Below are 57,671 nucleotides of genomic sequence, written 5' to 3' on the forward strand. Positions count from 1 at the left end.
CTGGCACTGATGTGTTTTGCTCACCCGACCCTGTCTGAGGCTGTTCACGAAGCAGCTCTTGCAGTTGACGGTCACGCGATTCACATGCCGAACCGCAAGAAACGCAAGTAAGTACTAAGCGTTAAGTAAGTACTAAAGCGTAAGAAATAAAAAAATTACGGGTAACCGTAGCAGGGGGCGGCACCATACCCCAAGGTGCCGCCAATAGTGTTAGTGCACAAAAAAAATGGCTTAGCAGTATGAATCTTCATGAATATCAGGGCAAACAGCTTTTTGCCGCATACGGACTGCCTGTCTCTAAGGGTTTCGCTGTAGATACCCCGGAAGAAGCCGCGCAAGCGTGTGAAAAAATCGGTGGTGACAAGTGGGTAGTTAAAGCACAGGTTCACGCAGGCGGTCGCGGTAAAGCGGGCGGTGTGAAACTGGTTGATACCCCTGCACAAGCAGCTGAGTTCGCTCAGAACTGGTTGGGCAAAAACCTGGTGACTTATCAGACTGACGAAAATGGTCAGCCTGTTTCTAAAATCCTGGTTGAAACCTGCACTGACATTGCTGACGAACTGTATCTGGGTGCGGTAGTTGACCGTGCTTCTCGTCGCGTTGTTTTCATGGCATCCACCGAAGGTGGTGTTGAGATCGAGAAAGTTGCTGAAGAAACTCCCGAGAAAATTCTGAAAGCAACTATCGATCCTTTGGTTGGTCCGCAGCCTTACCAGGGCCGTGAGCTGGGTTTCAAACTAGGTCTGAATAAAGCCCAGGTTGGTCAGTTCACCAAGATCTTCATGGGTCTGGCTAAACTGTTCCTGGAAAAAGATCTGGCGCTGATCGAGATCAACCCGCTGGTAATCAAAGAAGACGGTGACCTGCACTGTCTGGACGCTAAAATTGGCGTAGATGGCAACTCTGTATACCGTCACAAAGACCTGCAGGAAATGAACGATCCTTCTCAGGAAGATGCTCGTGAAGCAGAAGCGGCAGAATGGGATCTGAACTACGTAGCTCTGGATGGTAACATCGGCTGCATGGTGAATGGTGCTGGTCTGGCTATGGGGACTATGGACATCGTTGCTCTGCACGGTGGCTTCCCGGCTAACTTCCTTGACGTAGGTGGCGGTGCAACTAAAGAGCGTGTAGCTCATGCATTCAAACTGATCCTGTCTGATGACAAAGTGAAAGCAGTTCTGGTGAACATCTTCGGTGGTATCGTTCGTTGCGATATGATTGCTGAAGGTATCATCGGTGCGGTGAAAGAAGTAGGTGTTAACGTACCTGTTGTTGTTCGTCTTGAAGGTACCAATGCCGACCTGGGTAAAAAGGTTCTTTCTGAATCTGGCCTGGATATCATCGCAGCAGAAAGCTTAACTGACGCTGCACAACAAGCGGTAAAAGCGGCGGGGAACTAATCGAATGTCTATCTTAATCAACAAAGACACTAAAGTAATCTGCCAGGGCTTCACTGGTGGTCAGGGTACTTTCCACTCTGAGCAAGCTATTGCGTATGGTACTCAGATGGTTGGTGGTGTTACGCCTGGTAAAGGTGGTACAACTCACCTGGGTCTGCCAGTATTTAATACTGTTGCTGAAGCCGTTGAAACAACTGGTGCTGATGCATCTGTTATCTACGTACCAGCTCCTTTCTGTAAGGATTCTATCCTGGAAGCAGCTAACGCAGGTATCAAGCTGATCGTATGTATCACTGAGCACATCCCTGTGCTGGACATGCTGGACTGTAAAGTTAAGTGTGACGAGCTGGGTGTTCAGCTGATCGGCCCTAACTGCCCGGGTGTTATCACTCCAGGCGAGTGCAAGATCGGTATCATGCCAGGTCACATCCACCTGCCAGGTAAAGTAGGTATCGTTTCCCGTTCCGGTACTCTGACTTACGAAGCTGTTAAGCAGACTACTGACGCTGGTTTTGGTCAGTCTACTTGTGTTGGTATCGGTGGTGACCCGATCCCAGGTTCTAACTTCATCGACATTCTGGAAAAATTCGAGAATGACCCACAGACTGAAGCGATCGTTATGATCGGTGAGATCGGTGGTACTGCTGAAGAAGAAGCTGCAGCTTACATCAAGGCGAACGTAACTAAGCCTGTTGTATCCTACATTGCTGGTGTAACTGCACCTAAAGGCAAGCGTATGGGTCACGCTGGTGCGATCATCTCCGGTGGTAAAGGTACTGCAGACGACAAGTTTGCTGCACTGGAAGACGCTGGTGTTAAGACTGTACGTTCTCTGGCTGGTATCGCAGACGGTCTGCGTGAAGTGACTGGCTGGAAATAAGCTTACCTTGTGTAAGTGGTAACTGTTGTTGAATCTGACAGTTACTGTGCGACAGCACAGCAAAAGGCGACCTCAGGGTCGCCTTTTTTATTGCCTGTTTGCCAGACGGCTCGTATGTTCTTACCGTGCCTATAGATCTATGTAGGCTGAGATTTACGGTAGAAAGGTATGAGGCACAAAAAAAACCAGCCGAAGCTGGTTTTAGCGCTAAACCTATTTCCTCATATCAATAGCCGAGGAGTATGTTTCTTTACTGGTACTGAGCTTTAAACTGAGCGATCAGAGCATCCGGACGCTTCTTCTTGTTACTGCTGTTCAGTACATACACAACGGTTTCGCCGTTCGGACCATCGCCGATCTGTGTAAAGCGATAAGGTGCTTCACCTGTGGTGCGAACGTCCTTCATATCTTCCAGCGTTGAGAAGACATAGATACGGCCTTCAGCACGCATCTCACCGTAGAAAGCGTCAGGTGATACCTTGCCATCGTACAGTTCGACATTACCCGCTTGTTCACCTTTTTTCTTTTCCGCACTGCTCAGGCCAAAGACCAGTGTCTCGCCGTGAGGGCCGGACGCGATACGCTTGTAGGTGTAAGGTGTTTCGCCGTGCTGCAGAAAATGTGAATAAGTGGCTTTGTCATTGAACAGGTAAATACGGCCATCATCGTGATGTACTTCGTACAAGGCTTTAGCCTGCAGCATCTGTTCCTGTGCACTGTTTTGCGCGCTGTTCATTTGGGCGCATGCAGCCATACCCGCTACGGCACCTGTGATCAGAAGAGCTTTAGCTAATGCTTTGAGTTTCATGGTCAATTCCTTAAGTATTCAGGCAAGTCTTAATCATTAAATTCGAAGTTAACAGCAGGCTATAAGAACAATGTTGCGATTCAGTTACGCTTTTATTGCCTGAAAATGACAGCCACTTATCCATGGCTTTTAAAAGGGTATGAAAAACAGGGGGATTAGACTGTTGTCTGATAGAGCCTGTGGTAGAATCGCCAGCTTTCGATTTTACGCTTGCAGTGCGCGTTTTCTTCACAGGGTGGATCTGGCCTGCAACCAGACACCGAAGAGGTTGATATGTTTAAGCCTGAACTTCTTTCCCCGGCAGGTACCTTTAAAAATATGCGTTATGCATTTGCCTATGGTGCAGATGCGGTTTACGCAGGGCAGCCCCGTTACAGCCTTCGTGTACGTAACAACGACTTCAAACTGGATAATCTGGAAAAGGGTATTCAGTACGCTCATGAGCGTGGCAAGCAGTTCTACGTTGCCAGTAACATCGCCCCCCACAATGCCAAAGTGCGTACTTACCTTGATGATATGGCCCCTATCATCGAGATGAAACCGGATGCTCTGATCATGTCTGATCCGGGCCTGATTATGATGGTCCGTGAGCGCTGGCCTGAGCAGACCATTCACCTGTCGGTTCAGTCCAACGTGGTCAACTTTGCGGCGGCTAAATTCTGGCACAAGCAGGGCGTAGAGCGGATCATCCTGTCCCGTGAACTGTCGCTGGAAGAGATCGAAGATATCCGTAATGAGTGCCCGGAGCTGGAACTGGAAACTTTCGTTCACGGTGCACTCTGTATCGCTTATTCCGGTCGTTGCCTGCTGTCCGGCTACTTCAACCACCGCGATCCGAATCAGGGCACCTGCACCAACGCCTGCCGCTGGAACTACAATACCGTTCAGACCCAGACGGATGCCACGGGTGATCTGATTCCTGTTTCTCAGGTGGATCAGTCTGCCGGTGTTTGGGATCCATCTATGGACTCTGGTTCGATGCCGTCACCGGGAGCCATGCACCATGATGAAAACAGTCAGGGCTTGTCTGCACTGATCGAAGAAGCGTCCCGTCCGGGTGAAATGATGCCGGTGTTTGAAGATGAACACGGCACCTACATTATGAACTCCAAAGATCTGCGTGCGGTACAGCATGTTGAACGCCTGACCAAAATGGGTATTCACTCCCTGAAGATCGAAGGCCGTACCAAGTCTCACTACTACGTTGCCCGTACTGCACAGGTTTACCGTAAAGCGATTGATGACGCTGTTGCCGGTCGTCCGTTCGATATGAGCCTGATGGATACGCTGGAAAATATGGCGCACCGCGGCTATACCGAAGGCTTCTACCGTCGTCACGTGCATGATGAGTATCAGAACTATGAAACCGGTAACTCCATTGGTGTTAACCAGCAGTTTGTCGGTGAGGTGATGAGCTTTGATACTCAGCGCAACGTGCTGGAAATCGATGTGAAAAACCGCTTTGAAACCGGTGATACTCTGGAGCTGATGCTGCCGGGTGGTAACCGTCGCTTCCAGCTGAAGCAGATGGAAAACCGCAAAGGTGAAGATATGAAGGTGGCACCGGGTAATGGTCATGTTGTTAAATTTGAGCTGGATGGTTCCGGTTTGAATGAAGCGGATCTGGAATACGCATTGCTGATGCGTGATCTGAAGTAATCCGCTTCCAACACCTTGAATCAGCAACAAAAAGCAACCGACCTCTGCTGTTTTTCTCGGTAAAATCTACCGTATTCCGGCTTCGATGAAGCTTTATTGAGCAGCAGAATCTAAGGAAAGAGCATGACCGCGGAAGCGCTTGGTAGCAGGCACGCATTTGGTAGTCGACACAGCAACCCGGAAAAGTACCAGTTGCTGAAGGCTGCCCGTCCATTTTCCTTAGTGGTTGCTGTGCTTTCCTGTCTGCAGGGGATTATCCTCGGCTGGCAGGAAAGTAATGCCCCCTTTCTTTATGCGGCTATGATTCTTTTTGGCGGCATTTTCCTGCAATTTGCAGTGAATCTGATCAATGATCACTCGGATATCCGTGAGCTTGATCAACGTTTTCCTGAGGCGTCTGATTCGGAAAAGAGAGCGATCGCTAAATCGATTGACCGGAATTATCAACTGGGTATCTCCTGTTTTCTGATCGCCATTACGATCGGGCTCTTTCTGATGACGCTGAGGGGGCTGGATCTTCTCTGGCTGTGTCTTATCGGGTTGGCAGGTGCTTACTTTTATACTCAGGAACCGATCAATTACAAGAACCGTGGGTTGGGTGTGCCTGTGGTGTTTTTTATGATGGGCATTCTGATGATTGCCGGCTCAGCTTTTGTGATGACAGGTGAGTTTCGTGTTAATGATCTTTTGCAGGCCATCCCTCTGAGCATTCTGACGTCTTTGTTGTTACTCAGTAATGAGATTCGTGACTACGAGAGTGACAAAGCGGTTGGGCAGAAGACTCTGACGGTACGTATTGGTTATCAGTCTGCGGTCTGGCTATACCAGATTCTGGTGTTACTGGCTTATTTTTCAGCGATTGGTTTATGGTTGGTGGGCGCGATGCCTTTTACCGGTCTGGTGCTAATCAGTATTCTGACACTAAGAGCTCCCTGGAAACTCCTCAAAGCCTCCGCGCAGGACCGGCTGATGATTACGCCTCTGACCGGACGTTTTCATGCGGTTTTTGGTGCGCTATTGTTACTCAGTTATCTTTTACCTTCTCCTTTTTAACGCCCCATCTATCGCCACGGTTAAGGACAGACAATGACCACAGCTTTAACAGACCTGAAGCAGCTGTTACCCGAAATCGAAGCCCTGTCCCGAAAAGCGGGGGACGCGATTATGGCAATCTATCAGGAAGACGATCTGGGTGTTGAGTACAAGTCTGATAACAGCCCGCTGACACGAGCTGATCTGGCTTCTCATCACTGTATTGAGCAGGGACTCAATCAGTTGGCTCCTGATATTCCGGTCTTGTCGGAAGAGAGTGGTGATATCCCATGGGATGAACGCAAAAATTGGCAGCGTTACTGGCTGGTGGACCCTCTGGATGGCACCAAAGAGTTTGTGAAGCGTAATGGTGAGTTCACCGTTAATATCGCTCTGATCGAACAGGGTAAACCGGTGCTCGGTGTAGTTTACGCACCGGTCAAAGACTGGATGTATTCCGGTGCTGAAGGTATGGGGGCTTATGCTCAGTATGCGGATGACAAACCTGTACTGTTAAAACTGGACCCTGCTTATCAACCGGAGTGTTGGCGTATTGTTGGCAGCCGCTCCCATGGCGCAGAACGTCTGGGGTCATTCAGTGAGGTATTACCGGAGTACCGAAATGTGCCTATGGGCAGCTCGCTGAAACTGTGTCTGGTTGCCGCCGGTGAAAGCGATCTTTATGTGCGTTTTGGTCCAACCGGTGAATGGGATACTGCAGCGGCGCAGGCGGTCGTCGAACAGGCGGGGGGTTGCGTGCTGGATGGCGACCTGAAACCACTTCGCTACAATCAGGAGGCAAATCTGCTGAATCCTGAGTTTGTCGTTTGTCAGAAGGTTGATCCGTTGTGGAGTGATCGTTTTAGTGAACTGGTTAAGCCCACGCATTAAGTTTTCCAGCAGTCCGTTTTAGCGATAAGAAGAAAACTAAGGCCTGAATTGATCAGGCCTTTTTAAGGCGAGAAAGATTGAAGGGCGTGGTTACTCTCCTGAAGCTTTTCCTTTTCCGGTTAATGCCCGATTGATGTTTCGTGCTCCTGAGATATAAACCGTTTGGTTCCTGCCAGAGCTTTTCGCCTGGTAGAGCGCTTTATCCGCTCTTTTCAGGGTGTCTTCCAATGTTTCACCCCAGCGGTGTAACGTGACTCCGATGGAGGTGCTGAGCTTGAGGCCAGGTTCGATACTGTCAAAAGAATAGGCCTCAAAGGCCAGCCGGATCCGCTCGGCCACCTGAACGCCGCTATCCTGATTGGTTTGGGGCAGCAGCAGAATAAACTCCTCGCCACCGTAACGGCCAAAAAGATCACTGCCGCGCAGGCATTCCCGGGTAATTTGACAGAAGCGTTCTAACACTAAGTCTCCGGCCTGATGACCGTAGCGATCATTCACTTTCTTAAAGTGATCCAGATCGATCATGCAAAGGGCTGAAGCCTGATACTGTTCACTATTTTCAAGCTGCAGACGACTTTCTTCGAAGAATCGCCGACGATTCAGAATGCCCGTCAGTTCATCGGTTCCGGCGATCTCATCCAGCTGTTCCATTGCCTGCTCCAGCTCTTCATTGGCTCGTTGCATCTTATGGTTACTGTGCTGCAGGACTTGGCGCTGTTTTTTGAGGCGTTCACTTAACCGGCGCACATAGCTGCCAAACAGGGCGATCCAGGTCTGAGCAGAAGCCAGCACCAACCATTGCATCAGACTGAGTTGCAGGTTGACCTCATCAGGCCTGAGATAGAGATCGGACGCGATCACACCACCAAAACAGACCAGGCTGAAAAGACCAACAAAAGCAAACTCCAGCATCGACAGCTGAAATATACCGAATAGCATCACCATGATGTACAGCAGCGTCAGGCTGCCGCGAATTTCAGGTAGCTGACTGATTAACAGACTAAACCAGACAACTGCCATACTAATTTGCCACAAGGTTAGGGAGGGGTCTTTAAACCTGAGATTGATTCCGGTCTGAAACAAAAACCAGAAAGCTCCCTGAGTCACTACCGCAGTGAGTGTGAATAGCGCAAAGGTCGTCAGACTAAAGTCAGTCAGCAGATCGAGCCCCAACGCGAGGGCTAAAATGAGAAGCAGCATGCCGTGGGATAACACGGATATACCCAGTCGCTTCAGGCGCAGGCGCTGCTCGTGACGTTCTCTGGTCACCGGGCATTTTATTGTTTTCATCCTGTGAGACCGAAAAAATTGGTGGATGGCCTTTTGAGCCTGCGTTTTAGTGGGGTATGGTTAAACGCAAATTAAAAATATATCTTTAGACGTTAGTCTGGTTCAAAAGATCAGAATCTTCCGTGGTACTGAAGTAACTCCATGTGATTTTTTGTTACGGAGATTGCCTGTCTTTGTCTAAAGTTGACCCGACAGACAGGTCTTGCCCTGAGAAATTCGTGTATAATCCTGCCACTTATAGAAATTGGCAGGGCTATTTGGCTACTCCTTATATGTCGGTAAGGTGGTGGCGAATTGATAACCCGGTAAACAGGCCTTCCATAATAATGAGGCTCCGGCCCGCCGGTGCCAGGCACAGACCGTGATAGGAGATACTCCGAAGATGACGACTGTAATCCGTCAAGACGATATGATCGCCAGCGTTGCCGATGCGCTGCAGTATATTTCCTACTACCACCCGGTAGATTTCATTCAGGCCGTTCACGAAGCGTACCTGAGAGAGGAAAACCCTGCGGCTAAAGATGCAATGGCTCAAATCCTGATCAACTCACGTATGTGTGCTGAAGGTAAGCGTCCTATCTGTCAGGATACCGGTATCGTTACCGTATTCGTTAAAGTAGGTATGCAGGTACAGTGGGAAGGCGACATGAGCCTTGAAGACATGATTAACGAAGGCGTTCGTCGTGCATACACCCACCCTGACAACGTACTGCGCGCCTCTATTCTGGCTGATCCTGCCGGTAAGCGTCAGAACACGAAAGACAACACGCCAGCGGTTATCCACTACGAAATCGTACCGGGCAACACCGTTGACGTTCAGGTTGCAGCCAAAGGCGGCGGCTCTGAAAATAAATCCAAGATGGTGATGCTGAACCCATCGGATTCCATTGTTGAGTGGGTTAAGAAAACTGTACCGACTATGGGTGCTGGCTGGTGTCCGCCGGGCATGCTGGGTATCGGTATCGGCGGTACGGCTGAGAAAGCAGCGGTTATGGCGAAAGAATCCCTGATGGATCCGATCGACATTCACGAGCTGCGCGAGCGTGGCCCGCAAAACCGTGCGGAAGAACTGCGTCTGGAAATTATGGATGCAGTAAACGAGCTGGGTATTGGTGCTCAGGGTCTGGGCGGTCTGACCACTGTTCTGGACGTTAAGATCAAAGACTACCCGACTCACGCCGCGTCTCTGCCGGTGTGCATGATTCCTAACTGTGCGGCCACCCGTCACGCTCACTTCGAGCTGGATGGTTCCGGCGCAGCTCTGCAGACGCCACCGGATCTGAATGACTGGCCGGAAGTGACGTTTGAAGTCAGCGAAAGCACCCGTCGTGTGAATCTGGATGAAGTGACTCCGGAAGAGGTACAAAGCTGGAAGCCGGGCGAAACGGTTCTGCTGAACGGTAAGATGCTGACCGGTCGTGATGCGGCTCACAAGAAAATGGTTGAGATGCTGAACGCCGGTGAAGAGCTGCCGGTTGATCTGAAAGGCCGCTTTATCTACTACGTAGGCCCGGTTGACCCGGTACGTGACGAAGTGGTGGGCCCTGCAGGTCCGACGACGGCAACCCGTATGGACAAGTTCACCCGTCAGGTGATTGAGAGCACAGGTCTTCTGGGCATGATCGGTAAATCCGAGCGTGGTCCTATCGCGATCGATGCGATTAAGGATAACAAAGCGGTTTACCTGATGGCTGTTGGTGGTGCCGCTTACCTGGTATCCAAAGCGATCACCAACGCTGAAGTTCTGGCTTTCCCGGAGCTGGGTATGGAAGCGATCTACGAGTTTGAAGTGAAAGATATGCCGGTAACCGTAGCGGTTGATGCTAACGGTGAATCCGTACACAACACTGGCCCTGCCAAGTGGAAAGAGATTATCGCGGCGAAAAACGTCAGCGCTTAATGTTGCTGGTCAGCTATTCTGCTGACTGAAGTAAACCCGGTCTGCTGAGGCCGGGTTTTTTATTGCCGGAAAAATTAAGCAGAACAGGCCTGTTTGACAGTTTTGGTCAGAGACTGAATATAGATTTCCGGTATATCATAAGGCAGGAAAAGCACGGGAATATCCTGCTGTTAATGGATTAAGCGAGTAACGCTACGGAGAGCACATATGGCTTTTTGGAATACCTTGTCGATGCGGACACGTCTGTTTGCTGCATCCGCACTCGTTTTGACGATTGTTTTATGTCTGATCGTTTTTCTGCAATCCGACCTTAACAGTCGGGACCGATTCAGCCGCCTTGAGCTTGAAGAGCTGCCTGCCGCTATTTCCGGGATCTCTGCCCGTATTGAAGCGGACCTCAGTCCGGCGATTGCCGCCTCCGATGCTCTGGCCAATAACACCTTTATTCATACCTGGGTTCGTGACGGTGCCGATGAAAGCCGTTTGCCCGAAATCACCGAAGCATTGGCGCAAACCCGTCAATCTCTGGGTGCCGAAGTGGCTTTTATGGCGATTAACACCCCTGAGGGTAATTATTACTTCCACTTTTCGGGTGAGCTGAAGATTCAGAAAATGTCCCCTTCCAACCCGGATAATGCCTGGTACTACAGTTATCTGAACTCAGGACAACACTATGAGCTGAATCTGGACACGAATCAGCTCAGCGGTGGCAAGATGATGATGTTTGTGAACTTCAGCAGTCGGGCGAAAAATGTCGAGGGTCAGCCCTTAGTGATTGCCGGGGCTGCACTTGATATGGGACAGATGGCCCAGATGCTGCAAAGCTACCGCATTGGTGAAACGGGTATTGTGATGTTATCGGATCGTAACGGGCTGATTAATATCCATCCGGATAGCCAGATTGCCGGTAAGCAGAATCTGAGTAATATGCCGGATTTTGTGCCGCTGATTTCAGAGCAGTGGCAGGGCGTTACTGCAGATCATCCTCGTGTTTATCGGGCCGAAGACCGTGCAGCTCCTGTGTTTATTGGTGCGGTGTATATCGAAGCGTTACAGCGCTATTTGGTAGCCGAAGTCCCAGCCACTGAAATTCTGTCTGAGATTCAGGGAAACCAGCGCTATACCTTGATCGTGGCAGGTATCTTGCTGTTGATCAGCCTGGCAATTCTTTACCCATTAGCGGGGCTGTTGATCGGCCCGATTAATCGGTTGCGTCATCAATTAGGGACTGTAACCGATGAGATGAATCTGAAAACCCGTTTTATCACCACCGACAAGGCGGAAGTGGGTGAGTTATGCGATCAGCTAAATCATCTGTTTGATCGCCTGCGGGATACTTTGGCAGATGTACAGAGTTCGGTGAAAGAAGCGGAAGTCTTCGGTGAAAATGTACGTCAAACATCGGAACAGACCCAGAAGGCCTCTTTTCAGCAGCAACAGGCAATAGCGGGTATCTCTGAGCACATGGATCAGTTGGCGGATCAGGTTTCTCAGATTGCGACTCAGGCAGAAGAAGCTGCTGTACTTTCCAGTAAGGGTGGTGTTGTGTTGACGGATGCACTGACCCAGCTGGAACAGAGTCATAAAGTTGTCAATCACCTGACAGAAGACATGACTCAAAGTCTGACAGAACTGGACCAGCTACTGTTCCACAGTGAAGCTATTATGAAGTTGCTGGATGTGATTCGGGATATTTCGGATCAGACCAACTTGCTGGCTCTGAATGCTGCGATTGAAGCCGCCCGGGCAGGTGAGCATGGGCGAGGGTTTGCTGTGGTTGCTGATGAGGTACGTCAGTTGGCAAGCCGGACTCAATCATCGACAACTGAAATTCATGACATGCTGGAAAATCTTAAGAGTTCCAGTCAAGGTATGGCTTCTCAGCTGAAGGAGAGTTCAGACAGTAGTGAAAAAGGTCTGTTGAGTCTTGATCAGACCCGCAGCGAGCTGGCGATGCTATCGGATGAGATCCAGGCTATTTTTGGTAAGAACCAGAAAATGGCAGACCAGACTCATCATCAGCATGATTCGGTTAACAAGGTGCATTTAGCACTGGAACGTTTGTCTGAAGAGGCTGTTGAAACAGCAAACCTGGCGGACCAGTCCAGTGAAGCCTGTTCTGCTATTAACGGGCTGATGCAGCAGCTGCAGGCTAAAAGTCAGCGTTTCCAGTGTTAAAGGTATCGGCCTCGGCTGTTCGAATGTTTGTGCTACCGAGAATGCCTGTGTCATAGGGATTAAAAAGGGTCTGCGAGGAGCAGGCCCTTTTTGATTTAAGATTGGCAAGTGGCTCAGGCAGCAATAGCCGGTTTGCGCATACGACCTCGCTTTGGCGTTGTACCGTTAGGGTCATCAGGATCTTCCGGCTGGTCTCCATTCTTCATCGCCGCATTCAGATATTCCAGAATCATCGGCGTGGTATCTCCTATGATCATATGGATGCCCTGAGTGCCAAACATGCGGTTAAACTCCAGCACAAAAGGGTAGTGGTCGATCATGGCGATATCAAAGCCTGCATGATCAATACCCAATGTTTTGGCGAGTTGGGGGAAATGCGCTTTTTATAGACATAATGCAGCACACTCAGTTGCCGGTTTTTCGGAAAAATCAGCCAGACAGGAAATTATCGGCCTCATACTGCAGATAGGTATCGGTTTTTCTATAGTTTGCAGAAGGGAGATTTAATGAGCACAAAGTGTTAAACAAGATCCGCTTCATATAGGTCAATATCGCGTGAAAACCTGGCAAGGAAAAGAACAGATATGACATGCTTTTATTCTGTAAGAAGTGAATTGCTTTGAGTACAATTTTTCGGTGCGACGCTCAAAATTGATAAAGTATCTGATCTTAAGGCATGACCTTCCTGTCATCCGAATAAATCAATCGGATAGGGGGGCTGTCTGCCGGATGTGAGTGGTACGACCCTGAAAGCTTCATTAATTTGGCGGGCTGTTTTAACCCGGATAAGTGCAGGCCTGTCATGGCGACACTTATCGTTTTGCCCCCATTGCAGAAGGAAGTTTCGGGCATGGCTGAATTTGAGGATAAGACGGGCTGGCGTACGCTCTGGTTTCTGATTGGCAGACAGCGAACGCGTCTGGCTCTGGCGTTTGTATTTACTCTGGTGGCAGCAACGATGGAGCTACTGCCGTTCTGGCTTCTGGCCCAGGGGGCACAGGCCGTACTGGGTTTTATTGATCAGCAAAGCACGGCGACAGAGATGGCTGAAACTTTTTATCAGCTGGCACTCTGGATGGCAGCAGCGCTGGTATTAAAGACGCTGATTTATGGCATAGCCTATTTTCTTAGCCACCAGGCTGCTTTTTTTACTCTGGCTCATACCCGAAGAATACTGGTTACTCGTCTGGCCTGGGCACCTTTACACTGGATTCAGAGTTATCACTCGGGTCAGTTAAAACAGATGGTGTTGCAGGATGTTGATAAAATTGAAAATCTGATTGCACACCATACGGTAGAAGTTTCGGTTTCTCTGTTGACTCCTCTGCTAATCACTTTTTATCTGTTCTGGATTGACTGGCGTCTAGCTGTGGCAGCTTTACTGGTCGCACCTCTGGCGATTATCTGTTCCATGTTATTTATGCGTGATATGGATTCCATGCAGGATCAGTATCATCAGGTTGCCGTTAGCCTGAATAAAACGACTGTCGAGTACCTGCGCAATATTCCGGTAATGAAGCTGTTTCGTCAGGATGCCAGACGTTTTTCTGCCATGGTGCAGCACTCTCAGCATTATTACAGCCTGGTCGAAGCGCTGACTCGGTTAACCGTTCCCAGGTGGGCATTATTTACCAGTTTGCTAGGAGCTAATATGTTACTGGTACTGCCTGCAGGTGGTTTTCTGTTGCTGCACAATGAGATCGCTCTGACGGATCTGATTCTGGCGATTCTGCTCTGTGGTGGTATGTTGCGCCCTCTGCTGAAAATCAGTCATTTTTTTACCGATAGCCGGGAAGTGCTGGCGGGTGTGCGTCGCCTTAATCCTGTACTGAATGCTGACAATAGTGCTGAACATGCTCAACAGGCCGAAGGTGCTGATCCTGTTTCCAGCAGAGAAGAGGGCATTGATGTTGAGTTGAGCAGGGTTCGTTTCAGCTACGACAAGGCCCTGATCATTCCTGAAATGGATCTGACTCTGCCAGCAGGCAGCACAACAGTGATGACCGGCGCATCGGGTAGTGGTAAGTCGACCCTGGCCCAGCTGATCGCTGGTTTATTAATGCCAGAACAAGGTCAGGTTACCATCAATGGCAGGGCTGTTACTGACCTGAGTAACGAGCAAAGAGCAAGCCTGATTGCAGTGGCAACTCAGGATGCCTTTCTGTTCAAAGGAACGATCAGAGACAACCTGATGCTGGCCAGAGATACAGTGCAGGAGCATGACATGGAACTGGCGATTAAGGTAGCTCAGGCTGAGCACCTGATTCAGCAATTGCCTGACGGTTATGACACCAGGGTTAATGAGCAGGGGACGCGTTTATCCGGTGGTGAGCGTCAGCGACTGGCGCTGGCCAGAGCGCTGCTGGCAGATACTCCGGTACTGATTCTGGATGAAGCGACAGCCTTTGCAGATAACCTGACTCAGCAGGCATTCTATCGTGATCTGCAGGAACACTATCCGGATAAAACCGTACTGATCATTGCGCATCGCCTGGCGGGTATGGAATTTGCCGATCAGATTATTGTTCTGCACAAAGGCCATATACAGGGCGCAGGCAGTCATACTGAGCTGATACAGCGAAATGCTTACTACCAGAAAATATGGCAGTTACAGCGTGATAGTCACCACTGGACTCTGCAAGACGATCAGGCCTGTGAGAGTAGAAAAAGGAGTGATGTAACAGAAGGAGAAACAACATGCCTGCAGATCTGAAGCCATCAATGGATAGTAGTATATTCCGCATTATTGTTCGGGTCATACACCGCAGTGGACGCTCTCCTGGTCTGTTTTTATCTGGCCTGAGCTGGCGAATACTGGAACGTATACTGGACTTGTTACCTTTGTTGGCTGTTTTTTTCTGGTTGCAGAATATCCTGTTATCAAAGAGAGAGAATGACGAAGCGGAAGCCTCAATTCTATGGCTGGCAGGTACATTGTTATTGATTTTTCTGATTCAGTTAGTGGCCGCCTGGAAAGGACAAAGGAACAGCTTTCTGGGCGGTTATCGTATTATGGCGGGCTACCGTGAACAGCTACTGGATCGTGTGCACCAGTTACCTCTGGGCGTACTGGCAGAATATCGTACCGGACAGCTGGCGGATATGATGACGGATGATGTTCAGCGCATTGAGAATATTTTTACTCATCAGGTCGTTGAGTTACTGACCTCTCTGCTTGTGCCGCTGCTGTTATTTATTGCTTTGTTATGGGTTGACTGGCATCTGGCTATAGGATTGATGGCTGGTTTTCCTCTGGCATTGTTATTTCTTCAGCTCAGTCGCAATTTGTTTATTCGTGTTAGTCAGGCTAAGCAGGATGCGTTGCGGTACACCTCAGGCATGGTTGTTGAATATGTAGCCGGCCTGCGTACCTTACGTCTGTTCAACAAAGCGGGTGTCTGGCTGAAGCGGCTTTATCTGCAGTTCGACCATATCACCCGAACCAGTATCGGCGTTGAGATCTGGGGTGCAGGGCCTGTAGTGTTGTATCGATTACTGACAGAGCTTGGTCTGGTGGCATTTCTGACACTGGCCGCTATGCAGATAGCGGGGATGACTCCGGCACAGGATCAGACCGAATTACTGTCTTTATTGTTATTTATACTGCTGGCTTATCGCATGTTAGGGCCGTTACTGGAAATGGCGGAGCACCTGGCAGTATTGCGCTTTACCGTGCAGAGTGAGCAGAAATTACAGCAACTTTACCAGCGTAAACCTCTGTCTGAGCCCGGCTCTGCAGAAATACCCCGTAATAATGATCTTATTGTGCAGGATCTGTCTTTTGGTTACGACAATGAAGCCCTGATACTGGATCAGCTGAATTTCAGGGTACCAGAGAACAGCATGACGGCGATTGTCGGGCCTTCCGGCTCAGGCAAAAGTACACTAATGAATCTGCTGGCTCGTTTTTATGATCCTCAGCAGGGATCTGTCAGTTTAGGCGGGAGTGATTTAAAAGCATTAGGCAGTGAGCAGTTATATCAGAAAGTCAGTATGGTATTTCAGCAGGTTCAGTTATTCGATGGCACTATCGCAGACAATATCAGAATCGGGCGACCAGATGCATCTGAACAACAGATCAGGGAAGCCTGTAAAGCGGCCTGGTGTGATGACTTTATCAGCAAACTGCCCGAGGGCTATAACACCCGAATTGGGGAAGGAGGTTCCTGTCTGTCAGGGGGAGAAAGACAGCGTTTATCGATTGCCAGAGCCTTATTGAAAGATGCACCGGTATTGTTGTTGGATGAAGCGACCGCTTCTGTTGATACCGAAACCCAGTACCATATTCAGCGGGCTCTGAGCGGTCTGGCACAGGGGAGGACTGTCATTATGATTGCCCACCGTCTGAGTACCATTCGCCATGCCAGTCAGATCATTGTGCTGAATCAGGGGAAAATCGTGCAGAGAGGCAGGCATGATGAACTTCTGGCCTGTGATGGCATGTACCGAACATTATGGCAGGCCCAGGAAGGCCAGCATCAGAGTTCTGCAGCTCCGTAAACTCTGCTTTGTCTGGCTCTGGTTCAATAGTTTGTCGTGTGCTGCTATTCATATAATGCTCTGGTTACTCCTGACCAGAGCCTGTTCCATCAATAGATATCAGCTTTCGATGCTCTGATCTGGATTATATCTCTTTAGTTACAAAATGAGAATAAATATCATTTACGAAAAAGATTTGACTTGTTAAGATAAGCAGGTAATAACACTTCCTGCCATTTTCCGAAGTCACTGAAAATGCCTTCAGCAAAACCTCTGCTTGTTCATGGAATAGATTCAGGAAGTGCTGACTCTGGCACGTTATATAAGGAGAAGTGAGGTGACTATGTGCTCGGTAGAATCGATTTATCCATCTGATTCCCTGCTACCAGAGATGCGTAATCCTCCAACGACAGATCAGGATTGTTTCTTTGAGATCCAGCCAGGGTTATCAGTTTGTATCTCCCGTTCTCATTCAGAAGGTGTGACGGCTTCGTTTCCCGGAGATCAGGAATATATTCATCTGAACTGTCTGCTGAAAGGATGTTTTGAAGCCAGAGTAAAAGATGTGCCCATGCACTATACCGCAGGAGAGATCACCATGGGGTATTCTGATGGTGAAATGTTCTATCTGAACAACTCGCCGTCGTTCAGCAATCTGGCGGTGATGATTACTCCTGAGCTGCTTTGTGATATGGCTGGAGAGGAGCTTTCTGAGATTAATCCGGAAAAAGGCGTGCATTTTTTTGTACGTAATGCCGGAAAGAATCAGAAGGCCAGTTATTCAGCAAAACAGATTGCTAGTCTGATGAACAGTAAATCTCAGCATAAACTGTTGCTGCATTCTGCGGTTCTGGATTTTATTTACTGGCATCTGAGCGCTTTTAAAAATCAGCATAGTCAGGTTTCCAGTATTTCATCCCGTGAACGTCGCCAGTTGGATATGGCCAGAGATTACCTGTTAAAAGACCTGAGTCAGGCGCCGACCATTGCTGATGTGGCAACTACGGTTGGTTTAAATCAGTGTAAGCTTAAAAAAGGCTTTAAGACGTTGTTTGGTAACAGTATTTATGCCTACTACCAGAAAGCCCGAATGGAAGAGGCAATGACGTTGCTTAAAAACCATAATGTGACTGAAACAGCGATGCTTCTGGGCTACAGTAATGTCAGTCATTTCAGTACCGCGTTTCGTAAGCAATTTAATATTTTGCCTGGTGATGCCCGTAAGGAGATTGCTCCAGATTTTTCAGGTATTGCGATTTTCTGAACAGGATCTATTCAACAACCTCTGTTATCTGGTTTTAATCGCTTCAGCTGATAAGGTAAATATATTCACAAGTACAAGTCCTGCTTTCTCCTACAGGTTATATCTATCAACATTTTCTGCGAACAGTTCCGTTATTACCCTCCATGAAGCCAGCTTTATAGTGTTGGAGTTCGGCACCTCTGCCTTTTCAGAACACGGTATCAGTTTACCTGATCGCTTCGAAAATATAGCCCCAAAGTGTCAGTAAAAGCAGACAGCAAGTACATAAGGACCTGCTGCCTCTGCCTCATCAGAATCGGGTGCTTAACGTCATACCGTAGCTTCGAGGGTCTCCGGCCTCAACGGTATGCCCGGCACCAAAGTCAAACTCAACACTGGAATAATATTCATCCGTAGCGTTTTTAACCCAAGCATAAGCTTCCCAGTTTTCAGCCTCAACGCCCATTTTCAGGTTTACCAGCTGGTAGCTGTCTTGTTTGAACTTGTTCAGGCTATCGAAGTAGTAATCTCCGATATGCTGGACATCAATACGGGAAAACAGATCCAGGTTCTCCGTCAGAGGGTGACGATTCTGAATGGCAATATTGGCTGTCAGTTCAGGGGTATTCACCATTTTATTGCCATTGCAGTTGCTGACCATGCCGGTAAAGTCACAACCCGAATAGCTTTTGTACTCTGCTTTAGTGTAGCTGCCGCCAAGGCTGATCAGCCAGCCTTCTGCGGGAGTATAGCGGGACTCAAACTCTAGTCCCTGACTACGGCCTTTACCGGCATTATCGGTCAGGATGGTACCTGTAGTTGGCACCAGCTGTTGTACCTGCTGGTCTTTAATATCGATATAGAATAGGGCTGCACTCAGTTCCAGTGAGCCATCCATGAAAGAGGACTTATAGCCCAGTTCATAGTTAGTGCTGGTTTCTGATTCGTAGGTTGGGTCATTTTCGCTGGGATACAGGTGATCAAAGCCACCGGCACGATAGCCCTTGCTGACGGTGGTATACAGCAGGGCATCGTTTTCAAGAGTATAAGACGCCCCGAGTTTTGGTAGCCATTCGGTGAAGTTCTTCTCACCTTTAATATCAACGCTGGCAGCACTTTGCATTCTGGTTTCGATATCGGCTTTGCGCTTTTCTTTATCCAGACGCAGACCCGCTGTCAGAGTCAGGCGGTCATTGATATCATAATCCAGTTGACCAAAAGCGGCATATCCGCTGTTGTCTTTATCCACCAGCGTACGGTCTGCGTAAGGGCCGCCCATACCAAAAGCGGTATAGTCCAGTGTATTCAGACCATCGACTTTATATTCGCTTTTATAAGCATATAAACCCGCCAGCCATTGCAGAGGTTGATTGTCGGTGGATGCCCAGCGAAACTCCTGAGAAATCTGAGATTGCTCTTCATCTGATTCAGAGTGATGCATATAGCCATCCATACTACCGGCGTCCTGGTCGGCAGAGTTCAGGCTATCCCAGTCACGCCAGCCGGTGACGGAGGTAAAGTCGATACCATCAAAGGATTTCGTGACCGACAGCGCCAGACCTTTAGAATCCCGGTTGTTTTCACCATCAAAGTTATGGTCGACTTTCTTCGGATTTTTCTTAATAAAGTCGGCGCTACCCAGAGCGTAAGAATCACCTCGCAGTTTCTGGTAATCCAGAATCAGATTGGTTTCCAGGGTGTCCGTTGGTTGCCATAGGAATTTCAGGCGGGCATTGGTATCTTCACGACCGCCATAGTCCTTACCATTGTAAATGTTGTCCAGATGACCGCTATTGTCTACCTTAGACAGGCTCACACCGACAAACAGCTCATCTTCAATCAGAGGTGTACTGGCACTGATACCCAGTTTACGCTGATCCAGACTATCTGCTGAGAACGTCAGCTTGCCCTCTGTGTAATTGCCTGGTTTTTTCGTGATGACATTGATAATACCGGCCAGAGAGTTACCACCGTACAGCGTACCCTGTGGACCTCGCAGCACCTCAACGCGCTCAATATCCGCCAGATCCAGGTCAAACATACCGTTACTGGTATAATTTACACCATCCACATAAAAGCCAACGGTAGGATCGGTGAACAGGCCCGGACCAATACCGCGGATAAAGATATTGTTTTCCCGGCTACCACCCCAGGTGAAAATATGCAGGTTAGGTGTGTGCTGACTCAGCTCAACAATAGATGCAATCTCTGCATCCTGCAGCTCAATTTCGGTTTTAGCCGAAACACTGGAGCTGACATCCATCACGTCGGCATCACGTTTTTCAGCTGTTACTGTAATGGCGTCCAGGGTATTAGATTCTGCCTGAGCGACCGTCGGGGCTATTAATACCAAGCTGCTGATGCCTGCCAGCAACAGAGCCGGGCTTAGCAGTGTTTTTCTGGATAACGCGTGCTGAATCAAGTGTGTCATAGGGCTCAGTGTAAAAGATTGCACGGACGTTTTTTTGCAGGAAACAGCTGAAGGCTCTGTTTGCGAATGTTTTGAAGTAGTATTGAGGGTAGCGGCCCGCATGGCTCCATTGCTCCTTTAAAATAATTGCGATTGGGAATTGTTTTCATTAATGGGCCTAAGTGTGCGTTTATGACTTTCTGGCGACTACCCTGAAAAGATTTTTGTTACCCCGTTCCGTCGTGGTTTTTAGTGTTGTCGTCTTTTCCGTTTCCCTGCTCTGTAATCTGAGTGTGAATATCGTCCTATCTGTATTACTCGCATATGCGGGGCTTATATTCCCGATTCGGGTAGCTCGTTTTAACACCATCAGACACAATTCTGCTCTGCACATCCGACTTCATTCATCCGCTGTTCAGAGGTTCATGAAAGTGTCAGCCCCTATTCCTTATTCACAGCAAAACGACTCCCGGCGTCATACTCAGTTTACTCAGGTCAGCTCGCAGGCCATGACTGATCTCCATAGTGCCTTTTACTGGCCAGTGATGCTGCTGACTACTTTACTGGCGTCATTGATCACCTTATCCAGTGCTATGGCAGATTATCCGGTGACCGTGAAAGATGATCGGAGTAAAAGCATTACGTTCGAGAAACAGCCGCAATCCGTAGCGTCTATCTCGGTGTTTGGCGCTGACCTGATGTGGGCACTGGACCAACAGGCGACCGGTTTATCCACGCTGAATCACCGACAGTCAGCGTATCTTGGTGATCAGGTCAGTCAGATGAAAGACCTGGGCGAAGTGCATGAAACTGATATGGAGCGTCTGACAGAGCTGAAACCGGATCTGATTATTGGCCTGCGCCAGTACACAGAACCTTTTGCCAGTAAGTTTGAAGAGATCGGACAGTTTCTGGCATTTGATCTGGTCACTCAGGAGGATTCTGAACAGGCCATTATGACGGTTACCCGAGCGCTGGACCAGGAACCGCAGGGACAAGCGCTGAATCAGAACTTTCAGGCTCTGAAAGAAGAATTTAAGCAAAAAGCTCCGGGAGAAGTCAGCGCCATTCTGATCTGGCACTGGGCTGATACTCTGTACGCATTTTATAACCACTATCTGAGCACTGACATTATGCAGAGTCTGAAGGTTGAAAATGCGATGGGACGCTCACCCACGCCTGCTCTGAAAAAACCGGATTCCAGTGTACTGTCTATGGAGCAGTTGCTGCGATTGAACCCGGATGTGATTTTGTCCTTTACCGGTGACGAGGCTCCTATCAGTTATCATCCGGTCTGGCAGCGACTAAAAGCGGTTCAGAATAAACGTGTTTATCGGATTAATGATCAGTACGTCATGCCTCATGGCCCGGTTGCCAGAGAGATGGTACTGAGAGAAATGGCTCACCTGTTTTATCCCGATCAGTTCCCGGCACCGGATAATATTCCAGATGCGGCACGGGCGAAACCGCTGACCTTTTCAGAAAGATAAATCCTATGTCGCAGCTATCAAGCCCGGATAAAACATTCACCATCAGTGCCGGTCATTCTGTGGGAAAACACCAGAGAATCTCTCTGCTTCTGCCAGTCGTATGCCTGTTTATTATCATGCTGGCAGGGCTGGCATCTTTAGCACTGGGAGACACACTGTTTTCCTGGTCTGCGGTGTTCCAGGCGCTGACATCACCAGAAGACAGCATGACCCGTTTCATTATCATGGAACTGCGTATGCCCCGGTTGTTGACGGGGTTACTGGCTGGAGCGGCTCTGGGCATGGCGGGATGTATTGTACAGTCGATCACCCGTAACCCTCTGGGGACTCCGGATCTGATAGGGGTCAGTGCCGGGGCATCCTTTGCGATTGTACTGGGCTTTGTTGTGCTGAGCCTGCCGCCATCTGCGATGCTGGTGATGGGTACGGCAGGTGGTTTTGCCGCTGGATTTCTGACCTTTGCAATCGCCTGGAAAACTCATCTGAATCCGATTCATCTGACTTTGTCGGGTATGAGTATCGCGCTGTTTTTTACCGCTGGCCTGACACTTCTGCTGGTGTCGGCAGACAGTGATGTCAACGGCCTCTACTACTGGCTGGCGGGGAGTCTGCTGAACCGAACCTGGCAGCATGTGGATCAGCTCTGGTTATTTGTTTTTCTGGGGCTGGGAATGGGAGTGATCTTTTCCCGGCCTTTAAATCTGCTGATGCTGGATGATATGACCAGCCGGGCGCTGGGCTTTCCGGTACAACGCTGGCGCCTGATTCTGGGTCTGACCAGTGTGGTACTGACTGCCGCTACGGTGGCGGTAGCAGGCCCAATCTCCTTTGTGGGGCTGGTGGCACCTCATGCCGTCAAGTTGTTGTTAAAACAATCCTTATCCCGGAGCTCATTATCAGATGCGGCTGAATCGGCGCAGCCCCTGCAGATGGATCACAGAATTTTACTACCTTTGTCTGCTATTGTCGGTGCGACCCTGGTATGCGTGGCTGATCTGGTGGCCAGAATACAGGAAGTGCCTGTCGGCATTCTCTGCATTCTGACTGGCGGCCCTTTATTTGTTTACCTGATCAGAAAGCAGGGCGGTTATGACCACTAATACCGTGCATCCTCAAAGTAATCCCGCGTCAACAGCATCTGGCTCTTTAAAGGATAGCAATGGCCGGTTAAAAGATAGCCATGACCGGACGCCGGGCTATTATCGTCTGGTAAAACTGGCGTTATTGCTGTTACTGACTTTACTGATGGTCTTGTCTCTGTTGCTGGGGTCCGTCAATCTTGCGGCCAGCGATATTGTGTCGGTTTTGATGGGTGATATCACAACCGGCACCGCTTATGACGTGATCTGGAACCTGAGGTTACCCCGAACGCTACTGGCGGCGTTAGTCGGTGTTCACTTTGCGTTATCGGGCCTGATTCTGCAGTCTGTGATTCGTAACCCTCTGGCAGACCCCGGAGTGATTGGTGTCTCCAGCGGTGCTAGTCTTGCTATTGTCGGCCTGTTGCTGCTCTCCGATATGATCAATGCTACCCTGCTGAAAGACTCACCGGTTGAGTTATCTCTCACCTGGCTACCGATGGCTGCTATGGTTGGCGGTATCGTTATTTCGGCCCTAGTGCTGTATCTGTCATCGCAAAAACATCAGGGTATGAAAACCGGTATCAGCCCGGCTCGTTTGGCCCTGAACGGTGTTGCCATTGGTGGCATTCTTAATGCTATCGTGATGTGGATCGTCGTCGTCTGGGGTGGCGGTCGAACAGAAACCACAATTTTATGGCTGGCGGGCAGCCTGTACGGACGGGACTTTACCCATCTGTTTATCTTACTCCCCTGGACCGTACTCGGTCTGGCGGCACTTTATTTGATCAGACATCCGTTATCGCTACTTCGTTTTGATGAATCTCAGGCACTCTCCATGGGCGTTAATGTTGCCCGCTGGCGTGTGTTCTCAATTGCTCTGGCGGTGATACTGGCCGCCAGTGCTATTGCTGTTGCAGGACCTGTGGGCTTTATCGGCCTGGTGGTTCCTCACTTATCCCGACTGCTGGTCGGCGGTGATATTAAACATCTGGTTTCAGTGTGCTTGCTGGCCGGTGGCTGCCTCTCATCCGGGGCAGACATAATCAGTCGCACTCTGCTCAGTCCGCTGGAATTACCGGCAGGCGCACTGACCACTGTGATTGGCATACCTGTTTTACTTTACCTCTTACAAAAACAAAGTGGGCGTCGACCGTAATGGGGGCGCCCCGATAACAGGAATATTTTATGACACTGTCTGCAGAAAACCTGATATTGAGCTATTCATCCGGACAGAGCGCATCCAGTACAACGTCTGAGGCATCGCCTGTGGTGCCAGAGGTTTCACTGACTCTGCAAGAAGGGGAAATTACCTGCCTGATCGGGCCAAATGGTTGTGGTAAATCCACGCTACTGAAAGCCCTGGCTGGCTTATTGCCTCCGGCATCCGGCCAGGTGTTTCTGGATAACAGACCACTGCCCCACTGGTCTCGCAAAGCAATGGCCCGTCGTATGACCTTGCTACCGCAAAATCCGGTCGCACCAGATGACCTGAGTGTGTACCAGCTGGTCAGTCATGGTCGTTTTGCCTGGCAAGGGTTATTCGGAAGAATGACTCAGCAGGATCTGGAAGCCGTTGAACAGGCTTTACATCTGACCGGGATGGATCAGCTGCGCCATCGTAGCTTTAATACCCTGTCAGGTGGTGAACGTCAGCGCGGCTGGATTGCGCTGGCACTGGCACAACAGGCCGATATTCTGTTGCTGGATGAACCGACCACCTATCTTGATATTGGCCATCAGCTGGAAGTGCTGGAGCTTCTCGCTCAGCTGAATCGGGAGCATCAGCGGACTATTGTGATGGTGCTGCACGATATTAACCAGGCCAGTCAGTATTCCGACAGAATACTGGCTATGCAGCAAGGGCGCATTATTGCAGACGACTCCCCGGTTAATGCGATTACCCCGGAGATGATGCAGCAGGTGTTCGGGATTCAGGTTGAGCTGATGCTGCGCCAGCAGGGCGATAAAACCTGGCCTTATGGTTTACCGGTTGGCCGTAGCAGCTATTTTCCGGGACAGGATGTGGATACCCCATCCTCAATGACAGGGAGTCCTTCAACAACAGACAGCCCCTCATCGGCAACAAGTGGTCAATGTATGCCTAAAGCTGGGTAAAGCGGAGCGCTACCATCCATCGGAGCATGGGATCCACTGTGTCGCTATATTTGTGTACTCACCAGTTCTGTTTATCGCTGCGTTATGAGGGCAGCGGTATCTTTTTGCTTAATTCAGGCTGTCTTTGCATCACAAAATCAGCCAGCATCTGAGCATCGTCGAATCATTCTATTTGACCGCAAAGTCAACTTTGACAGCCTGTACCTGCTGTGAAATTCTCTGAGTATCAAACACTCGTTTTACCACTGTTTTACCCCTTAAGCTCAGAGGCAGGTATTCTGAGTCAGAAGCAATTCTTGGCTGTCAGCAAGATAATAACAAGATCAAAACGGAGAATTCTATGAGCGCTGTACTGTTTGAATGTATCGATAATGTGGGGTGGATTATCCTGAATCGTCCCCACGCTTTTAATGCCATGGATGAAGAGGTGATGCGTCGGTTATCGGAAGTCGCTAACCAGTGTGCCTGTGATAAATCGATCCGAGCTGTGGTGATTACCGGAACCGGTGATAAGGCCTTCTCGGCTGGTGGCGATGTAGGCGCTTTTGCCAAAGACCCTGAGAATGTGGATCGCCTGCTGATGGATATGACGACTTATCTGCACAGTGCCATCTCCCGTTTCTCCCGTCTGCCTTTGCCGGTTATCGGAGCGATCAACGGTATGACCGCTGGCGCAGGCCTGGGTCTTATGGCCTGCTGTGATCTGGTGATTGCCGCGGATACGACCCGTTTTACCAGCGCTTATACCCAGATCGGTTTCTCTCCGGATGGCAGTGCCTCTTATTATCTGACCCGTCAGATCGGCCCGCGTCGGGCGAAAGAGTTCTTTATTACCAATCGGGTTCTGGATGCAGAAACAGCGCTGGACTGGGGCTTGGTTAATCGTGTAGTACCAGCCGACCGCTTACAGGATACGGTACGGGAGTTGGCGGGCATGCTGGCAGCAGGGCCAACTCAGGCTTACGCTCAGGTGAAGAATCTGGTGAATAGTGCCCAAAATGCTACCCTGGAAACTCAGCTGGAGCTGGAAGCGCAAACCATCACCGGATTAAGTAAAACCGCTGATGGTCAAGAAGGGGTGCAGGCCTTTATCGCCAAGCGTCCGGCGCGTTTTGTAGGTGAGTAGTCAAGCTAAGCCGTAAAGACAAATCGTAAAGATAAATAGATCAGTTAACCAGCAAAGATAAAAGAGTACAGGTCGGTAATATCGGCCTGTAAAAACGCTTTTAAGTTTATTCCGAATCAGGACCGCATCACCTATGAGTAAACCCTTCTCCCAAGCCTGTGAAAATAATAAGGCTCCGATTCTTCAGGTTTTAAAACACGCCTTCAGTGATGTTTCGCAGGTTCTGGAAGTGGGTAGCGGCACAGGGCAGCATGCGGTTTATATGGCGGAGCACTTGCCTCATCTGCAATGGCAGCCGTCGGATCAGGCGGTATATCTGCCGGGGGTTAGGCTTTGGTGCAGCGAATATGCAGGCAGCAATCTTCTTGTACCGGTTGAGCTTGATGTGACACAGGCTCAATGGCCTGAGGTGAAAGCAGATGGCATTTTCACGGCGAATACCCTGCATATTATGTCCTGGGCGATGGTTGAGGCTTTCTTTCAGGGTGTTGGCGCTCTGTTACCGGAGGCAGGCAAACTCTGCCTATATGGCCCTTTCAATTATCAGGGAGCCTATACCAGTCAGAGTAATCAGGCCTTTGATCATTTTCTGCGGGAACGGGATCCCTTAAGTGGAATCCGGGATTTTGAAGCGATAGCGGAACTGGCTGAATCGGCTGGTCTGGTGTTGGATGCGGATCATGAGATGCCCGCTAACAACCGTTTGCTGGAGTGGCGTAAGTCTGCCTGACAGGCGATATCCGATAGAGCTTATCAGGCTTTGCTTTTTCTTCTGCCTGCACTAGCATGTGGCCAACTTCAATTCTATGACTCTTACCGCAAGGAACTCTTTCGTGACTCGAGTAATTATTATCGCGATCATTGTGATCATCGGCCTGTTTATCTTTAAACGTATGTCGGATGATCGTAAGTCTATGGCTGACATTATGCAGGAAGGTCAGGCGTTTCTGGCCAGCAATGCTCAGGAAGAGGGGGTCGTGACAACGGATTCCGGTCTGCAGTACAAGGTGCTGGAAGCGGGCACCGGTGAGCAACATCCTGCGGCGACGGATCGTGTGAAGGTGCACTATCACGGTACGTTGTTGAATGGCACCGTGTTTGACAGCTCTGTCGACCGCGGCCAGCCAATCGATTTTGGTCTGAATCAGGTGATTCCGGGTTGGACAGAAGGTGTTCAGCTGATGGTTGAAGGTGAAAAGACCCGTTTCTATATCCCAAGTCAGCTGGCCTATGGCAATCGTTCCGTCGGCCGTATTCCGGCAGGTTCGGTACTTATTTTCGATGTTGAGCTGATTAAAATTAATCCGTAGTGACAGGGCTAGTATCAGGAAATACCTGCATAAATAATAGAATAGAGACTTTTGATTGATTTAAGAGTCTTCGATGGAACGAAAGGCGGGAACTGATCTCTGTTTCTGCCCTCTAATCTTTCGCAATAAGTGAAGTAATACACAGGTTTGCCTAGACCTGTTTTTTCATGAAGGTTCCTTGTTTGTGCAACTGCCGCCACCCGCTTGGGATGGCGGCTTTTTTTTGCCTTTATGCTGATACAGGGACACAGAGCTTTTGTTAGGCCGTTTTCTCTTCCTGAGAGTTAAGCTGCTGGATCAGAGATTCATAGTCCACAGCGTCATTCTGCTCTTTGCTCAGAAAGCTTTCAGCATAGCGACTGAAGCTTTGTTCTTTCAGCAAAGTCGTCATCAGTATGGGATCAATATGTCCGTTCAGGGACATCTTCACCATGATGTTCAGCGACTCGCTAATGGTTTTTGGCTTTTTGTAAGGGCGGTCTGAGGCTGTGAGTGCCTCAAAGATATCCGCTACAGCCATGACTTTTTCCTGAATATTCATTGCATCACCTTTAAGCTTTCTCGGGTAGCCCTGGCCGTCAATACGCTCATGGTGATTGCCTGCGATATGAGGTACCTGTTTCAGGTAATCCGGTAGTGGCAGAGAGCTGAGCATTATGATGGTATGAACAATATGTTCGTTAATCTTGAAGCGTTCTTCTGCTGTCAGCGTGCCAAAAGGAATCGTCAGATTATGACGTTCGCCCTGATTAAAAGAGTGATCCGGTAACTGCATATCGAAGCCCCAGATATTTTCCGGGTTGTCTGCTTCTACGGGCGGGCGGCGGGCATCATCCCATGGAAGGATGTGCTCAGGCTTATCAGCCAGAAGTTTTTCGGTGGCTGGCAGAGAAGGCTGGACTTTCTGGTTCAGCCGCAGCAGCTCCTCGTGGGACAGACCCAGAGTGTTATCGAAGTGACGCACCCATTCCTGATCGCCAATAGCGTGGATACGGGCGGCTGAATCCGGTGGCGTTGATTCAGAGCCTTCATTGGCTTTGGCGATGAAACGGAATTGTTCCTGAAGCTCCTGCTGACGTTGCTCCAGCGCTGCTTTGAGCTCTGCTTCAGGTTCGCCAGCTGCACGTTTCTGCCAGTACTCGATCTCGGCATCACGCCAAAGTACTTCAAATCGTGTGCGGATCTCGTGGATACGGTTAAAGATGGTTTCCAGCCGGGTTGCTTTGTCGATCACATGCTCCGGGCTGAGAATCTTACCGCAGTCATGCAACCAGGCCGCAATTCTGAAAGCTTCCTTATCCCGTTCACCCAATCTGAAGTTAGCGTAGGTGCCCTCTTTTTGCTGGGTGAGAGTGTCGATCAGTTGAAAAGCGAGCTGTGGGACGCGTTCGCAGTGGCCACTGGTGTAAGGGGATTTGGCGTCAATGGCATCTGCCAGCAGGTGCAGAATGCCATCGATCAACTCCTTTTGTCCGTCGATCAGACGGCGTGTTTCGATAGCGACAGCGGCTGAACCGGCAAGTTCTGAAATAAAGCGGATCAGAGCTTTTTTGTTACGAGGGACCTGCTCCCAGCGCATGACCAGTAAGCCTTCCAGGCTGTCATCCCTTCGACGCAGAGAGATCACCAGGCTTTTTTCTGCCTCATCCAGTTGTTGAAGGGTATTATGCAGGATGCTGGTGTCATCCTGTCCTTGCTCTGAAAGTCGTTGTGGATAACCCTTGCTTTCGGTATTGCTGGCAAGAATAAAAGTATTATCGTCATTCTCGTATAGGTAGATAGCACCGGATTTCATACCCGCTGCAGTTACCAGATGCTCCAGTACACCATCGAGCATCTTCTCAAGATCATTTTCTCTATTAAGGCACAGGCTGATCGCCTGAAAACTGCCGATGGTCCGGGACATATTACTGACCACCCGACTCAGTTCTTTAGCCTCTCGAATATCGGAGCGAATCCGGACTCGCGAGCTGAAGTCAAATCCGGAAAGAGCTCTCACCTGCTCTGTTAGCTGGCGGAATGCGGTACCGATTCGTGAGCCGCCATACAGTCCAAGCCCCAGTACCAGTAGAATCACCAGCAGGGTCCACAGTGATTGTGTCAGAATGATCTCTTTGGCACCTGCCAGGAGCTCATCAGCGGGCACGGCCAGAAGAATACGAATGTTGTGACCATTCAGACCTGTCAGGGGTAATGCGAGGCCGTACCAGGCACGGCCGTCAGTAGTAAACCGAGCCAGCTGATTACTGGCTGTTGTTGATTCAGCAATTTGTTTCAGGACAGGGTTTTCAAGCTCATTCAGGGTATTGAGGCGATAGTATTTATCTTCTTTAACAATAATCTTATCGGTTTCGTTATGGGCCAGGATCTGACTTCTGTCGTCAACAATGGCCAGTTGGCCGCCTTTGGTCAGTTGAAGGGCCGAGATTTGAGCCGCCAGATCATCCACTGCCGCATCCATGCCAATAATGTTAGCGCTGTTTCTGCCTTGTTGGGCCAGTGTGATACCGATTTCACGAGTGGTATAGAACAGATAGGGGTTGGTCAGAATCTGCTCTTTACTTTCTGAGGCTCTCTTAAACCATGGGCGGGTTCTGGGATCGAATTTAGTATCTGTTATGACTTCCTGTTTAATGAGGTTGTGGTGCTCATTATAATAAAACCAAACCTGCTGCATACCTGATGGGCCTGTGTGCAGACTTTGCAGCAGATACTGGCTCGTTTCGGGTGGTTGCAGGCTGACCTGAAGGTTTGGATTGTTGAGTTTTCTCAGTAGAAAAAACTCGCCATTGGTATAGCCGACATAAATGGCACTGAGCACATCATTTGAATTCAGGGTTTCAAAAAGAACCGGAAGTCGTTGTTGACGTTGTTCGAAGCTGGAGGCGTGAAGAATAGGGTCGTAACTGAGAATCTGTAAGGCGCTTTGTGCCGGCCCTGTCAGGCGTTTGGCTTTTTCGTTCAGGGTATCACTGAGCTGGCGGGCAGACTCTGCTGTGGCCACCAGAAGAGCGTTTTTATTACTTTGGTAATTCTGAAAAACCAGCAGTACGCTCAACACTAGCATGGCAGAAAACATAGCACCGCCAATCAGCCACTGGAGTGATATTCCCTTTCGGATGAGTCTCATCCCTGATTCCTTTTTTAATTTTTATAAAATGAGTATTAATTATATGTCACCTTTCAGGTGAATTATCACTTTTTTTAATTCAACTAAAGGATAGAGTGATCGGCTTTGTTTCGCTTACTATATTGAAGCATTTTTTCAGAAGGATGAATTTAGATGGGATCAGATGAGAAGCGATCAAATAAGAAGCGAGTATCGCTTGTTCTTGGTAGTGGTGGTGCCAAAGGTCTGGCTCATATTGGTGTTATTCACTGGCTGGAAGATAATGGATTTGAGGTTGCTTCTGTCTCCGGCAGTTCGATTGGTGCCCTGATCGGTGGAATTTATGCGGCTGGTAAACTGGATGAATTTGAGGAATGGGTTCGGGCGATTACTAAAGGGGATATGGTTACGTTGATGGATCTTTCCTGGGGGAGAGGTGGGCTTATTAAAGGCGATAAGATTATCAGTACGTTGACCGATCTGGTTGGAGATAAAACCATTGAGGAGTTACCGATCAGTTTTACTGCGGTGGCGACTGATATTCGGGGAGAGCGAGAAGTCTGGCTCAACTCAGGGTCATTGTTTCAGGCGATCCGTGCTTCCATATCGTTGCCGATGTTTTTCACACCAGTACAGATTGATGACCTGACCCTGATTGATGGTGGCGTTCTGAATCCGGTTCCTATTGCACCGACTTTTGGTGATAAGACGGACCTGACTATTGCGGTCAACCTGGGGGCAAGAGTTCAGGAGGAGGCGGCATCTCCCCGCAAGGAAGTCTCAGGGGAGCAGGATGAGAACCCTGATTTGCGAAATAAGATTGCACGTTTTTTTAAGAATTTCCAAAAATCAGAGCCGGAACAGCAGGAGCGGGACTGGTCGGCTTCTGAGGTTGCTAACCAGGCTTTTGATACGATGCAGAGTACGCTGGCGCGGCAGAAACTGGCAATTTATCCACCGGATATGGTTGTGGAGATAGCCCGAAATGCTTGCGGTACCCTTGAGTTTAATCGTGCTGCGGAGATGATTGATTTGGGTTATGAAAGAGCGGATATTTGCCTGAAAGCACTTAAATCATCGGATCGTAAGACCCGTAGCCAGCATGTGATTATTCCTCATGGGCATGAGGTTTACTGATCCACAATGCCCAGCTGAGTATCGGATAGCGGTGGGATCCTGATTATATTCGTATCAGCGCTTGTATCTGTTTTAGAGTGAGGGGCAGAGTATTCTGCCCCTTTTTGATATCAGAATGGCCTGTTGTATCGTACGTTTATTTTTGCCAGACGCTGTTAATTTCGTCTTCTGTCAGCTCTCGCCATTCACCTTCTTCCAGCTGTGGATCCAGTTCGATTGCACCGATCTGTTCCCGATGAAGTTGCATGACTTTGTTATCCATTGCGGCGAACATACGCTTAACCTGATGGTACTTACCTTCACTGATACTGAGCAGTACCTCTGTGTCTGAAACTCTTTTCAGTACAGCCGGTTTGGTGAGTTCCAGCTCATTGCGCAACTGTATTCCTTCTGCAAACTGTCTTTCAGCACCTGCTATTAATGGCTCGGCCAACCAGGCACGGTAACGCTTCATACAGGCTTTTTTGGGGGATGTAATCTGGTGTGACCATTGACCATCGTCTGTGATCAGCACCAGACCTGTGGTATCCACATCCAAACGTCCTGCGATATGCAGCCCTTTGGTGTTAGGCAGGTCCATATAGCTCAGTACGGAAGGATACTCTTCGTCAATAGTAGAGCAGAGGGTGTTTGCCATCTTATAAAGCATAAAATAGCGTGGCTTAACGGCACCCAGAGGACGACCTTCAAGCTCAATATTTAGCTCTTCGCTGACTTTAAAACCGGGGTCTTTGATGACTTGATCATCAACCGTGACCATTTCCTGTCGCAGAACGCGCTTGGCGTCGGCTCGTGATATTCCGGTGTGATGGCAAATAAACTTATCGAGGCGCATGGCTGAATCGGGTACTCACTGGCTGTAGGTTTGAATGGATTGGGTCGCTTGGTCGACAATATTTTGTCGCGCGTTCTGAGAAATCCAGGCGTTATGTGGTGTGACAATCAGGTTGAGATTTTCACGCAGAGCATCCAGAAGCGGGTTGCCGTTTATGGGGGGTTCCTGAGTTAATACATCGGTAGCATAGCCACTGATCTGGCCCTGCTTAAGAGCACTAAGAACAGCCTCCTCGTTAACGATACCGCCTCTGGCACAGTTCACAATAAGAAGCCCAGGCTTGACCTTATTCAGGAGGTCTTCACTAATCAGGTTTTCTGTGGCTTCTGTCAGTGGGCAATGCAGAGACAGTACATCTGCCTTAGGTAGTAACTGATCGAGAGGCTCTCTTTGATCATTGGCTTCATTACCCGGGCGTGCACTAAAGCTGACTTTCATATCAAAGGCTTCGGCGAGCTGAGCAACTTTGCTGCCAAGAACTCCTGAGCCAACAATGACGAGATGCTTTCCTGCCAGTTCTGAAACCGGGTGTTGCATTAGGCAAAAGAAGGGGCTTTGATTCCATTCACCGTTGGTTACGGATTTCTGGTAAAGCGGCTGTCGTGTCGCCAGCATCAGCATTAGCATCAGGGTGTGCTGAGCGACGCTGTTCGTTCCGTAGGCGACAGCATTGCGTACTGGAATACCAGCGCTTTCGGCAGCTTTCAGATCCACATTGTTCATACCGGTTGCCAGTACGCAGATCAGTTTCAGATTTTTAGCTTGTGCGATAGCGTCAGCGTTAATAACAACTTTATTGGTCAGGATGACCTCGGTATCCTGAATACGATCAATGACCTGCTCTGGCGAGGTCTTAGAATAAAGAGTCAGTTCTCCGAGGGATTTCTCCAGTCCATCAAATAGGATATTTTCGCCGAGGCTGTCCGCATCCAGTAAAACACCTTTGAAATTCATCAAATTACTCCGGGAATTTAAATAAAAGATTAAGAGATACCTGAGGTATAGATTTCAGCCCAGAGCTTTCTCCGTATAATGTCGCCGGACAATTTCAATAGGCGAGCATGCTGAGCGGTGGACGGACTGAATTTCATGTCAAAATTATGGGCTAGTTTAAGTTATTCATGGCATCAGGGTAAAACTTTTACCCGGGGGCAATGGTTACGTTTCTCAGGCTGGATGGCTGTTGTTGCCTCTTTAGTAGCCTATCTGGTTGCTACTCGCTACTTGCCCTATATTCAGGTCAGTGAAGCCCATAGCATCCTCTATCTGATTCTGGCTTACATCGGACACTTCGGTTTTTTTTCGGGGTTAGCCTGGTTAGTCGTTTTTGTGCCTTTGTCTATTATCATACCTCGTCGCTGGTTGATTCTGCCTATTGCCTTTATTGGTGTGTTTGCTGGTTTGGCTTTGCTAGCTGTGGATACCACGGTATATCAGCAGTACCGTTTCCATCTTAGTGGCTTTATATGGGAGTTGTTAACGGGGCCTGGAGCAGGGGAGGTGATCGATCTTTCCTGGTTTACAATTTCTGTCATTGCCTTAACTTTTCTGGCGATCGCTCTGGCCTCACTGTGGACCTTATCCGTTGCCGCATGGAGTATCCGTTCAGGCGCTGCTGCACGTAAAGGAAAGTATGTTTTCTTAGGTTGGTTCCTGTCTCTGATAGGTAGTCATCTTATGCACATCTGGTACGAGGCGCATTATGATCCAGAGGTTACTGGTGTTACCCGGCATCTGCCTTTTTACTATCCGGCTACGGCAAAACGTGATTTGGTCAAATTAGGTTTGATCGACCCTGAAAGTATTCGAGAAGAGAATGAGTTACAGGTCAGAAAATCTACCAACACTTTGAACTATCCTCTAAATCCTCTTGATTGTCGTGCAGAGGAGAAACCGCTCAACGTTTTAGTTATTGCGATTGATGCCATGCGGGCGGACACTTTTAATGCTGACGTCACACCGAACCTTTATCGGTATGCTCAGTCTGCAAATGCGCAGCTTTTCACGGATCATCATAGTGGTGGCAATGTTACCAAAGGAGGGGTTTTCTCTCTTTTCTTTGGCCTGCCTCCAACCTATTGGGATGCTTTTTCCTCTTCTCAGTCTGGTGCGGTTTGGGTAAATCAGCATAAAAAAGCTGGTTATCAGATAGGGGTTTTTAGTTCGGCAACCTTGCTGAGCCCAGCCTTTGACCGAACAATTTTTCCTCAAGTTGAAGGCTTGCGTTTAAAGTCTGACGGGGTGAGTCCTTCTGAACGGGATAGGGACGCGATCAGCGATTTCAAGGCATTGATATTAAACCGAAGCGAATCGCCTTTCTTCAGCTTTCTCTTTCTGGATGCGGCTCATGGTTATGACGTTCCACAGGGCTATGAAAAATTTCAGCCTCAGTGGGAGCGGGTTGATCACGTTAAACTGAATAATGATTTTGATCCTGAACCCTATTTGAACCGTTTTAAGAATGCGCTCTACTTTATCGACGACCAGTTAGGTCGTTTGTTGGATGAAATGAAAGCCAATGGCACTCTGGAAAATACCTTGGTGATTATTACATCTGACCATGGTGAAGAGTTTAATGATCTGAATAAGAATTTCTGGGGGCATGGCAGCAACTTTACAAAATACCAGACACAAACACCTTTATTGATGTTATGGCCTGGGAATGATCGTCAGGTAATTGATTATCGAACCAGTCATTATGATATTGCGCCTACTGTGATGAGCGAGGTTTTGGGGTGTAGAAACCCCATTTCTGATTACTCAATAGGGCATAATTTATTTGATGATGAACAAAAAAGAGACTGGCTATTGGTTCATAGTTACTTTAATTATGGGCTCGTTCTAAAGGATCAAATTATTGCAACTTACCCAACGGGAGGGTACGAAGTACTGTCTTTGGATAATGCTCGTATTAAAGATGGCCGTATGCCAGCCGAAATAGGAATAGAAGTTTTGGAGGCTATGTCTCGTTTCTACCATTAGGTTTCGGAACCATGCGCTTTCGTGATGGTCTGTGTTATCAACTGGTTAAGCAATGATGACTTATGCTTGCCTGATTGAACTGCGCTTTAGTAGGATAGGTTGGCTTGTCAGAAAAAAGGATAGAGTTTAAGCTTTAGACTCTTGAGTACGGATCAAACACTGGACGGTAGCTGTGGATCGTAGAAGCATTTTGAAAGCATTGTCAGTCAGCGGTTTTGTTGCCTTGGGCAGCGGCTCCGTTATGCGTCAGTTGTTGCAAAGTAAAGGATCCTCAGGCCTTGCTGCTGTTTCACCTGTAGCTGAGGATAGCGCTGTTTCTGTGTTGCCGGACGTTCCGCAGAAGCTGGCGGATATTGTTGAGGAGCACGCTGCTGCGGCTGATTTTCATGAGGTTTCTGCTCCCAGCAGGCTTGAGAATAAGGTTGCTGATCTTCAGTCTGATCTTGAGGCAGCTAAAGCGGATCCCCATGTCAAAGAGTACATGAAGAAGATCCGCTACTTCGAAGGTGTCTTTGACGATGATTACTTTATATCTCCGGAAGAGTTCAAGCTGGTTAAACAGACTCTGGCTCGTATGTCTCGGGTGCAGCGTACCGTTGGTCATGGCAACTTTAATCTGATCAGTTTTGATCAGATGGTTAAATATGGCCGAAACTTTTCTCAGATTGGTGAGTTCTCAAAAGTTGAGCTGGACTACCTGGAGAAACTCTTCTTTGCCGATGCTCATACTTATGGTTTTTATGGTGAGAAAGTTATGTCGGGCCTCACTCAGCGCATACCCTCAAAGGATTTGCTGAAGGTACCTAAGACTGGTCACTTCCTGTTTAAAGGTAAATCCCTCGCTTTTTATGACAAGCTGAAAAAAGGCGTTGGTGATGATATCGTTCTGACGTCAGGTATCCGCGGTACGGTTAAGCAGATGTACCTCTTTCTGTCTAAAGTGGCCCAGGCAGATGGTAATATGTCCAAGGCATCCCGTTCTTTGGCGCCTCCCGGATACTCATATCATGCTGTGGGTGATTTTGATGTGGGTAAAGTGGGTTTTGGGTACCGGAATTTCACTGAAGATTTTGCTGAAACTGATGTCTATAAGAAATTACAGGATCTTGGTTTTTTGACCCTGCGATACACTGACGACAATAAATTTGGTGTACGTTATGAGCCTTGGCATATTCAGGTTGTCTGAATATCTGCCATAACTTTCTTCAAGTTTTATCCTAAAATGCACAGCTAATGGCTGTGCATTTTTTGTTGTGTCGAATCCATCTTTTATTTTGGACTTCTATTTATGCCCCTAACTGCTGAACGAAAAGAACTGGTACCTTTTCTTTGTATATCACTTCTGATGATGCTGTCTTTACCTTTGCTTTTTTTGATGGAAGTGATTCCTGCTGAAAATAAGTTCAGGTCGAGTACCGGAGGTTACCCTGAGTCTCCTAGAACACTGGACTTGGGATTAAATCAATTGGTTGATACCCCCGATATTGAGCAAAAGAAGCGTGATTTTTTCGCTTTGCTGAAACCCATGGTGACGCTGGAGAATGACTTTATTGGTAAGCAGAGAGCCTGGTTGAAGGGGTTAGATCTCAAGCGACTAACCCAAGATCAGAAAGATGAGCTTCTGGATCTTCTGGCGGAATATAAGCTGGCAGATGATGAGAATGAGAAACTGTTTACAGACCCGGATGAGTTGAATGCTCTTATTGATGAACTCCTTGTTCGCGTTAGTCCTGTTCCGGCTGAATTGGTATTGGTGCAGGCGGCTAATGAATCGGCATGGGGGCGTTCACGTTTTGCCCGAGAGGGTAATAATCTGTTTGGTCAGTGGTGTTTTAGTCGTGGTTGTGGCTTGGTACCTAATGAGCGCCCAAAGGGGCAGTACCATGAAGTTGCTGTTTTTAAGTCGCCTCAACTGAGTATTCGTGCGTATCTGAAAAACCTGAACTCGTTCTGGGCTTATGATGATTTTCGACAAGCCAGGGCTGCGAGGCCTGAGTTAGAAGGGGCTGATCAGGCTCTGTATCTTGCGGACCATCTAACTCGCTATTCACAGCGTGGGCAAGCTTATGTTCGTGAGCTTAAAGAGATGGTTCAGGTCAACAGTGACTTAATTGAACAGACATCTGTTGAATAACTCCGGTAAAATGCTTTTTAACTCAGATTCTGCCTGAGACCTGTTGACTATTAATTAAGAGAGTTTATGACTAACAAACAGGCCGTAACCGTTTTAGGCGGCGGAAGCTTCGGAACCGCCATCGCCAGTATTGCCGCAGATAATCAGTACCCGGTCACTCAGTGGTTGCGGGATGAGGCTTTGGCACATGACATTAATACCAAGCGCTGTAATACCCGTTATTTGCCGGATTATGAGATCAATGCCAATGTACGGGCAACAACTGATGTTGTCGAAGCGGTAGCCGGTGCTGACATTATTTTTGTGGCTATCCCCAGCAAAGCGTTTGCTTCTGTGGTTGACCAGGTCGCTGATAAGCTTCGTCCGGATCAGATTATGATCAGTACGGCCAAAGGTATTCAGGAAGACGGTTTTCTTCTGATGTCTGAGATTCTTAAGACCCATACTCCCAGTCAGCATATTGGTGTACTGAGTGGGCCAAATCTGGCCAAAGAGATTGCTCAAAAACAGATGACAGCAACGGTTGTTGCCAGTGAAGATCAGCTTACCCGTGAAACCATTCAACAGGTCCTTGGTTGCCAATATTTCCGGGTATATGCCAGTAATGATCTGTTCGGTGTTGAGCTTGGCGGGGCATTGAAAAATATTTATGCAATTGCAGCTGGTATGGCTTCTGCGTTGGGGGTGGGTGAAAACACCAAGAGTATGCTGATTACCCGCAGTCTTGCTGAGATGAGTCGTTTTGCGGTGAGCATGGGGGCTAACCCGATGACTTTCTTAGGGCTGGCCGGTGTTGGTGATCTGATTGTCACCTGCATGTCACCCCTAAGTCGTAACTTCAGAGTGGGCTATGCGCTGGGGCAGGGGAAAACGCTGGATGATGCTGTTGCAGAATTGGGACAGGTTGCTGAAGGTGTGAATACAATTCGTTTGGTGCGTAATAAGGCTGTCGAGATGCAGGTTTATATGCCCCTTGCATGCGGTCTGTACGAAGTTCTTTTTAATCATATGCCTGTTGAGAAAGTTATTCGTGGTTTAATGACGGGTGAGCAGAGTACTGATGTTGAGTTTGTCTTGCCCAGAAACTGAGTACCTTGATAATTGAGGTCGCCTGAAGGAATAGAAACGATGAGTGAGAAGAAAAAAGGTTTTGCCACTGAAGCTTTCTGGTTGCGTATTATTTTTATGCTGTTTTTTGTGGTGGCCTACCAGATTGCAGAATTACTGGTAGGGTTATCTATTTTGATCCAGGTGATTTTTATCGCGATTACCGGAGAGAAGAACCTTTTCTTACAGCAGACTGGTGCGGCTTTTGCCAGCTACGCCTATCAGGTCTATCGCTACCTGACCTATAACCGCGAAGAAAAGCCATTCCCATTTTCTCCTTGGCCGGAGGGTGACGCTGCGGATAAGGACCCGTATCAGTCACCGGATGAGGACTAGAACAAATGCGTCTGGTGTTGTTTCGGCATGGTGAGGCTGCTTCAGCTGCCCGAGATTTTGATCGTTGTCTGACAGATCAGGGTGTTGCCGATGTGCGAAAGGTTGCCTGTTCCATCGCCGCTCAGTTGAGTGCTGCGACAGCGTATGTCAGTCCCTATGTGCGTGCCCGTCAGACATGCGCAGAAATCCAGCGCAATACCGATTTAAAAGCCTGTCATGAACTACCGATTATTACACCGGACGATGATCCTTTGCGGGTGATTGAGTGGTTAAACCAACAGGAAAGTGATTCAACTGTGTTGCTGGTAACGCATCAGCCTCTGGTGAGTCGTATTATCAGCTTATTACTGGATGGCCATGAGGCGGGGTTTTATCCCATGGCGACAGCATCCGTAACCCTTCTTGAAGCTGACGTATGGGCTTCGGGTTTGGCCAAACTGGAGGCGGTAATACATGCCGCTGACCTGGAGTGATCTGTGATCAGTTTTGAACCCTTTCGGCAGAGCTTTGATTTCTGGCATCGTCAGGGGTTGAATCAGTACTGCCGCCTGATGCGTGATCAACTGGAAGCGGCAATGCTCCGTCCCAGTCGCCCGCATGGTCTTATTATCAGTGAGCAAAATACCAATGGTGTAAAGTCAGAACTGGTTTATTGGGACTATGATACCCCGCGACGTTATATCGTCTATCTTCATGGCGGTGGTTATGTGCTGGGCTCTATCGATACTCACCGTGAGTTAGCTGCTCAGATTGCACGCCGCGCAAATGCCCGGGTTTTGATCGTGGAATACCGTTTGGCACCTGAGGGGCCATACCCTGCAGGCCTGAACGATGCTCGGGCAGCTTATCAATGGCTACTGGATATTGGTGTAACACCTGCCCAGATCGCTTTTGCCGGAGATTCTGCCGGAGGTGGTTTGGCATTGGCATTAATGCAACGATTAAAACGGGACGGGCACCCGCTTCCTGCGGCCAGTGTCTTTCTCTCCCCTTGGGTTGATCTGACCTGTTCAACTCCGAGTCTTGATACGAATACAGCGACAGATCTTATCCTTAATAAAGCGCAGATGCAGAGTTTTGCCCATGTTTATGCCGGCAATCATTCTCTGGCTGATGCGGGAATCTCTCCTTTGTTCGGTGACCTGTCTGACTTGCCGCCCTGCCTTGTACAGGTTAGCCGTCAGGAGCTGTTGCTGGATGATGGGATCCGCCTGGCAGAGCGTTTGGCTCGTTCGGGTACTCAGGCAAAGATTAGTAAATGGAGTCAGATGCCTCATGTTTGGCAGTTGCTGCATCGCTATCTTCCACAGGCGGATGAAGCTTTGCGTGAGCTGGGTGATTTTTTGCAACAGCATGTCTCGGGTGAACCTGTTTAGGTTTTGATAACGCCATTTCAGAGGGCTTTTGACCTAAGATACAAAAAGGCGCTGACATTAATTTGTCAGCGCCTTTTTGTTTTTTGGTCGGATTTAGACCAACTGTAGCCAGTGCAGAAGGAAGACGCCGAATGTAACGCTTAACGTTGAGCCTACCGTTGTCAGGGCAACAATATTGGCTGCCAGCGGACCGTTAGCCCCCATCGCTTTAGCCATTACGAAGCTTCCGGCAGCGGTCGGACTGGCAAAATAAAGGAACAGAATGCCCAGGGTTTGGCCTGTCCAGCCCAGATACCAGGCTCCCCAGGTCATAAGAATCGGGAGAATCGCAAGCTTCATTGCCGTTGCTCCCCAGGAAGCCAGAGATGATGCTCTTAATGCTTTAAGGCTTAGAGATGCGCCAATACATAGCAGTGCCAGAGGTAGTGTCATACCGGAGAAGTACGTTCCTGTCTTTAACACTAACGGGGGCAGCGTCCATTGGAAATAAGAGAAAGGCAGGGCCAGGACCACCGAAAGGATCAGAGGGTTTTTAACAATATCCATAAAGACCGGCTTCCAGCCCATGCCTGCCCGTTCCGGTTGAGAGGTGCTGAGGGCGATTACCGACAGAATATTGTAGATAATAATCAGGCAGCCCAGAAGCAGTGATGCCATAGGTAAACCCGCCTCACCAAACTGGTTGGCTACCAGAGCCATGCCGATAATACCCTGATTACCCCGGAAGCTTCCCTGAATAAAGACGCCTCTGTCTGCAGGCACTGATACCAGAACACGAGCGGCCCAGATGAGAAAAAAGAAGCCAATCAGAGTAACGGCCGATGCGTACAGTAAAACGCCGGGATCAAGGCTTTCCCGTAGGTTGGTTTTACTGATATTCAGAAAAACCAGTGTTGGCAATGTAACTCGAAAAACCAGAGTTGAAGCGATTTTGACGAAGTTGTCGTCCAGCCATCGCCAATGCTTAAACAGAACACCCAGAAATACGATGATAAAAACCGGTGCTGTGATTTGAAGCGTTGCACTGAGTGAGTTTAGAAAGGCATCCATCAGCTTGACTGACTGATTTGCCAGGCGGCAAAGGCAATTGCGGCCAGCACTGTGATAAAGAAACTCAGATTACGTCTTTTTTTTACCTCAGGGGAGCGGCTGGGGCGTTTGGACTTATCCGGATCTAGGCTCATTATTAGCTCCTGTTTTTTCTTAGTGGCAGGCCTTTTTCCCGAATGATTCCGATACCATCACCATAAACACCAGAGGTCAGAATATTGCCACAAGCGGCCTGTTTGATAGGGAGCAAGACTTTACTGCGCCCCTTGTCTTCCTGCAAGCCGATTAATTATTTAACAGTTCAAAATTCGCTTCTCCTTGTGCATCATGTGGCTAACAAGAAAAATAAAACGTACGTTTGCTCTGGAGTTTTTAATAGCCATGTCGATCCTACATTTTGCCCACGCTAATGGTTTTCCTATGGGTAGCTATCGGGTGCTGTTTGATAAGTTGGCCGATCATTTTGATGTACAGGGTATTTCTCATATTGGTCATGACCCCCGTTGGCCGGTATCGAACAATTGGGATGCCTTGGTTGATGAGCAGTTAGCCATGATCAGTACAGCTGATGAGCCGGTCTGGGGTGTCGGGCATTCCTTGGGGGGCGTTCTGCTGTATAGGGCTGCACTAAAGGCTCCCGCTTATTTTAAAGGGTTGGTCTTGCTTGACCCGCCGCTTTATATATCAGGTCTTCGCCCTTGGCTGCTGAAAGTCGCCAAACGAACAGGACGCATTGATCGAGTGACGCCTGCCCGTCAAAGCCGGTACCGAAAAAAGAGTTGGCCCGATGAAGAGGCTGTGGTCAGTTATCTTCAGTCACGGGCATTGTTCCGAAATTTTGATGAGCGCTGCCTGACGGATTACGTCAGTTCCGGAACACGTCAGGAAGCCGGTCAACGGGTTCTGAGTTTCGAGCCGGAAGTGGAATACAATATCTTCTGCGGTATTGCTGATAATCTTTGGGGCTCCGGACGAAAGATGAAGGTGCCGGTTTCTGTTCTGACCAGTGAGAATGCCTCAGTGATCCCTAAGGATGGCCTCAGGGGGATTCGCCGTTCAGGTTTCAACTGGATGTCTGTGGATGGTGGGCATCTTTTCCCCCTCGAACACCCGGATTCGACAGCCGATGAGATTCGGGCCATGATTAAACGGATGCAGGATCAATAACCTGCGCTGAAATATTGGCCGGACTCTATCTGGTCAGAGTTATTTTTTTATCACCGGACCGAGGCGCTGGCCATGCAGGAACCTATACCCTTTCAGATCGATCTTGATTACACCTCTCTTTCTGGTTTGCGTTGGGGTAAAGGCCATCATAAGCCCGTTCTTGCTATGCATGGTTGGTTGGATAATTGTCAGAGTTTCTGTCGTGTAGCGCCCTTACTGGCTGAAGCCTGTGATCTTGATATCTGGGCGATCGATTTGGTAGGACATGGTCACTCCGGTCATCGCCCAAAGGGCTCCTATTATCATATCTGGGACAATGTGATTGATATGGCTTTGTTAATGGATGCCCAGGGATGGGAGGAAGTCGACCTGTTAGGACACTCAATGGGAGCTGGTGTTGCTACTCTGATGGCTGGTGCCATGCCGGATCGGGTTGGCCGGGTTGCTCTGATTGAAGGTTTGGGGCCGCTATCAACACCTGCGGAAGAATCACCTCAACAACTGACTCAGGCGGTCGGGCGCTACAAGCTACAGACTTATAAAACCCCACCCTGTTATGCTTCTGTTGAAGACGCCGCAGAAGCCCGGATGCGCGGGGTTGGTGATATCAGTTATCAGGCTGCGCTGCCTTTGGCTTCTCGGGGGACCCGGCAGGATGAGGATGGCTGGCGTTGGCGTTCAGATGCACGGCTGAGAATTCCTTCTCCGGTGCGTTTGACCGAAGAGCAGATCTACAGTTTCTGTGAAGCGATTAAAGCGCCCACACACTTGATTATTGGTAATCATGGCTTTCTTGTGAACAGAGAAAATACCCGATTACGTAAAGAACACGTAGCCGATATTGAACAGATTGTGCTGCCGGGTAATCATCATCTGCATCTGGAGCCGGATACCGCAACAATCGTTGCAGAAAGCCTGATTGCATTCTGGGGGAATGCCTGATCTGAATTTTCATTTGAGAGGTATCAAACAAAGATACCGCATGTCAGAATTATTTACCGAATCTGTAGTCTAGTCTTTAAGCGGTTTTTATTACTCTTTTGGTTCGAATGGGCCGCCATGGACTTGTTGCACAACAGAGAGGATCATCGTGAACCTATCTACTCTACAACGTTATTTTTGCTCTGAGCCGGGAGCAAACCGTTTCCATTGGCAGTTACTGATTGCTGCGTTGATGTTTTTGTTCGCTGTTCCGGCTTTTGCTGCTGAAGGGCTTCAGCCGTTTCCTCTGGCGGAAACAGAGATGGAGAAAAGTCAGCCGTTGGATCAGCATCTGTTTGCAACGGGTCGAATTCAGAATAAAGGTGGTGAGGCCTTTCCTGAGAGTTGGCTGAGTTTGCCATCCGGTACGCTCAACCAGACTCTGTATCGGATCCGTTCAACCCGGGATACCGATGAAATTCTGGCGCATTATCAGGTTCAGTTGCAGCAGTCAGGCAGTGAGATTCTCTTTCAATGTAGCAGCCGGGAATGCGGCAGCAGCAACGATTGGGCTAACAGTGTCTTTAAGATTTCAACCCTTTATGGCGAAGACCGCGAGCAGCATTATGTTGCTGCCAGAAGAGAGCTGAATGGGCAGGCGGATTATGTCTCAGTTTACATTACAGAGCGTGGAACTGGCCGTATTTACGTTTATGTCATGCATTACCAGGTTAAGGCGGCTCCTGTGGCCACTAAGGGAGTAAAGCGTTCTCTCTATGAGCATCTGATTGAGACGGGTTGGGTGCGTTTACCTGTGTCTGCTGATGGATCGTTTGAAGAGGGCGTTTTTGGGCAGTTGCAGCAGTTAGCGGTTCAGTTGGAACGCAGTGATAAGCGCTTTTGGCTTGTGGCTCACCATTATGGCAAGCAGAGTGATGAAATTTTACAACAACGTTCTCAGCAAGCTGCAGCAAGACTACAGCGCTCTCTTGAAGAGTTCGGACTGTCCGTAGATAAACTTGAGCTGAAAGGGTTGGGCGCTCTGGCACCCACTAAAGACTCGGTTGCCTATGGTGGCCGAATTGAGTTAGTGGTTAAGAAATAACCCTCTTCTGGTCAGCCCTGATTGGGGCTGCTTGTGAGTACGTTAGACACAAAAAGGCAGGTCCGTAGATCTGCCTTTTTGTGTTTAGAGCAGATGAGGCCGGGGGCGATCAGGTTCCCCACTCTTTTGTTTTAAGCAGTACATAAACTGCACCAGTTCCACCATCGACCGGTAAGCAGGAATGAAAGGCGATCACTTCGGGCATCTGGCGAAGCCAAACGTTGACGTAGGATTTCAGCTCAGCGCGGCCACTACCTTCGGTCCAGGACTTACCGTGTACTACGATTACACTACGGAAGCGTCTCGCCCGGCAATCCTGAATAAATGAGTACAGCTCGGCTCGGGCTTCTTCAACAACCTGCCCGTGCAGATCCAAACCTTCCTGCCAGCTGATTTCCCCTTTTTTCAGTTCCTGAAAGGTTCGAAGTGGCAGATCCGGTACTTTAAAACTCAGAATATCGCTTGGCTTTTTATCCGGAATATTCCCCTCAGAAAGATTGTCCACGACAAACTTGTCTTCAGCCGCTGTTGCAGCAGCTCGCTTAACAGCTGCGTTGATATCTTTTTTCTTTGGCGTTTTCAGAATGACCTTGTCGCTTTTGATCTTTTTTACACCGCTCATGGCCGAACGAAACAGGTCCATATCATCGAGATTGTCATCAAAGCTGTCGTCAAAAGCGCTGGTTTTACTAGGAGGATTATCTGGCTGGAAGGTTTTACTCATTGTCTTGCCCGGTATTCGTGGTCGGGCAACGATACCAGATGAACTTATTCTGGCAAGTGAAGATCTTTTTCTCTTCTGAAAGAGGAGTTTGGTTTATAGCAGCCAGTTGCTGGGTTAAACTTGCTATCAGAACGTGTGGTTAAGGCTGATGATTGGAGAAAACTCGTGCCACAGACAAAAGCGCTAACTGAAGTTGCTCAGCAACTCTTTACCATCAAAGATTATATCCGCTGGACCTTTTCTCAGTTTAATCATCACAAAGTGTATTTTGGCCACGGTACCGACAATGCTTGGGATGAAGCGGTTCATCTGGTGCTGGGGAGTCTTCATTTACCGTGGAACTTTGATCCTGCGATGCTGGATGCCCGCGTTACCCATGATGAAGCGATCGTGATCCTGAGTCATGTTGAGAAGCGCTGTCTGGATCGTGTGCCTTTGGCTTACCTCCTGGGTGAAGCCTGGTTTGCAGGTCTACCGTTTAATGTGGATCACCGGGTACTTGTGCCTCGTTCTCCCATTGGTGAGCTAATCCAGAATCACTTTGAGCCTTGGCTGACTGAAGAGCTGACCCGTGTACTGGACCTTTGTACCGGCAGTGGCTGTATTGGTATCGCGACGGCTTATGCTTTCCCTTATGCCCGTGTGGATCTGGCTGATATTTCTGAAGAAGCGCTGTGTGTCGCCCGCAGTAATGTTGAGCGCCATGATTTGTCGGATCAGGTGACGGTTTATCAGTCTGATTTGCTTGATGATCTGCCGGAAGACGCCAGCTATGATCTGATCGTATCCAATCCGCCGTATGTGGATGAAGACGATCTCAGTGCTATGGCAGATGAATATCAGCATGAACCTGCTCTGGGGTTGGGTTCAGGGGCTGATGGTTTGGATATAACTCGTCGTATTCTACGCGATGCACCGCGTTACTTATCTGATAATGGTGTGCTGATTTGTGAGGTCGGCAATAGTGAATTTGCACTGCAGGAGGCCTTCCCGGAAGTGCCTTTCCTCTGGCTGGAGTTTGAGATGGGTGGTCAGGGCGTCTTTATGTTGACCGCTGAGCAGCTCAAAGAGTTTGCTGGTCACTTCGCCTGAGTTGATCGGTTCCCCCTGAATAAATCCTAGGGCTCTGTGGCTCATGCTTTTTGCGACGGCGTTTCGTGATTTCAAACGTTCAGGACTCAATTTTAAAGAATAAATGATGCCCCTAGGGGCAATGCAAGAGAGAGTGTCATGTCTGGCAATAGCTTTGGAAAACTGTTCACCCTGACAACCTTCGGCGAGAGCCATGGCCCGGCTTTGGGTGCCATTATTGATGGTTGTCCCCCGGGACTTGAGATTACCGAGGAAGATCTTCAGCTGGATCTGGATCGTCGTAAGCCCGGTACATCCCGTCATACGACTCAGCGTCGTGAACCGGACCAGGTGAAAATTCTGTCCGGTGTCTTTGAAGGAAAGACTACCGGCACAGCTATCGGTCTGATGATTGAAAATACCGATCAGCGTTCCAAGGATTATTCCAATATCGCGCAGCAGTATCGCCCGGCCCATGCGGATTACACCTACAACCAGAAATACGGCTTTCGCGATTATCGTGGTGGAGGCCGTTCCTCTGCCCGTGAAACTGCGATGCGGGTTGCTGCCGGTGCGATCGCCAAGAAATATCTGAAGGAGCGTCTGGGTATCGAGATCCGTGGTTACCTGTCTCAACTGGGCCCGATCAAAGTGGAAAAAGTTGACTGGGATCTGGTGAATACGAATCCTTTCTTCTGCCCGGATGCCGATAAGATCACCGAGATGGAAAACTACATGGATGCCCTGCGTAAAGAGGGTGAGTCCGTGGGGGCTAAAGTGACGGTTGTAGCCTCTCACGTGCCACCGGGTCTGGGCGAGCCGATTTTTGATCGTCTGGATGCGGAGCTGGCTCATGCGCTGATGAGTATCAATGCAGTTAAAGGCATTGAGATCGGTGCGGGTTTTGATTCTGTCGAGCAGAAAGGTACTGAGCACCGTGATGAGATAACACCCGAGGGGTTTCTGTCCAATAGTGCCGGAGGTATTTTGGGCGGTATTTCGTCTGGTCAGGATATTGTGGCGCATATCGCCCTTAAGCCGACCTCCAGCCTGCATCTGCCGGGTAAGAGTATCAATGTTAAAGGTGAGCCAGTTGAAGTGGTGACCAAAGGCCGTCACGACCCTTGTGTGGGCATCCGTGCGACACCGATTGCGGAAGCTATGATGGCGATTACTCTGATGGATCATTACCTGCGCCATCGCGCTCAATGTGGTGATGTTGAGATGCCAACACCGGTGGTTCCAGCTCAAGTATAATATCATCCGGTGTGTTAGCTGACGGCTTAACGGATCGGCAGAAGATGCCTTGGCTTTTGAGTCGGGGCATTTTTGTTTTTGCAGCAGACTTTACTGTTTGTCTGGACTCCAGACTGCTACTCAGAATTGTGAATGAGGAAGAGCCTTGAAAACTGATTTTGATGTTAAGAATCAAAAGGCCTGTCGGGTATGAAAGGTTTGATTTACTGGTCGTTATCCTCGGTCTATTTTTTCTACTTTGCGGTACTGGGAGTAACGAATCCCTATTGGGGACTTTATCTGCAATCGTTGGGTTTTGATGCGGAGCAGATTGGGGCGCTAATGGCGGTATTTATCGCTACCAAGCTGATAGCACCGAATATCTGGAGCTATTTAGCTGACCGAAATGATGCTCATGTTTCCGTGATGCGACTCGGCGCTATGCTGACACCTCTCTTTTTCCTGACAATTTATCTACAGCAGGGTTTTTGGAGCATGGCCATTGCTATGATGCTGTACAGTTTCTTCTGGAATGCCATCTTACCGCAATATGAAGTGATTACACTTAAAGCGATAAAGGGGCATGAAGAGCGGTACAGTCAGATCCGGCTTTGGGGTTCTGTCGGTTTTATCGTGGCTGTAGCTGGCTTAGGTTGGCTGTTGGATTGGGTTGAGGTCCACTGGCTTCCGGTCTGTATGTTTTTCATCATGCTGATGATGGCGTTCAGTTCCTGGTGGATACCTGTTAGTCGTTTCTGGAATACTGAAGTAGACAATGCCGGACAATCTAATGCGGGTGAACTAACGGATCTACAGCCTGAGATAGGATTTTGGCAACGGCTGAAGCAGCCACCCATTCTTATTTTTTTGCTGGCAGTCATTCTGATGCAGATATCTCATGGCCCCTATTACACCTTTTTCTCAATCTATATGGAGGCGATTGGCTATAGCCGTAGTCTTATTGGATTGCTATGGTCATTAGGTGTAATGGCTGAAGTTTTACTCTTTGCCATAATGCATTTGTTATTGAGAAGCTTTAGCCCTCAACTACTTTTAACCGTTAGTCTGGTTCTGGCAGCGGCTCGCTGGTGTATGGTCGGATTTTTTGCTGAACAGCTCATGTTACTTTTGGTATCACAGCTGTTGCATGCTGCGTCTTTTGGAAGTTTTCACGCAGCTTCTATTGCTCTGGTTCAACGTTTTTTTTCCGGAAAAACGGCTGCACAGGGGCAAGCCGTATACAGTTCTCTGGGGTTTGGTGTTGGAGGTGCCTTAGGTGCTTGGGGTAGTGGTTTGCTCTGGGTTGATCTTGGCCCGCAGTGGAGTTATCTGCTGGCCGCATTCGCGGCAGGTTTTGGCGCTGCTTTAATGCTGTTTTCCCTTTGGAAGTACCGTCGTTATTGGTGTCGGTCTCAATTGTAAATATTTTTAAGGTTATGACTAAAACGTCATTTTAGGTCGCAAACACTTTCTTTGTGCAGTTGCAACATAGTGATACTGCACGTTACATTAGTCCGATAACGCCCTGCTCTGGGGAAAGGAGATTGCCATGAAGGTGAACATCGAAGTCGATATGACACCCGAAGAATTTCGTAAGGCGATGGGCCTTCCGGATGTGCAAAAGTTTCAGGAAGATCTGATGGCGAAAATTCGTCAACAGATGGAAGAGGGCGTTGAAGGTTACGAGCCTTTAGCTCTGATGAAGCCTTTTATTAGTCAGGGGTTTGATTCTGTTGAGACATATCAAAAAATGATGATGCAAATGCTCAACAGTTACACCCAGCAAAAATAAAATACGCTTCAAAGCAAAATGGAATGTTCTAATAGAGATAGGGAAGCGACAGGGAGAATATCTGCTTTTTATAGTGCCGGACGCACTGGCAGATTGAAGAACGCTGAGTTCATTAACGCCATGCACATCGTCTTTTCGTTTGTGCTGTGCAATATGAATGCCTCTTGAGTGTAATCATATTGACACCTGGCAAACCATAGAATTGATCAAGTCGATAATCCAAAAAAGGAATCCACCATGCAAGATAAAATCATGAACGCTTTTACTGAGCAAACTAAAAACATGTATGCACCTATGCGTAAAATGAATGCGCTGATGGTTGAGAACATGGAAAAAATGACTGACTTTCAGATTGAAGCTCTGAAGTCATACAGCAAAATGGGCGTAAACCAACTGAAAAATGCGACTGAAATCAAAGACGCTGAGTCTGTACGTGATTTCACTGCTTCTCAGGCTGAACTGATGAGCACTCTGAGCAAGAAAGTTCTGGAAGATGCGAAGAGCATGGCCGATATGACCATGGAATTTAAGCAGGAAGTTGAAAAGATTGTTGAAGAGTCCCGTACTTCAGCAACGGCAGCTGCAGCGCCTGCTGCAGAAGCTAAGCCAGCGGCAAAAGGCCGTAGCTCTGCTTCAGCTTAATCTGCTGAATGTTTCAAGAGGGCCGCGTTAGCGGCCTTCTTTTTCTCCTCCCTTCCGATTACATGCTTGTCGAAAGACACCAGGGATGACCCGGTCTATTTCAGACCAAGTGAGGTATGCTCATGAGTGAACAGAGCACAGATTCAACGGATTACATCTACGATCCCGCTGAGTTGGCGGATTTTATTACCAACGCCAACAGCCAATACCAGAAACTTATCGAACAACTGATGTCCCGCCAGGGCATGAGTGATCCATCCCTCTCTATCTTCTTTGATGTTTCAGAATCTTTTCAGAAGATGTCTGAGCAACTCGCTGTAAACCCGATGGTTGTTTATGAGGAGCAGATGAATCTGTGGAAAAGTCAGATTCAGCTTTGGCAAAATGCTGCTCGCCAGATGATGGGGGAGACGGTTGAACCTGTTGTTGAGCCGGCGAAGGATGATCGTCGCTTTAATGATGGCGAGTGGGTTGAAAACGCACTATTTGATTTTATCAAGCAGTCCTACCTGCTGTTTGCCCGCAGTATCTTTAATATTGTGCACAATATTGAAGGCCTGAGTCCCCATGCTCACCAGACCATTGACTTCCATACGCGTCAGTTTGTGAATGCTATGAGCCCGAGTAACTTCGTGGCCACTAACCCTGAAGTTCTGCGTCGTACCTTTGAAACCAAAGGTCGCAACCTGATTCAGGGTATGGAGCAGCTGGTTGAAGATCTTAAAGCCAGTCGTGATGGTCTGAATGTCGCTATGACAGATCGTACTGCGTTTAAACCCGGTGAAAATGTTGCCAGCACCCCGGGCGAGGTTGTTTACCAGAATGACCTGATGCAGCTGATCCAGTACAAGCCGACCACTGAAAAAGTCTTTAAGACGCCGCTGCTGATCGTTCCACCCTGGATCAACAAGTATTACATTCTTGATCTGCGCTCCAGTAATTCACTGGTGAAGTGGCTGGTTGATCAGGGGCACACCGTATTTATTGTTTCCTGGGTGAATCCCGGTCCTTCTCTGCGTGATAAAGGTTTTGAAAACTACATGCTGGAAGGTCCACTGGATGCGATTGATGCGATTGAGCAGGCAATCGGTGAGAAAGAGGTTAACATCATCTCTTATTGCATCGGTGGTACCCTGACCGCATCTACGCTGGCCTATATGGCGGCGAAGAACGATAAGCGGGTGAAGTCTGCAACCTATATGGCGACCCTGCAGGACTTTACCGATCCCGGTGAAATTGGTGTCTTTATCAATGAAGCCACGCTGGCGGGTATTGAGCGTCAGCTGGATCGTGATGGCTATCTGGATGGCCGTGCGATGTCTTTCAGCTTTAACCTGTTGCGTGAAAATGACCTGTTTTGGTCATTCTTTATCAACAACTACCTGAAAGGTGAGCGTCCGGCAGCATTTGACCTGCTGTATTGGAACACGGACAGCACCAACATGCCGGCGGCGATGCACAAGTTCTACCTGCGTAATATGTATCTGGAAAATAACCTGATCAAGCCGGGTGGCATTACCCTGAATGAGACACCTATTGATCTGAGCAAGATCAAAACACCGGTGTATTTCGTATCCACCATTCAGGACCATATCGCCAAGTGGACCTCGACCTACAAAGGTGCTCAGGTGCATTCCGGACCGGTTAAGTTTGTACTGGCAGGTTCCGGCCATATTGCTGGTATCGTTAATCCGCCAACCAAAGAGAAATACGGTTTCTGGACGAACGATAAGCTGGCCGATACACCTGATGCATGGTTTGCCGGAGCTGAGAAGCATCCGGGTTCCTGGTGGCCCGACTGGCAGGAATGGAGCACGTCGAACAAGTACGCTGACCCTAAAACAATGGTTGCAGCCCGTGAACCGGGTGCCGGTAAGCTGAAAGTGATTGAAGCGGCTCCGGGTACTTACGCCACGACCAGAATTGTTGATGTTCTGAAAGCAGAGGCAGCAGCGGGTCAATAAAAGATCAGCTGTCAATAAATAAAGCCGACCTTGCTCGACAAGTGTCGGCTTTTTTTCTATACCGCGTCCTACAAACCCTATCTGGCATGATGCTGCTTTTACTGTGACGTTGAGTTTAGTAGCCTTATCATCTTCTGGCCTGCGTTAGAGAGGGTGCGCTCTTTGTGGTAGAGATAGCCTAACGGGCGGGTAATATCGACATCGGGTAGTGGGATCACCTGCATAGTTTCGTCAATCAGAGTGTCTGGCAGAAGGCTCCAGCCAAGTCCGATAGACACCATCATCTTCAGGGTCTCCATGTAGTTGGTGGATAGTGCCACATTTAAGGTCAGATTTTCTCTCGCAAAGGCACTTTCAACAATGCCACGGGTAAAGGTCTGAAATCCTGGTAAAACGGCATCGAAGAGAGTCAGATCCTGAAGCCTGACTGTATCGTGTTGATTGAGTGGGTGGTCTTTTGATACCACCAGTTTCAGATGGTCTGTCCAGACCGGTACCACTTTCAGGCTGCTGTTGGTTTGGGGGGACAACGTGACCACCGCCAGTTCCAGTTTGCCCTGCAGTATGCCTTCGTAAGCCTGTTCCGAATCCAGAAAGCGCATATCCAGTTTCACCTGCGGGTGCTGATGGGTGAAGGCTTTCAGCACAGGGGGGAGCCGGTGCAGTCCGATATGGTGACTGGTGGCCAGCACCAGAGAGCCGGTCACCTCACCATTCAGATTGTTCAGTAATCTTCGGGTATCCTCCAGCTCAATCAATACGTTCTGTGCCCTGGGCATTAATGCCTGCCCGGCTTCCGTCAGGTGTGTCTGCCGACCGATACGGTCAAAGAGCCTGCAATTCAGCTGCTGTTCCAGATTGGCGATCCGTTTGGAGATGGCGGGTTGTGTCAGGTGCAGCAGCTCAGCCGCCCGTGAGAAGGAGCCGGTTTCGGCGACGGTAATAAAGGCGTGCAGTGATTGAGTGTCCATGGGCTGTCTCTTCTTGTTTTTTTGGTCTTGCGGGTGTCCGGTTACAAGCGGCCAGCAACCCGATCTTTTTGGTGAGTGGTTTAGCTAAGTATAACCAATAGGAATTCAATAGATAAAAAATATGAATTTGTTTTATCACTGCAGCGCTTATAAACTGACTTAAATCTCCCGAAAAAAGAAAACGGATTGCCGCTTTAAAACTGCACTTCCGGATAAATCGATTGAAATACTCGGGCTGAATAAAAAAAGATGCATGAGGAGTTAGGCGGATGGCAGGCAAAACCCTGTACGACAAGTTGTGGGATAACCACTTGGTTGAAGAGCGTGATGACGGTACTTCATTAATCTATATCGACCGTCAGTTGTTGCACGAAGTAACCTCGCCGCAGGCGTTTGAAGGTCTGCGTCTGGCGGGTCGTAAGCCGTGGCGCCTGGATACTAACCTTGCAACGCCGGACCACAACGTACCGACCACTCTGAAAGAGCGTAAAGAGGGTAATGCTGGTATTGAGGATCCGGTATCAAAAATTCAGGTTGTTACTCTGGATGATAACTGCGATGACTTCGGTATCACCGAATTTAAGATCAACGATATCCGTCAGGGTATTGTACACGTGGTTGGCCCTGAGCAGGGTGCGACTCTGCCGGGTATGACGCTGGTGTGCGGTGATTCCCACACGGCAACCCACGGTGCTTTTGGTGCGCTGGCACACGGTATTGGTACCTCTGAAGTTGAACACGTACTGGCAACCCAGTGCCTGATTCAGCGCAAAATGAAAAACATGCTGGTTAAAGTGGATGGCACACTGGCTCCCGGTGTAACCGGTAAAGATATCGTACTGGCGGTGATCGGTAAGATCGGTACGGCAGGCGGTAACGGCTGTGCCATCGAATTTGGCGGTGAAGCGATCCGTAATCTGTCGATGGAAGGTCGTATGACCATCTGTAACATGGCGATTGAAGCCGGTGCCCGTGTGGGTCTGGTGGCTGTGGATCAGACCACGATTGATTATGTTAAAGGTCGTCCTTTTGCACCGACAGAAGCGCAGTGGGATCAGGCCGTTGAAGCCTGGAGTGATCTGCACTCTGATGCTGACGCTGTTTTTGATCATGTGGTTGAGCTGAATGCAGCGGATATTGAGCCGCAGGTGACATGGGGTAACTCCCCTGAGATGGTCGTTCCTGTTTCTGCTGTTGTGCCGAGTCCGGCAGATCAGTCTGATGAAAACCAGCAGAAAGCCTATATCCGTGCGCTTGAGTACATGGGACTGAATGCCGGTCAGGCGATTACGGATATCAAGCTGGATCGCGTCTTTATCGGTTCCTGCACCAACTCCCGTATCGAAGATCTGCGTGAAGCGGCTGCCGTTGCCAAGGGCAAAAAAGTCGCGGCTAACGTTAAACAGGCGCTGGTTGTTCCGGGTTCTGGTCTGGTGAAGCAGCAGGCAGAAAAAGAAGGTCTGGATAAGATCTTTATCGAAGCCGGTTTTGAATGGCGTGAGCCGGGTTGTTCCATGTGTCTGGCGATGAATGCCGACAAACTGGGTGCCGGTGAGCATTGTGCTTCTACCTCGAACCGCAACTTTGAAGGTCGACAGGGCTTTGGTGGTCGTACCCATCTGGTGAGTCCGGGCATGGCCGCAGCCGCAGCGGTTGCCGGTCACTTTGTTGATGTTCGTGACGTTCTGCAAGCTAACTGATTACCGGAGGCACCCATGGAAAAGTTTACTCAATTAGATGGCTTGGTTGCTCCAATGGACCGCGCCAATGTCGACACCGACATGATTATCCCGAAGCAGTTTCTGAAGTCGATCAAGCGTTCCGGCTTTGGGCCAAACCTGTTTGATGAACTGCGTTATCTGGATGAAGGCAAGCCGGATCAGGATTGCAGTCAGCGTCCGAAGAACCCGGACTTTGTTCTGAATCAGCCCCGTTACGAAGGTGCTTCGGTACTTTTGGCCCGTAAGAACTTTGGTTGCGGTTCGTCCCGTGAGCACGCGCCTTGGGCGTTGCTGGATTACGGCTTTCGCTGTGTGATCGCGCCAAGCTTTGCCGATATCTTCTATAACAACTGCTTTAAGAATGGCATTCTGCCGATTGTGCTGGATGATGCGACCGTAGACAGTCTGTTTAAAGAGGCTGCCGACGAAGAAGGTTACCGTCTGACGGTGGATCTGGAAGCGAAAGAGATTCGCACCTCTGCGGGTCGTACTATCCCGTTTTATGTGGATGACTTCCGCCGTCACTGCCTGATCAACGGTTTGGATGATATCGGCCTGACGCTGGAAAAATCTGATGCAATCAAAGCGTTTGAGACGAAGCACAAGGCTACTCAGCCATGGCTGTTTCGTGAAGCCTAATTGCAGAGCCTGATATACTCAGCTGAGAAAACTGATTCTTTAGAAGATAAGGGCAGGTGCTCAGCCTGCCTCAGGAAAAAAGAAAATGACAAAAAATGTATTAGTACTGCCGGGTGACGGTATTGGTCCTGAGATTGTAACCGAAGCGGTTAAAGTGCTGGGTGCGCTGAATCTGGATATCGAAATCGATACCGCTCTGATTGGTGGTTCTGCTGTTGATGCAACCGGTAATCCTCTGCCGGAAGAAACGCTGACTAAAGCACGTGCTGCTGATGCGATTCTGTTGGGTGCGGTAGGTGGTCCTAAGTGGGATGGCAACCCGATGGAGCAGCGTCCTGAGAAAGGTCTGCTGGGTATTCGTTCTCAGTTGGAGCTGTTTGCTAACCTGCGTCCTGCGATTCTGTACCCGCAGCTGGCCGAAGCCTCTACTCTGAAGCCTGAAGTGGTTTCTGGTCTGGATATCCTGATCGTGCGCGAACTGACCGGTGGAATCTACTTTGGTCAGCCTCGTGGTATCCGTACTCTGGAAAACGGTGAGCGTGAAGGTTACAACACCTACGTTTACTCTGAGTCTGAGATCCGTCGTATCGGCCGTCAGGCGTTTGAAGCCGCTCAGAAGCGCGGCAAGCGTCTGTGTTCCATCGATAAGTCCAATGTACTGGAAGTAACCGTACTGTGGAAAGAGGTGATGGACGATCTGGCGAAAGAATACCCGGACGTTGAGCTGTCTCACATGCTGGTGGATAACGCAGCGATGCAGCTGGTGCGTGCACCTAAGCAGTTTGATGTGATGGTAACCGGCAACATGTTCGGTGACATTCTGTCGGATGCTGCTGCGATGCTGACCGGTTCTATCGGTATGCTGCCGTCTGCTTCTCTGGATGAGAACGGTAAAGGTATGTACGAGCCGTGCCACGGTTCTGCGCCGGATATCGCAGGTCAGGGCAAAGCGAACCCACTGGCGACCATCCTGTCTGTTGCTATGATGCTGCGTTACTCGCTGAATGAAACAGCAGCGGCTGACCGTATCGAGAAAGCGGTAGAAGCGGTGCTGGATCAGGGGCTGCGTACCGGCGATATCATGTCGGAAGGCTGCAAACTGGTCAGCACTGAAGAGATGGGAGAAGCGGTTGTTGCAGCGCTTTAATAAGCGCTGTAAAACCTGATTCACTGAAGAATAAGCAGTGACAGGCTGCAATCGGGCAGACCACAAGTTTGCCCGCTAAAACCCTGTCGTTTATCCCTTAACCGACCTTTGTCTTTAAGATAGGCGGGGGGCGGAAATACTCCATAGACCAATAGGTGACAATATGGCTCAAAAACGTGTAGGTCTTGTTGGCTGGCGCGGAATGGTAGGTTCTGTGCTGATGCAGCGCATGCAGGATGAAGGTGACTTCGCCCAGATCGAACCTATTTTCTTCACAACCTCTCAGGCAGGTCAGGCGGCACCGAACTTCGGTAAAGAAGCCCCTGCTCTGAAAGACGCTACCGATATCGACGAGCTGAAGGCCATGGATATTATCATCACCTGTCAGGGTGGTGATTACACGAAAGCCGTTTATCCGAAACTGCGTGAAAGCGGCTGGAACGGTTACTGGATCGACGCGGCCTCTTCGCTGCGTATGGATGATGATGCCATCATTGTTCTGGATCCGGTCAACATGAACGTGATCAAAGACGGCCTGGCGAACGGTGTTAAAACCTTTGTTGGCGGTAACTGTACGGTTTCCCTGATGCTGATGGGACTGGGCGGACTGTTCCAGAACGATCTGGTGGAGTGGATGACCTCCATGACCTATCAGGCTGCTTCCGGTGGCGGTGCCCGTCATATGAAAGAGCTGATCTCTCAGATGGGTATTATCCACGGTTCCGTTGCTGACGATATCGCGTCTGCAGCGGCTATTCTGGATATCGACCGTAAAGTTGCGGAAACCATTCGCAGCGATCAGATGCCGCTGGATAACTTCGGCGCGCCACTGGCAGGCTCTCTGATTCCATGGATCGACAGCAAGCTGGATAACGGCCAGAGCCGTGAAGAGTGGAAAGCGGTTGCTGAGACCAACAAGATTCTGGGTCTGGATAAGAACCCGATCCCGATCGACGGTACCTGTGTCCGTATCGGTGCGATGCGTTGCCACAGTCAGGCATTCACCATCAAGCTGAAGCGTGATGTGCCGATGGACGAGATCGAGTCCATGATTGCCGAAGCGAACGACTGGGTTAAAGTCATTCCTAACGAACGTGATATCACGGCTCAGGAACTGACCCCTGCGAAAGTAACCGGCACTCTGAGTGTACCGGTTGGTCGTCTGCGTAAGATGAACATCGGTAATGAATACCTCAACGCGTTCAGCGT

Annotated in this window: 50 protein-coding genes (2 of these 50 cut by a window edge); 39 read left to right on the forward strand and 11 right to left on the reverse strand. The window is 49.1% G+C overall.

From position 1 onward, the window contains the following. From lpdA to sucD, 3 genes are all read left to right on the forward strand, one after another. Window positions 1–111 carry the final stretch of a dihydrolipoyl dehydrogenase gene (gene lpdA / locus AC4GL5_RS01620; RefSeq protein WP_490381037.1) on the forward strand. It extends 1,329 nt beyond the left edge of the window, so the window shows 111 of its 1,440 coding nt (coding positions 1,330–1,440); its start codon lies beyond the left edge, outside the window; the stop codon is at window positions 109–111. 128 nt (window positions 112–239) lie between these two features. Beyond that, window positions 240–1,403, forward strand: a complete 1,164-nt coding sequence (gene sucC, locus AC4GL5_RS01625; RefSeq protein ID WP_490381038.1) for an ADP-forming succinate--CoA ligase subunit beta — start codon at window positions 240–242, stop codon at window positions 1,401–1,403. A gap of 4 nt (window positions 1,404–1,407) precedes the next feature. Next, a complete protein-coding gene (sucD, locus tag AC4GL5_RS01630) occupies window positions 1,408–2,283 on the forward strand; it encodes a succinate--CoA ligase subunit alpha (protein ID WP_490381039.1) in 876 nt (291 codons plus the stop codon). Between the two features lie 250 nt (window positions 2,284–2,533). Here sucD and AC4GL5_RS01635 read toward each other — a convergent pair whose 3' ends face one another. Beyond that, a complete protein-coding gene (locus AC4GL5_RS01635; protein WP_490381040.1) occupies window positions 2,534–3,091 on the reverse strand; it encodes a hypothetical protein in 558 nt (185 codons plus the stop codon). 273 nt (window positions 3,092–3,364) lie between these two features. On the opposite strand from AC4GL5_RS01635, the gene trhP reads away from it, so the two are divergent. The 3 genes from trhP (at window position 3,365) to cysQ (ending at window position 6,673) form a co-directional block, all read left to right on the forward strand. Beyond that, complete coding sequence (gene trhP / locus AC4GL5_RS01640) at window positions 3,365–4,750, forward strand: prephenate-dependent tRNA uridine(34) hydroxylase TrhP (protein WP_490381041.1); 1,386 nt, start codon at window positions 3,365–3,367, stop codon at window positions 4,748–4,750. Between the two features lie 123 nt (window positions 4,751–4,873). Further along, window positions 4,874–5,803 carry a prenyltransferase gene (locus AC4GL5_RS01645; protein WP_490381042.1) on the forward strand — a complete coding sequence of 310 codons (930 nt, stop codon included), beginning with the start codon at window positions 4,874–4,876 and terminating at the stop codon, window positions 5,801–5,803. Between the two features lie 33 nt (window positions 5,804–5,836). After that, window positions 5,837–6,673 carry a 3'(2'),5'-bisphosphate nucleotidase CysQ gene (cysQ, locus tag AC4GL5_RS01650; RefSeq protein WP_490381043.1) on the forward strand — a complete coding sequence of 279 codons (837 nt, stop codon included), beginning with the start codon at window positions 5,837–5,839 and terminating at the stop codon, window positions 6,671–6,673. A gap of 90 nt (window positions 6,674–6,763) precedes the next feature. On the opposite strand, the gene AC4GL5_RS01655 is transcribed toward cysQ, so the two are convergent. Next, complete coding sequence (locus AC4GL5_RS01655; protein ID WP_490381044.1) at window positions 6,764–7,963, reverse strand: GGDEF domain-containing protein; 1,200 nt, start codon at window positions 7,961–7,963, stop codon at window positions 6,764–6,766. A 382-nt stretch (window positions 7,964–8,345) separates the two neighbouring features. Between AC4GL5_RS01655 and AC4GL5_RS01660 the strand changes: the two genes are divergently transcribed. Beyond that, window positions 8,346–9,863 carry a fumarate hydratase gene (locus AC4GL5_RS01660; protein ID WP_490381045.1) on the forward strand — a complete coding sequence of 506 codons (1,518 nt, stop codon included), beginning with the start codon at window positions 8,346–8,348 and terminating at the stop codon, window positions 9,861–9,863. Window positions 9,864–10,070: 207 nt separating this feature from the next. Then, on the forward strand, window positions 10,071–12,041 hold the full coding sequence (locus tag AC4GL5_RS01665; RefSeq protein WP_490381046.1) for a methyl-accepting chemotaxis protein: 1,971 nt from the start codon (window positions 10,071–10,073) through the stop codon (window positions 12,039–12,041). 113 nt (window positions 12,042–12,154) lie between these two features. Here the strand turns inward: AC4GL5_RS01665 and AC4GL5_RS01670 are convergent, their stop codons facing one another. Then, window positions 12,155–12,394, reverse strand: a complete 240-nt coding sequence (locus tag AC4GL5_RS01670) for a hypothetical protein (RefSeq protein WP_490381047.1) — start codon at window positions 12,392–12,394, stop codon at window positions 12,155–12,157. 497 nt (window positions 12,395–12,891) lie between these two features. On the opposite strand from AC4GL5_RS01670, the gene AC4GL5_RS01675 reads away from it, so the two are divergent. The 3 genes from AC4GL5_RS01675 (at window position 12,892) to AC4GL5_RS01685 (ending at window position 17,784) form a co-directional block, all read left to right on the forward strand. Then, the gene (locus AC4GL5_RS01675; RefSeq protein ID WP_490381048.1) at window positions 12,892–14,754 is read left to right on the forward strand and encodes an ABC transporter ATP-binding protein; all 1,863 of its coding nucleotides are present in this window, start codon (window positions 12,892–12,894) and stop codon (window positions 14,752–14,754) included. Next, window positions 14,739–16,541: an ABC transporter ATP-binding protein gene (locus AC4GL5_RS01680; RefSeq protein WP_490381049.1), complete on the forward strand. Its 1,803-nt coding sequence runs from the start codon at window positions 14,739–14,741 to the stop codon at window positions 16,539–16,541. Before AC4GL5_RS01675 ends, AC4GL5_RS01680 begins: the two co-directional genes overlap by 16 nt. A gap of 322 nt (window positions 16,542–16,863) precedes the next feature. Continuing rightward, window positions 16,864–17,784 (forward strand): helix-turn-helix transcriptional regulator, encoded by a 921-nt coding sequence (locus AC4GL5_RS01685; RefSeq protein WP_490381127.1) that lies wholly within the window; start codon window positions 16,864–16,866, stop codon window positions 17,782–17,784. A gap of 289 nt (window positions 17,785–18,073) precedes the next feature. On the opposite strand, the gene AC4GL5_RS01690 is transcribed toward AC4GL5_RS01685, so the two are convergent. Further along, entirely contained in the window at window positions 18,074–20,194 is a 2,121-nt protein-coding gene (locus AC4GL5_RS01690) for a TonB-dependent receptor (RefSeq protein ID WP_490381050.1), read from the reverse strand. A gap of 410 nt (window positions 20,195–20,604) precedes the next feature. Here AC4GL5_RS01690 and AC4GL5_RS01695 point away from each other — a divergent pair, with 410 nt between their 5' ends. The 7 genes from AC4GL5_RS01695 to bamJ all read left to right on the forward strand — a co-directional run bounded on the left by AC4GL5_RS01695 (window position 20,605) and on the right by bamJ (window position 27,296). Further along, a complete protein-coding gene (locus AC4GL5_RS01695) occupies window positions 20,605–21,663 on the forward strand; it encodes an ABC transporter substrate-binding protein (protein WP_490381051.1) in 1,059 nt (352 codons plus the stop codon). A 5-nt stretch (window positions 21,664–21,668) separates the two neighbouring features. Continuing rightward, window positions 21,669–22,763 carry a FecCD family ABC transporter permease gene (locus tag AC4GL5_RS01700; protein WP_490381052.1) on the forward strand — a complete coding sequence of 365 codons (1,095 nt, stop codon included), beginning with the start codon at window positions 21,669–21,671 and terminating at the stop codon, window positions 22,761–22,763. Beyond that, complete coding sequence (locus tag AC4GL5_RS01705) at window positions 22,753–23,901, forward strand: FecCD family ABC transporter permease (RefSeq protein WP_490381053.1); 1,149 nt, start codon at window positions 22,753–22,755, stop codon at window positions 23,899–23,901. The genes AC4GL5_RS01700 and AC4GL5_RS01705 overlap by 11 nt, the downstream gene beginning before the upstream one ends. Before the next feature lie 29 nt (window positions 23,902–23,930). After that, the gene (locus AC4GL5_RS01710) at window positions 23,931–24,860 is read left to right on the forward strand and encodes an ABC transporter ATP-binding protein (RefSeq protein ID WP_490381054.1); all 930 of its coding nucleotides are present in this window, start codon (window positions 23,931–23,933) and stop codon (window positions 24,858–24,860) included. A gap of 340 nt (window positions 24,861–25,200) precedes the next feature. Further along, window positions 25,201–25,986, forward strand: coding sequence for an enoyl-CoA hydratase/isomerase family protein (locus tag AC4GL5_RS01715; protein WP_490381055.1), 786 nt, complete (start codon window positions 25,201–25,203; stop codon window positions 25,984–25,986). Between the two features lie 133 nt (window positions 25,987–26,119). Further along, on the forward strand, window positions 26,120–26,716 hold the full coding sequence (locus tag AC4GL5_RS01720) for a DUF938 domain-containing protein (RefSeq protein WP_490381056.1): 597 nt from the start codon (window positions 26,120–26,122) through the stop codon (window positions 26,714–26,716). A gap of 103 nt (window positions 26,717–26,819) precedes the next feature. Continuing rightward, window positions 26,820–27,296 carry a BamJ family beta-barrel-assembly machinery protein gene (gene bamJ / locus AC4GL5_RS01725; protein WP_490381057.1) on the forward strand — a complete coding sequence of 159 codons (477 nt, stop codon included), beginning with the start codon at window positions 26,820–26,822 and terminating at the stop codon, window positions 27,294–27,296. Window positions 27,297–27,555: 259 nt separating this feature from the next. Here bamJ and AC4GL5_RS01730 read toward each other — a convergent pair whose 3' ends face one another. Then, window positions 27,556–30,426 carry an HD domain-containing phosphohydrolase gene (locus AC4GL5_RS01730; RefSeq protein ID WP_490381058.1) on the reverse strand — a complete coding sequence of 957 codons (2,871 nt, stop codon included), beginning with the start codon at window positions 30,424–30,426 and terminating at the stop codon, window positions 27,556–27,558. A 153-nt stretch (window positions 30,427–30,579) separates the two neighbouring features. Here AC4GL5_RS01730 and AC4GL5_RS01735 point away from each other — a divergent pair, with 153 nt between their 5' ends. Beyond that, window positions 30,580–31,542, forward strand: coding sequence for a patatin-like phospholipase family protein (locus AC4GL5_RS01735; protein ID WP_490381059.1), 963 nt, complete (start codon window positions 30,580–30,582; stop codon window positions 31,540–31,542). Window positions 31,543–31,678: 136 nt separating this feature from the next. Here the strand turns inward: AC4GL5_RS01735 and rsuA are convergent, their stop codons facing one another. Next, window positions 31,679–32,377, reverse strand: coding sequence for a 16S rRNA pseudouridine(516) synthase RsuA (gene rsuA, locus AC4GL5_RS01740; protein ID WP_490381060.1), 699 nt, complete (start codon window positions 32,375–32,377; stop codon window positions 31,679–31,681). A gap of 15 nt (window positions 32,378–32,392) precedes the next feature. Beyond that, window positions 32,393–33,331, reverse strand: a complete 939-nt coding sequence (locus tag AC4GL5_RS01745; RefSeq protein WP_490381061.1) for a D-2-hydroxyacid dehydrogenase — start codon at window positions 33,329–33,331, stop codon at window positions 32,393–32,395. A gap of 135 nt (window positions 33,332–33,466) precedes the next feature. On the opposite strand from AC4GL5_RS01745, the gene AC4GL5_RS01750 reads away from it, so the two are divergent. From AC4GL5_RS01750 to AC4GL5_RS01780, 7 genes are all read left to right on the forward strand, one after another. After that, the gene (locus tag AC4GL5_RS01750) at window positions 33,467–35,359 is read left to right on the forward strand and encodes a DUF3413 domain-containing protein (protein ID WP_490381062.1); all 1,893 of its coding nucleotides are present in this window, start codon (window positions 33,467–33,469) and stop codon (window positions 35,357–35,359) included. Window positions 35,360–35,531: 172 nt separating this feature from the next. Further along, window positions 35,532–36,545 (forward strand): D-alanyl-D-alanine carboxypeptidase family protein, encoded by a 1,014-nt coding sequence (locus AC4GL5_RS01755; RefSeq protein ID WP_490381063.1) that lies wholly within the window; start codon window positions 35,532–35,534, stop codon window positions 36,543–36,545. Between the two features lie 102 nt (window positions 36,546–36,647). Further along, window positions 36,648–37,493: a glucosaminidase domain-containing protein gene (locus AC4GL5_RS01760; protein WP_490381064.1), complete on the forward strand. Its 846-nt coding sequence runs from the start codon at window positions 36,648–36,650 to the stop codon at window positions 37,491–37,493. A 66-nt stretch (window positions 37,494–37,559) separates the two neighbouring features. After that, window positions 37,560–38,582: an NAD(P)H-dependent glycerol-3-phosphate dehydrogenase gene (locus tag AC4GL5_RS01765; RefSeq protein ID WP_490381065.1), complete on the forward strand. Its 1,023-nt coding sequence runs from the start codon at window positions 37,560–37,562 to the stop codon at window positions 38,580–38,582. 39 nt (window positions 38,583–38,621) lie between these two features. Further along, window positions 38,622–38,936: a DUF4389 domain-containing protein gene (locus AC4GL5_RS01770; protein WP_490381066.1), complete on the forward strand. Its 315-nt coding sequence runs from the start codon at window positions 38,622–38,624 to the stop codon at window positions 38,934–38,936. Window positions 38,937–38,941: 5 nt separating this feature from the next. Beyond that, window positions 38,942–39,409 (forward strand): SixA phosphatase family protein, encoded by a 468-nt coding sequence (locus tag AC4GL5_RS01775; RefSeq protein ID WP_490381067.1) that lies wholly within the window; start codon window positions 38,942–38,944, stop codon window positions 39,407–39,409. A 3-nt stretch (window positions 39,410–39,412) separates the two neighbouring features. Continuing rightward, window positions 39,413–40,312: an alpha/beta hydrolase gene (locus AC4GL5_RS01780; protein WP_490381068.1), complete on the forward strand. Its 900-nt coding sequence runs from the start codon at window positions 39,413–39,415 to the stop codon at window positions 40,310–40,312. Window positions 40,313–40,405: 93 nt separating this feature from the next. On the opposite strand, the gene AC4GL5_RS01785 is transcribed toward AC4GL5_RS01780, so the two are convergent. Then, window positions 40,406–41,362, reverse strand: coding sequence for an AEC family transporter (locus AC4GL5_RS01785; RefSeq protein WP_490381069.1), 957 nt, complete (start codon window positions 41,360–41,362; stop codon window positions 40,406–40,408). Next, window positions 41,362–41,496: a hypothetical protein gene (locus tag AC4GL5_RS01790; RefSeq protein ID WP_490381070.1), complete on the reverse strand. Its 135-nt coding sequence runs from the start codon at window positions 41,494–41,496 to the stop codon at window positions 41,362–41,364. The genes AC4GL5_RS01785 and AC4GL5_RS01790 overlap by 1 nt, the downstream gene beginning before the upstream one ends. Window positions 41,497–41,743: 247 nt before the next feature. Between AC4GL5_RS01790 and AC4GL5_RS01795 the strand changes: the two genes are divergently transcribed. The 3 genes from AC4GL5_RS01795 (at window position 41,744) to AC4GL5_RS01805 (ending at window position 44,555) form a co-directional block, all read left to right on the forward strand. After that, window positions 41,744–42,529, forward strand: a complete 786-nt coding sequence (locus AC4GL5_RS01795; RefSeq protein ID WP_490381071.1) for an alpha/beta fold hydrolase — start codon at window positions 41,744–41,746, stop codon at window positions 42,527–42,529. A 72-nt stretch (window positions 42,530–42,601) separates the two neighbouring features. Further along, window positions 42,602–43,471, forward strand: coding sequence for an alpha/beta fold hydrolase (locus AC4GL5_RS01800; protein WP_490381072.1), 870 nt, complete (start codon window positions 42,602–42,604; stop codon window positions 43,469–43,471). Between the two features lie 148 nt (window positions 43,472–43,619). After that, window positions 43,620–44,555: a DUF4892 domain-containing protein gene (locus tag AC4GL5_RS01805; RefSeq protein ID WP_490381073.1), complete on the forward strand. Its 936-nt coding sequence runs from the start codon at window positions 43,620–43,622 to the stop codon at window positions 44,553–44,555. A gap of 109 nt (window positions 44,556–44,664) precedes the next feature. Here the strand turns inward: AC4GL5_RS01805 and AC4GL5_RS01810 are convergent, their stop codons facing one another. Next, complete coding sequence (locus AC4GL5_RS01810; RefSeq protein ID WP_490381074.1) at window positions 44,665–45,279, reverse strand: Smr/MutS family protein; 615 nt, start codon at window positions 45,277–45,279, stop codon at window positions 44,665–44,667. Window positions 45,280–45,444: 165 nt separating this feature from the next. Here AC4GL5_RS01810 and prmB point away from each other — a divergent pair, with 165 nt between their 5' ends. The 6 genes from prmB to AC4GL5_RS01840 all read left to right on the forward strand — a co-directional run bounded on the left by prmB (window position 45,445) and on the right by AC4GL5_RS01840 (window position 51,984). Next, window positions 45,445–46,371: a 50S ribosomal protein L3 N(5)-glutamine methyltransferase gene (prmB, locus tag AC4GL5_RS01815; RefSeq protein WP_490381075.1), complete on the forward strand. Its 927-nt coding sequence runs from the start codon at window positions 45,445–45,447 to the stop codon at window positions 46,369–46,371. Between the two features lie 138 nt (window positions 46,372–46,509). After that, the gene (gene aroC, locus AC4GL5_RS01820; protein WP_490381076.1) at window positions 46,510–47,607 is read left to right on the forward strand and encodes a chorismate synthase; all 1,098 of its coding nucleotides are present in this window, start codon (window positions 46,510–46,512) and stop codon (window positions 47,605–47,607) included. Between the two features lie 189 nt (window positions 47,608–47,796). Continuing rightward, window positions 47,797–49,008, forward strand: coding sequence for an MFS transporter (locus tag AC4GL5_RS01825; RefSeq protein WP_490381077.1), 1,212 nt, complete (start codon window positions 47,797–47,799; stop codon window positions 49,006–49,008). Between the two features lie 127 nt (window positions 49,009–49,135). Beyond that, a complete protein-coding gene (locus AC4GL5_RS01830; protein ID WP_086480549.1) occupies window positions 49,136–49,378 on the forward strand; it encodes a DUF6489 family protein in 243 nt (80 codons plus the stop codon). Between the two features lie 237 nt (window positions 49,379–49,615). Next, window positions 49,616–50,020 carry a phasin family protein gene (locus AC4GL5_RS01835; protein WP_490381078.1) on the forward strand — a complete coding sequence of 135 codons (405 nt, stop codon included), beginning with the start codon at window positions 49,616–49,618 and terminating at the stop codon, window positions 50,018–50,020. A gap of 122 nt (window positions 50,021–50,142) precedes the next feature. Continuing rightward, on the forward strand, window positions 50,143–51,984 hold the full coding sequence (locus tag AC4GL5_RS01840) for a PHA/PHB synthase family protein (RefSeq protein ID WP_490381079.1): 1,842 nt from the start codon (window positions 50,143–50,145) through the stop codon (window positions 51,982–51,984). A 98-nt stretch (window positions 51,985–52,082) separates the two neighbouring features. Here AC4GL5_RS01840 and AC4GL5_RS01845 read toward each other — a convergent pair whose 3' ends face one another. Next, window positions 52,083–52,955, reverse strand: a complete 873-nt coding sequence (locus AC4GL5_RS01845; protein WP_490381080.1) for a LysR family transcriptional regulator — start codon at window positions 52,953–52,955, stop codon at window positions 52,083–52,085. Window positions 52,956–53,224: 269 nt separating this feature from the next. On the opposite strand from AC4GL5_RS01845, the gene leuC reads away from it, so the two are divergent. The 4 genes from leuC to asd form a co-directional block, all read left to right on the forward strand. Beyond that, entirely contained in the window at window positions 53,225–54,655 is a 1,431-nt protein-coding gene (gene leuC, locus AC4GL5_RS01850; RefSeq protein WP_490381081.1) for a 3-isopropylmalate dehydratase large subunit, read from the forward strand. Between the two features lie 15 nt (window positions 54,656–54,670). Beyond that, a complete protein-coding gene (gene leuD / locus AC4GL5_RS01855) occupies window positions 54,671–55,315 on the forward strand; it encodes a 3-isopropylmalate dehydratase small subunit (protein ID WP_490381082.1) in 645 nt (214 codons plus the stop codon). 85 nt (window positions 55,316–55,400) lie between these two features. Continuing rightward, window positions 55,401–56,462: a 3-isopropylmalate dehydrogenase gene (leuB, locus tag AC4GL5_RS01860; protein ID WP_490381083.1), complete on the forward strand. Its 1,062-nt coding sequence runs from the start codon at window positions 55,401–55,403 to the stop codon at window positions 56,460–56,462. A gap of 163 nt (window positions 56,463–56,625) precedes the next feature. After that, window positions 56,626–57,671, forward strand: the 5' portion of a protein-coding gene (asd, locus tag AC4GL5_RS01865) for an aspartate-semialdehyde dehydrogenase (RefSeq protein WP_490381084.1). Its footprint extends 70 nt past the window's final position; the window shows 1,046 of its 1,116 coding nt (coding positions 1–1,046); it begins with the start codon at window positions 56,626–56,628; its stop codon lies beyond the right edge, outside the window.

Source organism: Oceanospirillum sp. (assembly GCF_982874595.1).

Excerpts from the sequence above, each read along its gene's own strand:
- sucC (WP_490381038.1), top strand. The coding sequence starts at position 240 with ATGAATCTTCATGAATATCAGGGCAAACAGCTTTTTGCCGCATACGGA.
- sucD (WP_490381039.1), top strand. The coding sequence starts at position 1,408 with ATGTCTATCTTAATCAACAAAGACACTAAAGTAATCTGCCAGGGCTTC.
- AC4GL5_RS01635 (WP_490381040.1), bottom strand. The coding sequence starts at position 3,091 with ATGAAACTCAAAGCATTAGCTAAAGCTCTTCTGATCACAGGTGCCGTA.
- trhP (WP_490381041.1), top strand. The coding sequence starts at position 3,365 with ATGTTTAAGCCTGAACTTCTTTCCCCGGCAGGTACCTTTAAAAATATG.
- AC4GL5_RS01645 (WP_490381042.1), top strand. The coding sequence starts at position 4,874 with ATGACCGCGGAAGCGCTTGGTAGCAGGCACGCATTTGGTAGTCGACAC.
- cysQ (WP_490381043.1), top strand. The coding sequence starts at position 5,837 with ATGACCACAGCTTTAACAGACCTGAAGCAGCTGTTACCCGAAATCGAA.
- AC4GL5_RS01655 (WP_490381044.1), bottom strand. The coding sequence starts at position 7,963 with ATGAAAACAATAAAATGCCCGGTGACCAGAGAACGTCACGAGCAGCGC.
- AC4GL5_RS01660 (WP_490381045.1), top strand. The coding sequence starts at position 8,346 with ATGACGACTGTAATCCGTCAAGACGATATGATCGCCAGCGTTGCCGAT.
- AC4GL5_RS01665 (WP_490381046.1), top strand. The coding sequence starts at position 10,071 with ATGGCTTTTTGGAATACCTTGTCGATGCGGACACGTCTGTTTGCTGCA.
- AC4GL5_RS01675 (WP_490381048.1), top strand. The coding sequence starts at position 12,892 with ATGGCTGAATTTGAGGATAAGACGGGCTGGCGTACGCTCTGGTTTCTG.
- AC4GL5_RS01680 (WP_490381049.1), top strand. The coding sequence starts at position 14,739 with ATGCCTGCAGATCTGAAGCCATCAATGGATAGTAGTATATTCCGCATT.
- AC4GL5_RS01685 (WP_490381127.1), top strand. The coding sequence starts at position 16,864 with ATGTGCTCGGTAGAATCGATTTATCCATCTGATTCCCTGCTACCAGAG.
- AC4GL5_RS01690 (WP_490381050.1), bottom strand. The coding sequence starts at position 20,194 with ATGACACACTTGATTCAGCACGCGTTATCCAGAAAAACACTGCTAAGC.
- AC4GL5_RS01700 (WP_490381052.1), top strand. The coding sequence starts at position 21,669 with ATGTCGCAGCTATCAAGCCCGGATAAAACATTCACCATCAGTGCCGGT.
- AC4GL5_RS01705 (WP_490381053.1), top strand. The coding sequence starts at position 22,753 with ATGACCACTAATACCGTGCATCCTCAAAGTAATCCCGCGTCAACAGCA.
- AC4GL5_RS01710 (WP_490381054.1), top strand. The coding sequence starts at position 23,931 with ATGACACTGTCTGCAGAAAACCTGATATTGAGCTATTCATCCGGACAG.
- AC4GL5_RS01715 (WP_490381055.1), top strand. The coding sequence starts at position 25,201 with ATGAGCGCTGTACTGTTTGAATGTATCGATAATGTGGGGTGGATTATC.
- AC4GL5_RS01720 (WP_490381056.1), top strand. The coding sequence starts at position 26,120 with ATGAGTAAACCCTTCTCCCAAGCCTGTGAAAATAATAAGGCTCCGATT.
- AC4GL5_RS01730 (WP_490381058.1), bottom strand. The coding sequence starts at position 30,426 with ATGAGACTCATCCGAAAGGGAATATCACTCCAGTGGCTGATTGGCGGT.
- AC4GL5_RS01735 (WP_490381059.1), top strand. The coding sequence starts at position 30,580 with ATGGGATCAGATGAGAAGCGATCAAATAAGAAGCGAGTATCGCTTGTT.
- rsuA (WP_490381060.1), bottom strand. The coding sequence starts at position 32,377 with ATGCGCCTCGATAAGTTTATTTGCCATCACACCGGAATATCACGAGCC.
- AC4GL5_RS01745 (WP_490381061.1), bottom strand. The coding sequence starts at position 33,331 with ATGAATTTCAAAGGTGTTTTACTGGATGCGGACAGCCTCGGCGAAAAT.
- AC4GL5_RS01750 (WP_490381062.1), top strand. The coding sequence starts at position 33,467 with ATGTCAAAATTATGGGCTAGTTTAAGTTATTCATGGCATCAGGGTAAA.
- AC4GL5_RS01760 (WP_490381064.1), top strand. The coding sequence starts at position 36,648 with ATGCCCCTAACTGCTGAACGAAAAGAACTGGTACCTTTTCTTTGTATA.
- AC4GL5_RS01765 (WP_490381065.1), top strand. The coding sequence starts at position 37,560 with ATGACTAACAAACAGGCCGTAACCGTTTTAGGCGGCGGAAGCTTCGGA.
- AC4GL5_RS01770 (WP_490381066.1), top strand. The coding sequence starts at position 38,622 with ATGAGTGAGAAGAAAAAAGGTTTTGCCACTGAAGCTTTCTGGTTGCGT.
- AC4GL5_RS01775 (WP_490381067.1), top strand. The coding sequence starts at position 38,942 with ATGCGTCTGGTGTTGTTTCGGCATGGTGAGGCTGCTTCAGCTGCCCGA.
- AC4GL5_RS01785 (WP_490381069.1), bottom strand. The coding sequence starts at position 41,362 with ATGGATGCCTTTCTAAACTCACTCAGTGCAACGCTTCAAATCACAGCA.
- AC4GL5_RS01790 (WP_490381070.1), bottom strand. The coding sequence starts at position 41,496 with ATGAGCCTAGATCCGGATAAGTCCAAACGCCCCAGCCGCTCCCCTGAG.
- AC4GL5_RS01795 (WP_490381071.1), top strand. The coding sequence starts at position 41,744 with ATGTCGATCCTACATTTTGCCCACGCTAATGGTTTTCCTATGGGTAGC.
- AC4GL5_RS01800 (WP_490381072.1), top strand. The coding sequence starts at position 42,602 with ATGCAGGAACCTATACCCTTTCAGATCGATCTTGATTACACCTCTCTT.
- AC4GL5_RS01810 (WP_490381074.1), bottom strand. The coding sequence starts at position 45,279 with ATGAGTAAAACCTTCCAGCCAGATAATCCTCCTAGTAAAACCAGCGCT.
- aroC (WP_490381076.1), top strand. The coding sequence starts at position 46,510 with ATGTCTGGCAATAGCTTTGGAAAACTGTTCACCCTGACAACCTTCGGC.
- AC4GL5_RS01825 (WP_490381077.1), top strand. The coding sequence starts at position 47,797 with ATGAAAGGTTTGATTTACTGGTCGTTATCCTCGGTCTATTTTTTCTAC.
- AC4GL5_RS01830 (WP_086480549.1), top strand. The coding sequence starts at position 49,136 with ATGAAGGTGAACATCGAAGTCGATATGACACCCGAAGAATTTCGTAAG.
- AC4GL5_RS01835 (WP_490381078.1), top strand. The coding sequence starts at position 49,616 with ATGCAAGATAAAATCATGAACGCTTTTACTGAGCAAACTAAAAACATG.
- AC4GL5_RS01840 (WP_490381079.1), top strand. The coding sequence starts at position 50,143 with ATGAGTGAACAGAGCACAGATTCAACGGATTACATCTACGATCCCGCT.
- AC4GL5_RS01845 (WP_490381080.1), bottom strand. The coding sequence starts at position 52,955 with ATGGACACTCAATCACTGCACGCCTTTATTACCGTCGCCGAAACCGGC.
- leuC (WP_490381081.1), top strand. The coding sequence starts at position 53,225 with ATGGCAGGCAAAACCCTGTACGACAAGTTGTGGGATAACCACTTGGTT.
- leuD (WP_490381082.1), top strand. The coding sequence starts at position 54,671 with ATGGAAAAGTTTACTCAATTAGATGGCTTGGTTGCTCCAATGGACCGC.
- leuB (WP_490381083.1), top strand. The coding sequence starts at position 55,401 with ATGACAAAAAATGTATTAGTACTGCCGGGTGACGGTATTGGTCCTGAG.